Source organism: Streptomyces dysideae (assembly GCF_001514305.1).
Classification (GTDB): domain Bacteria; phylum Actinomycetota; class Actinomycetes; order Streptomycetales; family Streptomycetaceae; genus Streptomyces; species Streptomyces dysideae.
The window spans coordinates 179066-230988 of the sequence record NZ_KQ949077.1; the positions used below are offsets into that span (position 1 = coordinate 179066).

The 51923-nt window shown below is 69.7% G+C and carries 48 protein-coding genes and 2 pseudogenes (1 of these 50 cut by a window edge); 30 read left to right on the forward strand and 20 right to left on the reverse strand.

The genetic code is table 11. From position 1 onward, the window contains the following. A protein-coding gene (locus AQJ91_RS07180) for an amino acid deaminase (protein ID WP_067018036.1) crosses the window boundary here: on the forward strand, positions 1–747 show its 3' portion. It extends 531 nt beyond the left edge of the window; only the last 747 of its 1278 coding nucleotides appear in the window; its start codon lies beyond the left edge, outside the window; it ends in the stop codon at positions 745–747. A gap of 11 nt (positions 748–758) precedes the next feature. Beyond that, entirely contained in the window at positions 759–2384 is a 1626-nt protein-coding gene (locus AQJ91_RS07185; protein ID WP_067017566.1) for an N-acyl-D-amino-acid deacylase family protein, read from the forward strand. Between the two features lie 31 nt (positions 2385–2415). Here AQJ91_RS07185 and AQJ91_RS07190 read toward each other — a convergent pair whose 3' ends face one another. Beyond that, positions 2416–3357 (reverse strand): S1 family peptidase, encoded by a 942-nt coding sequence (locus AQJ91_RS07190; protein WP_067017568.1) that lies wholly within the window; start codon positions 3355–3357, stop codon positions 2416–2418. 162 nt (positions 3358–3519) lie between these two features. After that, on the reverse strand, positions 3520–4212 hold the full coding sequence (locus tag AQJ91_RS07195; protein WP_234381857.1) for a hypothetical protein: 693 nt from the start codon (positions 4210–4212) through the stop codon (positions 3520–3522). 126 nt (positions 4213–4338) lie between these two features. On the opposite strand from AQJ91_RS07195, the gene AQJ91_RS07200 reads away from it, so the two are divergent. The 4 genes from AQJ91_RS07200 to AQJ91_RS07215 all read left to right on the forward strand — a co-directional run bounded on the left by AQJ91_RS07200 (position 4339) and on the right by AQJ91_RS07215 (position 8336). After that, entirely contained in the window at positions 4339–5550 is a 1212-nt protein-coding gene (locus AQJ91_RS07200; protein ID WP_067017570.1) for a pyridoxal phosphate-dependent aminotransferase, read from the forward strand. A 100-nt stretch (positions 5551–5650) separates the two neighbouring features. Further along, positions 5651–6067, forward strand: a complete 417-nt coding sequence (locus AQJ91_RS07205; protein ID WP_067017572.1) for an SCO4983 family protein — start codon at positions 5651–5653, stop codon at positions 6065–6067. A 386-nt stretch (positions 6068–6453) separates the two neighbouring features. Further along, positions 6454–7065: a tetratricopeptide repeat protein gene (locus AQJ91_RS07210; protein WP_159054503.1), complete on the forward strand. Its 612-nt coding sequence runs from the start codon at positions 6454–6456 to the stop codon at positions 7063–7065. Next, a complete protein-coding gene (locus tag AQJ91_RS07215; RefSeq protein WP_067017576.1) occupies positions 7062–8336 on the forward strand; it encodes a glycosyltransferase in 1275 nt (424 codons plus the stop codon). Before AQJ91_RS07210 ends, AQJ91_RS07215 begins: the two co-directional genes overlap by 4 nt. Positions 8337–8454: 118 nt before the next feature. Here AQJ91_RS07215 and rfbD read toward each other — a convergent pair whose 3' ends face one another. The 4 genes from rfbD to rfbC form a co-directional block, all read right to left on the reverse strand. Further along, positions 8455–9372 (reverse strand): dTDP-4-dehydrorhamnose reductase, encoded by a 918-nt coding sequence (gene rfbD, locus AQJ91_RS07220; protein WP_067017582.1) that lies wholly within the window; start codon positions 9370–9372, stop codon positions 8455–8457. Further along, positions 9369–10343, reverse strand: coding sequence for a dTDP-glucose 4,6-dehydratase (rfbB, locus tag AQJ91_RS07225; RefSeq protein WP_067017584.1), 975 nt, complete (start codon positions 10341–10343; stop codon positions 9369–9371). The genes rfbD and rfbB overlap by 4 nt, the downstream gene beginning before the upstream one ends. 188 nt (positions 10344–10531) lie before the next feature. Beyond that, complete coding sequence (locus tag AQJ91_RS07230; RefSeq protein WP_067017586.1) at positions 10532–11215, reverse strand: collagen-like protein; 684 nt, start codon at positions 11213–11215, stop codon at positions 10532–10534. A gap of 230 nt (positions 11216–11445) precedes the next feature. After that, positions 11446–12045: a dTDP-4-dehydrorhamnose 3,5-epimerase gene (rfbC, locus tag AQJ91_RS07235; protein ID WP_067017590.1), complete on the reverse strand. Its 600-nt coding sequence runs from the start codon at positions 12043–12045 to the stop codon at positions 11446–11448. A gap of 312 nt (positions 12046–12357) precedes the next feature. Here rfbC and AQJ91_RS07240 point away from each other — a divergent pair, with 312 nt between their 5' ends. Next, a complete protein-coding gene (locus tag AQJ91_RS07240; RefSeq protein WP_067017592.1) occupies positions 12358–13815 on the forward strand; it encodes a DUF2079 domain-containing protein in 1458 nt (485 codons plus the stop codon). Positions 13816–13960: 145 nt separating this feature from the next. On the opposite strand, the gene rfbA is transcribed toward AQJ91_RS07240, so the two are convergent. Beyond that, entirely contained in the window at positions 13961–14905 is a 945-nt protein-coding gene (gene rfbA, locus AQJ91_RS07245) for a glucose-1-phosphate thymidylyltransferase RfbA (RefSeq protein WP_067017594.1), read from the reverse strand. 133 nt (positions 14906–15038) lie between these two features. Beyond that, positions 15039–16862, reverse strand: a complete 1824-nt coding sequence (locus AQJ91_RS07250) for a phosphoenolpyruvate carboxykinase (GTP) (RefSeq protein ID WP_067017596.1) — start codon at positions 16860–16862, stop codon at positions 15039–15041. Positions 16863–17142: 280 nt separating this feature from the next. On the opposite strand from AQJ91_RS07250, the gene trhA reads away from it, so the two are divergent. From trhA to AQJ91_RS07270, 4 genes are all read left to right on the forward strand, one after another. Further along, complete coding sequence (gene trhA, locus AQJ91_RS07255) at positions 17143–17856, forward strand: PAQR family membrane homeostasis protein TrhA (protein WP_067018040.1); 714 nt, start codon at positions 17143–17145, stop codon at positions 17854–17856. A gap of 121 nt (positions 17857–17977) precedes the next feature. Beyond that, positions 17978–19525 carry an MFS transporter gene (locus AQJ91_RS07260; RefSeq protein WP_067017598.1) on the forward strand — a complete coding sequence of 516 codons (1548 nt, stop codon included), beginning with the start codon at positions 17978–17980 and terminating at the stop codon, positions 19523–19525. Positions 19526–19530: 5 nt separating this feature from the next. Further along, a complete protein-coding gene (locus AQJ91_RS07265) occupies positions 19531–20160 on the forward strand; it encodes a TetR/AcrR family transcriptional regulator (RefSeq protein WP_456113456.1) in 630 nt (209 codons plus the stop codon). A gap of 33 nt (positions 20161–20193) precedes the next feature. After that, complete coding sequence (locus AQJ91_RS07270; RefSeq protein WP_067017603.1) at positions 20194–20925, forward strand: Mut7-C RNAse domain-containing protein; 732 nt, start codon at positions 20194–20196, stop codon at positions 20923–20925. Between the two features lie 96 nt (positions 20926–21021). On the opposite strand, the pseudogene AQJ91_RS55245 reads toward AQJ91_RS07270, so the two are convergent. Further along, positions 21022–21292: pseudogene (locus AQJ91_RS55245) on the reverse strand (galactose oxidase); the annotation flags it as partial. Between the two features lie 146 nt (positions 21293–21438). After that, positions 21439–23469: a thioredoxin domain-containing protein gene (locus AQJ91_RS07280; protein ID WP_067017607.1), complete on the reverse strand. Its 2031-nt coding sequence runs from the start codon at positions 23467–23469 to the stop codon at positions 21439–21441. 180 nt (positions 23470–23649) lie between these two features. Here AQJ91_RS07280 and AQJ91_RS07285 point away from each other — a divergent pair, with 180 nt between their 5' ends. Both AQJ91_RS07285 and AQJ91_RS07290 read left to right on the forward strand, forming a co-directional pair. Further along, a complete protein-coding gene (locus AQJ91_RS07285) occupies positions 23650–24201 on the forward strand; it encodes a helix-turn-helix domain-containing protein (protein WP_067017609.1) in 552 nt (183 codons plus the stop codon). 94 nt (positions 24202–24295) lie between these two features. Next, on the forward strand, positions 24296–27496 hold the full coding sequence (locus tag AQJ91_RS07290) for an ATP-binding protein (RefSeq protein WP_067017612.1): 3201 nt from the start codon (positions 24296–24298) through the stop codon (positions 27494–27496). Positions 27497–27520: 24 nt separating this feature from the next. On the opposite strand, the gene AQJ91_RS07295 is transcribed toward AQJ91_RS07290, so the two are convergent. Together AQJ91_RS07295 and mca are read right to left on the reverse strand one after the other, a co-directional pair. Beyond that, complete coding sequence (locus AQJ91_RS07295; RefSeq protein WP_079084741.1) at positions 27521–27778, reverse strand: hypothetical protein; 258 nt, start codon at positions 27776–27778, stop codon at positions 27521–27523. Continuing rightward, the gene (mca, locus tag AQJ91_RS07300; RefSeq protein ID WP_067018042.1) at positions 27771–28631 is read right to left on the reverse strand and encodes a mycothiol conjugate amidase Mca; all 861 of its coding nucleotides are present in this window, start codon (positions 28629–28631) and stop codon (positions 27771–27773) included. Before mca ends, AQJ91_RS07295 begins: the two co-directional genes overlap by 8 nt. Positions 28632–28757: 126 nt before the next feature. Between mca and AQJ91_RS07305 the strand changes: the two genes are divergently transcribed. Both AQJ91_RS07305 and greA read left to right on the forward strand, forming a co-directional pair. Beyond that, positions 28758–29156, forward strand: a complete 399-nt coding sequence (locus AQJ91_RS07305) for a DUF4307 domain-containing protein (RefSeq protein ID WP_067017616.1) — start codon at positions 28758–28760, stop codon at positions 29154–29156. Between the two features lie 169 nt (positions 29157–29325). After that, positions 29326–29826, forward strand: a complete 501-nt coding sequence (greA, locus tag AQJ91_RS07310) for a transcription elongation factor GreA (RefSeq protein WP_067017617.1) — start codon at positions 29326–29328, stop codon at positions 29824–29826. A 55-nt stretch (positions 29827–29881) separates the two neighbouring features. Here the strand turns inward: greA and AQJ91_RS07315 are convergent, their stop codons facing one another. From AQJ91_RS07315 to ilvA, 3 genes are all read right to left on the reverse strand, one after another. After that, positions 29882–30739, reverse strand: coding sequence for an ABC transporter permease (locus AQJ91_RS07315; RefSeq protein ID WP_067017618.1), 858 nt, complete (start codon positions 30737–30739; stop codon positions 29882–29884). Further along, a complete protein-coding gene (locus tag AQJ91_RS07320; protein ID WP_067017620.1) occupies positions 30736–31710 on the reverse strand; it encodes an ATP-binding cassette domain-containing protein in 975 nt (324 codons plus the stop codon). The genes AQJ91_RS07315 and AQJ91_RS07320 overlap by 4 nt, the downstream gene beginning before the upstream one ends. A 144-nt stretch (positions 31711–31854) precedes the next feature. Then, positions 31855–33084: a threonine ammonia-lyase gene (gene ilvA, locus AQJ91_RS07325; protein WP_067017622.1), complete on the reverse strand. Its 1230-nt coding sequence runs from the start codon at positions 33082–33084 to the stop codon at positions 31855–31857. Between the two features lie 163 nt (positions 33085–33247). Here ilvA and AQJ91_RS07330 point away from each other — a divergent pair, with 163 nt between their 5' ends. The 3 genes from AQJ91_RS07330 to AQJ91_RS07340 all read left to right on the forward strand — a co-directional run bounded on the left by AQJ91_RS07330 (position 33248) and on the right by AQJ91_RS07340 (position 34696). Beyond that, positions 33248–33754 (forward strand): MarR family winged helix-turn-helix transcriptional regulator, encoded by a 507-nt coding sequence (locus AQJ91_RS07330; protein ID WP_067017624.1) that lies wholly within the window; start codon positions 33248–33250, stop codon positions 33752–33754. A gap of 152 nt (positions 33755–33906) precedes the next feature. Next, complete coding sequence (locus tag AQJ91_RS07335) at positions 33907–34422, forward strand: sigma factor-like helix-turn-helix DNA-binding protein (RefSeq protein WP_067017626.1); 516 nt, start codon at positions 33907–33909, stop codon at positions 34420–34422. A gap of 25 nt (positions 34423–34447) precedes the next feature. After that, the gene (locus AQJ91_RS07340; protein ID WP_067017628.1) at positions 34448–34696 is read left to right on the forward strand and encodes a hypothetical protein; all 249 of its coding nucleotides are present in this window, start codon (positions 34448–34450) and stop codon (positions 34694–34696) included. Between the two features lie 6 nt (positions 34697–34702). On the opposite strand, the gene AQJ91_RS07345 is transcribed toward AQJ91_RS07340, so the two are convergent. Beyond that, entirely contained in the window at positions 34703–35857 is a 1155-nt protein-coding gene (locus AQJ91_RS07345; RefSeq protein ID WP_067017630.1) for a cystathionine gamma-synthase, read from the reverse strand. A gap of 107 nt (positions 35858–35964) precedes the next feature. Here AQJ91_RS07345 and AQJ91_RS07350 point away from each other — a divergent pair, with 107 nt between their 5' ends. From AQJ91_RS07350 to AQJ91_RS07375, 6 genes are all read left to right on the forward strand, one after another. After that, positions 35965–37083: a hypothetical protein gene (locus AQJ91_RS07350; RefSeq protein WP_067017632.1), complete on the forward strand. Its 1119-nt coding sequence runs from the start codon at positions 35965–35967 to the stop codon at positions 37081–37083. A gap of 152 nt (positions 37084–37235) precedes the next feature. Then, a complete protein-coding gene (locus AQJ91_RS07355; protein WP_067017634.1) occupies positions 37236–38843 on the forward strand; it encodes a M48 family metalloprotease in 1608 nt (535 codons plus the stop codon). Positions 38844–38868: 25 nt separating this feature from the next. After that, entirely contained in the window at positions 38869–39966 is a 1098-nt protein-coding gene (locus AQJ91_RS07360) for a hypothetical protein (RefSeq protein WP_234381859.1), read from the forward strand. Positions 39967–40083: 117 nt separating this feature from the next. Then, positions 40084–40749, forward strand: coding sequence for a peptide-methionine (S)-S-oxide reductase MsrA (msrA, locus tag AQJ91_RS07365; RefSeq protein ID WP_067017636.1), 666 nt, complete (start codon positions 40084–40086; stop codon positions 40747–40749). 17 nt (positions 40750–40766) lie between these two features. Further along, positions 40767–41342 carry a DUF3885 domain-containing protein gene (locus tag AQJ91_RS07370; RefSeq protein ID WP_234381861.1) on the forward strand — a complete coding sequence of 192 codons (576 nt, stop codon included), beginning with the start codon at positions 40767–40769 and terminating at the stop codon, positions 41340–41342. 205 nt (positions 41343–41547) lie between these two features. Beyond that, the gene (locus AQJ91_RS07375; protein ID WP_067017638.1) at positions 41548–42225 is read left to right on the forward strand and encodes a DUF4389 domain-containing protein; all 678 of its coding nucleotides are present in this window, start codon (positions 41548–41550) and stop codon (positions 42223–42225) included. A gap of 165 nt (positions 42226–42390) precedes the next feature. Here the strand turns inward: AQJ91_RS07375 and AQJ91_RS07380 are convergent, their stop codons facing one another. After that, the gene (locus tag AQJ91_RS07380; protein WP_067017640.1) at positions 42391–43314 is read right to left on the reverse strand and encodes a helix-turn-helix domain-containing protein; all 924 of its coding nucleotides are present in this window, start codon (positions 43312–43314) and stop codon (positions 42391–42393) included. 170 nt (positions 43315–43484) lie between these two features. Here AQJ91_RS07380 and AQJ91_RS07385 point away from each other — a divergent pair, with 170 nt between their 5' ends. The 5 genes from AQJ91_RS07385 (at position 43485) to AQJ91_RS07405 (ending at position 45982) form a co-directional block, all read left to right on the forward strand. Continuing rightward, positions 43485–44525, forward strand: coding sequence for an NAD(P)-dependent alcohol dehydrogenase (locus tag AQJ91_RS07385; RefSeq protein WP_067017641.1), 1041 nt, complete (start codon positions 43485–43487; stop codon positions 44523–44525). A 175-nt stretch (positions 44526–44700) separates the two neighbouring features. Continuing rightward, entirely contained in the window at positions 44701–45084 is a 384-nt protein-coding gene (locus AQJ91_RS07390) for a VOC family protein (RefSeq protein WP_067017642.1), read from the forward strand. Positions 45085–45106: 22 nt separating this feature from the next. After that, positions 45107–45289, forward strand: coding sequence for a DUF6416 domain-containing protein (locus AQJ91_RS07395; RefSeq protein WP_067017644.1), 183 nt, complete (start codon positions 45107–45109; stop codon positions 45287–45289). An 89-nt stretch (positions 45290–45378) separates the two neighbouring features. Continuing rightward, positions 45379–45735, forward strand: coding sequence for a DUF6247 family protein (locus tag AQJ91_RS07400; protein WP_067017645.1), 357 nt, complete (start codon positions 45379–45381; stop codon positions 45733–45735). A gap of 61 nt (positions 45736–45796) precedes the next feature. Continuing rightward, on the forward strand, positions 45797–45982 hold the full coding sequence (locus AQJ91_RS07405; RefSeq protein ID WP_324617980.1) for a hypothetical protein: 186 nt from the start codon (positions 45797–45799) through the stop codon (positions 45980–45982). A 21-nt stretch (positions 45983–46003) separates the two neighbouring features. On the opposite strand, the pseudogene AQJ91_RS55250 reads toward AQJ91_RS07405, so the two are convergent. Continuing rightward, positions 46004–46287: pseudogene (locus tag AQJ91_RS55250) on the reverse strand (Scr1 family TA system antitoxin-like transcriptional regulator); the annotation flags it as partial. Positions 46288–46786: 499 nt separating this feature from the next. Between AQJ91_RS55250 and AQJ91_RS07410 the strand changes: the two are divergent. Next, positions 46787–47509, forward strand: coding sequence for a DUF6193 family natural product biosynthesis protein (locus AQJ91_RS07410; RefSeq protein ID WP_067017647.1), 723 nt, complete (start codon positions 46787–46789; stop codon positions 47507–47509). Positions 47510–47591: 82 nt separating this feature from the next. Here the strand turns inward: AQJ91_RS07410 and AQJ91_RS07415 are convergent, their stop codons facing one another. Together AQJ91_RS07415 and AQJ91_RS07420 are read right to left on the reverse strand one after the other, a co-directional pair. Next, positions 47592–50831, reverse strand: coding sequence for a S8 family peptidase (locus AQJ91_RS07415; RefSeq protein WP_234381868.1), 3240 nt, complete (start codon positions 50829–50831; stop codon positions 47592–47594). Between the two features lie 247 nt (positions 50832–51078). Further along, positions 51079–51762, reverse strand: a complete 684-nt coding sequence (locus AQJ91_RS07420) for an ABC transporter ATP-binding protein (RefSeq protein ID WP_067017649.1) — start codon at positions 51760–51762, stop codon at positions 51079–51081. Positions 51763–51923: the final 161 nt, after the last annotated feature.

Sequence of the window (51923 nt, forward strand, 5' to 3'; positions counted from 1 at the left end):
GAGCTCACCGCCGGCGACGGCGCCCGTACCGGCGTCCGTACGGAGGCGGAGTGCGCGGCCGTCGCCGACGCCGTGGCCGCCACCCGCACCCTCCGCCTCGTCGGCGTCGCGGGCTACGAGGGCGAGGTCCCGCAGGCCACTCCGGAGCGGGTGCACGCCTGGCTGCGGCGGCTCGTCTCCCTCGCCGTCGATTTCGACAAAGCCGGACGCTTCGCAGAAGCCGATCAGATCCTCGTCAGCGCCGGCGGCAGCGCCTGGTTCGACGCGGTCGCCGACGTCTTCGCCGAGATCCCCGAACTCTCCCGCCCCGTCCTGAAGTTGCTGCGCTCCGGCGCCTACGTCTCGCACGACGACGGCCACTACCGCAAGCTGACCCCCTTCAACCGCGTCCCCGAGGAGGGCGCCCTGGAACCGGCGTTCCGCCTGTGGACGCAGGTCGTCTCCCGCCCCTCCCCGGAGCAGGCCTTCACCAACGCGGGCAAGCGGGACGCGGCCTACGACCTCGACCTGCCCTTCGCCCAGGTGGTCCGCCGGGACGGCCGCGAGCGCCCGGCCGCCGGGATCGAGGTGACCGGCCTCTCCGACCAGCACGCATGGCTGCGTACGGCCCCCGGGGCGGACCTCGAAGTGGGCGACTGGGTCGGCCTCGGGCTGTCCCACCCGTGCACGTCCTTCGACAAGTGGCAGCTGATCCCGGTCGCCGAGGCGGACGGGACGGTCGTCGACTACATCCGTACGTTCTTCTGAGGAGACCCGTCATGGAAGACCTCGTCATCCGGGACGCGGACGTCGTCGACGGCTCCGGCGATCCGGCGTACCGGGCGGATGTGGTGATCGACGGCGGCCGTGTCGTCTCGATCGTGCAGGAGGCGGCCGCTGCGGGCTGTCAACGGCCCAAGGCCCGGCGCGAGTTGGACGCCGAGGGTCTCGTCCTCTCCCCCGGCTTCATCGACATGCACGCCCACAGCGACCTCGCCCTCCTCCGCGACCCCGACCACAGCGCCAAGGTCGCGCAGGGCGTGACCCTCGAGGTCATCGGCCAGGACGGGCTGTCGTACGCCCCCGTCGACGACCGCACCCTCGCCGAGGTCCGCCGCGCGATCACCGGCTGGAACGGCCACGGCGACGACATCGACTTCGGCTGGCGGTCGGTGGGCGAGTATCTCGACCGGCTGGATCACGGCTTCGAGGGCCAGGGCATCGCCGTCAACGCCGCCTACCTCATCCCCCAGGGCACCGTGCGCATGCTCGCCGTCGGCTGGGACGACCGTGAGGCGACCCCCGAAGAGCTCGGCCGGATGCGGCGGTTGGTCGCCGAGGGCATGGAGCAGGGCGCGGTCGGCATGTCGTCCGGGCTGACCTACACGCCCGGCATGTACGCCAAGGACGCCGAACTCACCGAGCTGTGCCGGGTGGTGGCGTCGTACGGCGGCTACTACTGCCCGCACCACCGCTCGTACGGCGCGGGCGCCCTGGAGGCCTACGAGGAGATGGTCGCCCTGACCCGGGAGGCGGGCTGTTCCCTCCATCTCGCCCACGCCACCATGAACTTCGGCGTGAACAAGGGCCGGGCCCCGGAGCTGCTGGCGCTGCTGGACGACGCCCTCGCGGCCGGCGCGGACATCACCCTGGACACATATCCCTACACCCCCGGCTCCACCACCCTCGCCGCGATGCTGCCCAGCTGGGCGAGCGAGGGCGGCCCCCAGGCGGTCCTCGGCCGGCTCGGCGACGACGGCACCGCCGAGCGCGTCCGGCACCACCTGGAGGTCATCGGCGCCGACGGCTGCCACGGCGTGCCCATCGAGTGGGACACCATCGAGATCTCGGGCGTGAGCGACCCTGCGCTCACCGAGTACGTGGGCCGTACGGTCCAGCAGTCCGCGGACCTGCGCGGCGAGGCCCCGTGGACGACCGCCCGGCGTCTGCTGCTCGACGACCGGCTGGGCTCGACGATCCTCCAGCACGTCGGCCACGAGGAGAACGTGCAGACGATCATGCGGCACCCGGTCCACACCGGCGGCTCGGACGGCATCCTGCAGGGCGCCAAGCCGCATCCGCGGGCGTACGGCACGTTCCCGCACTATCTCGGCCGGTACGTACGGGAGTTGGGCGTGCTGTCGCTGGAGGAGTGCGTGGCGCATCTCACCGGGCGCCCGGCGGCCCGGCTGCGGCTCCCGGACCGCGGGCTGGTCCGCGAGGGCTACCGGGCCGACCTGGTCCTCTTCGACCCGGCGACGGTCGCGGCGGGGTCGACCTTCGAGGCGCCGAGGGTGCTGCCGAGGGGCATCCCGTACGTGCTGGTCGACGGCCGATTCGCCGTCGAGGACGGGCGGCGCACGGACGTACTGGCGGGGCGGGCGGTCCGCCGTACTGCCGCGTGACCGCCCGCCCTTGAGTGCCTGCCGACGCCGGTTACGGCTTGGGCAGCGTGCACCCGCTCGCGCTCAGGTCGAGCTTGTTGTCGACGCCGAAGCAGGCGGGGATCTGGTAGGTCTCCTGGGCGTAGTTGATGCCCTGGCGGACCGTCACCGTGCCGTTCTCGGCGACCTCGCACGGGTTGTTCACCGTGCAGCGCTCGCCGTCCTCGTTACCGGTGTTGTTGACGGCCACGACCTCGTTGGTGGCCTGGTCGATGACCGGGGAGCCGGAGGTGCCGCCGATCGTGTTGCAGGCGGAGGTGTAGCGGACCGAGTCCTTCCAGGTCCAGTCGCCCTCCTTCATGCGGTACACGAAGCCGTCGATGTTGCAGTTGTACAGCCGCTTCCAGTAGCCGGAGGCGACGGTGATGGCGGTACCGGCGACCGGGTGGGAGTCGCCGAGGGTCAGCGGGCTGATGTTGTACGAGCTCTTGATCTGCGCGTACGTGGTGGTGAGCTGGTACAGCGAGACGTCCGTGTCGGTCATCGTCGCGTACGCGATCTTGCTGGCGCGCAGCGTGCCGACCCTGGTGCCCGAGGCGTTGAGCAGGCCGAAGGTGCGGCTGGACGCCTGGTCGACGACGACCTCGCCGGGCCCGGGGAAGCCGGACTCCAGGCAGTGGCCGTTGGACATGACCATGGCCGGGTCGTTGTCCTCGGAGTCCGGGAAGCGGATGACGGAGCCGGAGCAGTTGCTGAGCGAGACGGTGCCGGCGAAGTTGACGGCTCTGACGCCGGGCTCGTCCGCCTCCGCGCCGGTCAGCACCTGGTTCACGGCGGACGTCACCTTGTTCACGGTGGCCACCGCGTCGCCCACGACCGGTGCCGCCTTGCCCACCGTGGGCGCCGTCGCGGTGTCCGGGGCGGCGACCGCGGGTGCCGCGCCCGACCCGGCTATCGCCAGGGCCGCGAGCACGGCAAGGAGAGGTTTGTTCATGTGGGGGGTCCCCTCATACGACGAAGGTGACCGGAGTTTTTCCGGCCACCCGTAGCTTTGTCATGCACATTGTGGTGTGCGAGGGGCTCGCGGGCAAGGAGTTGTTCCGGCCCGCACCGATCTCCAACCTACCTAATACGGCGGCTACTTGAACCACCCGGGCTACTTGGGCCCTTTGGTCCCACCCTGCCCTTTGCCGGGGTTGCCGTTCGCGTTGCCCGGGGCATCGATGGTCGGCGCGGGGGTGGTGAGGGCCGCGCCGGTGGGGGTGGGCGAGGGCTCGCCGTCCTTGTCGTCGGAGTCGTCGCCGGACCCGGAGGGACTCGACGAGGCGCTCGGGGACTGGGTGCGCGACGGCCCGGTACCACCGGAGGAGCCGTCGGAGGCCGACCCGCCCGAGGAGTCCGCGGACGTCGCCGGCTCCCCGGCCGTCGGGGGCGTACGGTCCGGCTTGCCCTGGGTCCCGTCCGGGGACTCCCCGGAGAACGCGAACCCCGCCACCAGGGCGGCCACCGACACCGCCCCCACCGCACCGGCGGCCACCGCCACGCGCCGCGAGCGCCAGGGGCTCGGCTTCCGCCGGGAACGCCGGTGACCGCGGCCGGCCGCGGCGCCCCCGGCCACCCGGGGCAGCTCGGTCGTCTCGTCGTACGCGTTCTCCCAGCCGTGCGCGGCGGCCGGGTCGGCGTACTCGTCGTACACCGGGGGCGACTCGGGCTGCGGGTGGTACACGTTCGGCAGCACCTGCGGCCAGTCACCCTCCCGGTGCGCACCGTGAACGCCGTACGGACCGGCCGCGTGGTTCGCGGCGTTCGTTTCGTACGTCCCGTTTTCGTGCTCAGGTGGCCTGGACATGGCCGCGCATTGTAGAGACGGGAGGGGCCGACGGGACAGCTACCGGCGATAACCACCCAAACCCCCGCGTCTCACGTGTCGGAAAACACGGCCCAAAGGGCGTTACCGGGCCGTAAGCTCCTTGACATGCAGGTGATCCAGTCGACCAAGCTCGCCAACGTCTGTTACGAGATCCGGGGCCCGGTACTCGAGGAGGCGATGCGGCTCGAGTCGGCAGGGCATCGGATCCTCAAGCTGAACACCGGCAATCCGGCGGCGTTCGGCTTCGAGTGCCCTCCCGAGATCCTGGAGGACATCCTCCGCAACGTGTCGTCGTCCCACGGCTACGGCGACGCGAAGGGCCTGCTGGCCGCACGCCGGGCGGTCGTCATGCACAACCAGACCCTCGGCATCGAGACCGACGTCGAGCACGTCTTCATCGGCAACGGCGCCTCCGAGCTGATCGTGATGGCGATGCAGGGCCTGCTGGACGACGGTGACGAGGTCCTGGTCCCGTCCCCGGACTACCCCCTCTGGACGGCAGCCGTCTCGCTGTCCGGCGGTACGGCCGTGCACTACCGCTGCGACGAGCAGTCCGACTGGATGCCCGACCTCGCGGACGTGGAGCGGAAGGTCACCGACCGCACCAAGGCGATCGTCATCATCAACCCGAACAACCCGACGGGCGCGGTGTACGACGAGGCGATGATCAAGGGGCTGACCGACATCGCCCGCCGCCACAACCTGCTGGTCTGCTCCGACGAGATCTACGACAAGATCCTCTACGACGGCGCCACGCACACCCCGACCGCCGCGATCGCCCCCGACCTGCTGACCCTCACCTTCAACGGCATGTCGAAGGCGTACCGGGTGGCCGGCTACCGGGTGGGCTGGATGTCGATCTCCGGACCGCGCGCGCACGCCGACTCGTACATCGAGGGCCTGACGATCCTCGCGAACATGCGGCTGTGCGCGAACATGCCGGGTCAGCACGGCGTCGTGGCGGCGCTGAGCGGGCGGCAGACCATCAATGACCTGGTGCTGCCCGGCGGGCGGCTGAAGGAACAGATGGACACGGCGTACGAGCTGCTGACACAGATCCCGGGCGTGAGCTGCGTACGGCCGAAGGGTGCGCTGTATCTCTTCCCACGGCTCGACCCCAACGTGTTCAAGATCAGGGACGACCGGCAGCTGGTCCTGGACCTGCTGCGACGCGAGAAGATCATGGTCGTCCAGGGCACGGGCTTCAACTGGTCCGAGCCGGATCACTTCCGCGTGGTGACGCTGCCGACGGTCGGGGACCTGCGGGACGCGGTGACCCGGATCGGAAACTTCCTGGACGGCTACAGCCAGCCCTGACGCTCACGCTGCGTGTACAGGGCGGCCAGTTTCGCGAACACCTCAACTTTAGACTAAATCTAAGCTAGGATGGCTTCTGTCAGAGCACAGGAGGCCATCCATGTACGAACCGATCCGCGCCAAGTCGGTCCACAGCACGATGGCCGGCACCACCTCCGACTTCCCCCACCGGTCTCGTGAGGAAGAGCTGGACATCCAGCTCGCGGGGCATCTCGCGGCGCTGCTCGCCGTCACCGACGAGCTCCGCGCACAGGCCCCGTCCACCGACCTGGACAGCGCGGCCGAGCGGCTCGCGGACCAGGTGGCGCGGCTACGGGGAGGGCGTACGCCGGCCCGCATGGCCGCCGCCGTACGCGAACCGCGTCTCGCGTCCCTGCACCAGCGGGCACACGCGCTGGCGGGCCGTGCGCTCGTCGTCGCCGCGTCCCGCGCCGACACGACGGCCGCGATCCTGGCCGCCCAGCGGATGGACGCCCACGCCGAGGCCCTGGAGCCCCGCGAACTCGCGTCCCACTGAGTCCTACGGGGCTCCAACCGACGGCCCCGGTCCGCGCGCACCCGCAGCGACGCGCGGACCGGGCGCCACACCCACCCGCTCACGATGCCGTAGGGGCAACTCGCCGCCCCTGAGCAGACGGTCGCAGCAGCCACTCGCCTCAGCCGCGTTCACCCCAATACCCCCATGACAACACGAGATTCGCGAGATCGGTTTTGCGTATCTCACCTTTGATGCGTGCATTCGAGTGGTCTGTTTACCCCAAGTCCGCGACAGCTGGCGGAGTTGCAAAGACCTCCCCCTAACTTTGGTGAAGATGACGGCGGTTTGGACTCTGAGATCAGCCGAACCCACCCATCCCGTTCGTCAACGACTCCATGAGATGTGACCAAGTGAAACGTAGGAGAATGTGGGCAGGGCTCGCCGCAACGATGGCGGTTGCCACAGGCTTGACCGCCTGGGCGATTCGGCCCCATCCGACCCAGGCCCCGGAACCCAAGACCGCGCCGGCGAACTGGACGAAGTACCAGCAGGTCGACGCGCTCATGCAGACCGCTCTTCTGCAACAGCGTCAGATGCACGACTCCAAGGGGGCGGCCGATACCTACGGGCGGCTGCTGAAACTGGACCCTCACAACAAGGTCGCCTGGTACAACCTGGGCGTCATCGCACAGCAGGACGGCAAGACGGCCGATGCCCGTGCAGCCTACGAAAAGGCCCTGAAGATCGATCCGTCGTTCACGTCGGCCCTCTTCAACGAGGCGATCCTGCTGAAGTCGAGCGACGCCGACCGGGCCATCGGACTCCTGAAGCGGGCCATTGCAGCCGATCCGAAGGACGCCACGGCCTATCTGCATCTCGGGCAGATCCTGGCGGAAAAAGACCGCGACGAAGAGGCCGGGGAAGCATTCCGTCATGCCGTCGCGGCCGATCCCTCGCTGCATTCCCAAGTACCAGAACGGTTCTGGGATTCCGTAAACCCCTCACCGACATCGAGCCAAGCAGGGAGCACCAGATGACGTCGACCGCGACTCCGAGGTTCTCCGTCTTCACCCCCAGCCACCAGCCCCGTTTCCTCGATGAGTGCCTGGCGACCTTGCAGGCGCAGACCTGTTCCGACTGGGAGTGGATCGTCCTCCTCAACAACGGCGCCCGGTGGCGGCCGGAGCAACCCGACGAGAGGGTCCGGGTGGAGATCGCGGACGACCTCCGCGGTGTCGGCGCGGCGAAGCGCAGAGCTTGTGAACTGGCGCGCGGCGAGATCCTCGTGGAACTCGACCACGACGATCTCCTGGCGAAGGCGTGCCTGGCGGAGCTCGGCAAGGCGTTCGACGCACATCCCGAGGCCGTTTTCGTCTACAGCAACACCGCGCAGATCACGGAGGACGGGAAGCGGGACGACAGCCGTTTCGACGAGACGTGCGGCTGGCAGTACGAGGAGGTGAACGTCGACGGCCGCAAGCTGCTGCAAGTCATCTCCCTGGCCCCGACGCCGCACAACGTCTCCTACATCTGGTACGCGCCCAACCACGTGCGCGCGTTCCGCAAGGAGAGCTACGAGAAGGCCGGCGGGTACGACGCCACGCGTACGGTCCTGGACGACCAGGACCTGATGTGCCGCCTCTTCCACGAAGGCGACTTCCACCACATCAACCGCTGCCTGTACCTCCAGCGGGTGCACTCCGCGAACACCCAGCGCGATCCGGAGATCAACGAGCACATCCAGCGGGAGACCGTCGCCCTCTACGACAAGTACATCGAGGCCAACGCCCTCGCCTGGACCCACCGGCGCGGACTGCTCGCGCTGGACCTCGGCGCGGCTCGCCGGAAGCCGCCCGGCTACGTGGGCGTGGACCAGCACCCGGAAGAGGGCGTCGACATCGTCGCGACCCTGCCCGGGAAGCTGGACCTGCCCGACGACTCCGTCGGCCTGGTGCGGGCGGTGGAATTCCTCGAGCGCGTGCCCGCGAAGGTGCCGCTGATCAACGAGCTGTACCGGCTGCTGGCGCCCGGCGGCATGCTCCTCGTCATGACACCCAGCTCCGACGGCCGCGGCGCGTACCAGAACCCGACGCACGTCGCCCACTACAACGAGAACTCCTTCTGGTACTACACGGACAACCGGTACCGCGCCTTCGTGCCCGCGCTCGAGGCCAAGTTCCAGTCGTCGCGGCTGGTCACCTACTTCCCGACCGAGTGGCACTCCCAGAACGACATCTCGTACGTGGTCGCCAACCTCATCGCCATGAAGGAGGGCGCCGCGCGATGCGGCGGACCGCTGCTGGTCTGAGGCCCTGTGCGCAGAAGGCGCCCGGCGGGACTGTCACGTTCCGCCGGGCGCTTCCTGCGTTCTCCAGGTGCCTCGTGCTTTCAGGCCTGCTCTCGTCCCGGTCGTGACCTGGGCCTCCTCAGGCCGGCAGGCGTCCGCCGCTCGTGCGCGCCTCGGCGGCCAGAGCGGCGAAGGCGGGCGCCTTCAAGGCCGCGGTCAGCTGTTCGTCCCAGCGGGGCAGTGGCGCGAGGCCGGCCCGCAGCCAGTTGCCGTGACCGAGTACACCGAATGCCGGGCGGGCGGCCGGACGCGGGAACTTGTCCGAGTCGACCGGGCGGATGCGCTCAGGATCGAGACCGCTGAGACGGAAGGTCTCACGCGCCAGGCCGCACCACGTGGTGTGGGCGGCCGCCGTGCCGTGGTAGATGCCCGCCGGTGCCCGACCGGCCAGGGCAGCACGGCCGAGAGCCGCCAGCTGCCGGGCGAGCGCACGGGACCAGGTGGGCTGGCCGTGCTGGTCGTCCACCACATCCAGGGTCTCGCGCCGGGCGGCCAGCAGGAGCATGGTGGCCACGAAGTTGGGGCCGTGCTCGCCGTAGAGCCAGGCGGTGCGCACGATGTAGCCGGTGCTCGGCAGCAGTTCGGCGACGGCATGCTCCCCTGCCAGTTTGCTCCGTCCGTACGCGTTGACGGGTCCCGTCGGTGCGTTTTCGCGGCACGGCCGACGGGCGTCGCCCGGGAACACGTAGTCGGTGGAGATGTGCAGCAGAAGGGCGCCGCTGTCCGCGCAGGCGTGTGCGAGGTGACGGACACCGCTGCCGTTCACGGCGGTGGCCGCCGCCTCCGCCCGCTCGGCGCCGTCGACGTCCGTCCAGGCGGCGCAGTTGACGACCAACCGGTGCCCGGTGACGGCCGCGCGCACGGCCGTCGGATCGGTGATGTCGAGCTGGTCACGGCTCAGTCCCGTCACCGCGGCATCCGGATCGGCGGCCAGTTCGGCCAGCACGTCCTGGCCGAGGAGCCCGCGTGCACCGGTCACCAGCCAGCTCGTGGTCATCGCGGCTCGGCCCTCTCCTTCAGCGGCTCCCACCAGGAGCGGTGTTCGCAGTACCAGGCGACCGTGGCGGCCAGGCCGTCGGGGAAGGACACCTGCGGGACGTAGCCGAGGTGCTCGCGGATCTTGCTGTCGTCCAGCGAGTAGCGCAGGTCGTGGCCCTTGCGGTCGGCCACGTACTCGACCCGGTCCCAGCCCGCGCCGACCGCGTCCAGCAGCAGGCCGGTGAGCTTGTGGTTGCTCAGCTCGGTCCCGCCGCCGATGTTGTAGACCTCTCCGGCCCTGCCGCCGTGCAGGACCAGTTCGATGCCCCGGCAGTGGTCGGAGACGTGCACCCAGTCGCGGATGTTGCGGCCGTCTCCGTACAGGGGGACCGTCTTCCCGTCGATCAGGTTGGTGATGAAGAGCGGGACGGCCTTCTCGGGGAACTGGTGCGGCCCGTAGTTGTTGGAGCAGCGGGTGACCACGACGTCCAGACCGTGGGTGCGGTGGTAGGCGAGCGCCAGCAGGTCGGAGCCTGCCTTCGAGGCGGAGTACGGGGAGTTCGGCGCCAGCGGCCACCCCTCGGTCCACGAACCCTCGCCGATCGAGCCGTACACCTCGTCGGTGGACACGTGGACGAAGCGGCCGACGCCGTGCCGGTGAGCCGCGTCCAGGAGCACCTGCGTGCCCATCACATTGGTGCGGACGAACGGACCGGCCCCGTCGATCGACCGGTCCACGTGCGACTCGGCGGCGAAATGCACCACCGCGTCCTGGCCCGCCATCACCTGGTCGACCACGTCCGGGTCACAGATGTCGCCCCGGACAAAGGTGTAGCCCGGATGTTCTGCCACCGGTGCCAGATTGGCCTCGACCCCCGAGTAGGTGAGCTTGTCGAGGACGGTGATCCGCGCTGTCGGATCCGGGTTCAGCCGTCGACGGACGTATTCCGAACCGATGAATCCAGCGCCGCCGGTCACGAGGGTACGCATAGTTCTCCGAGTTTTTCTTGCCGCCCGGCGTTCAGCACCGGGGTGCCTGGTCACCCGCGACACATTCCTCGATTCCGCAGGCGCGGGCGGAATGCGGACGGTGCCCGCGAGGCCGAAGCCTCGCGGGCACCGTGGTTCATTCCCAGGCAGAGCGGACGGCCGGTACGGCACCGCCGCTCACATGGGAGTTACGGGCCGGGAACCGGGCTGCAGACCACGTAGGCCTGGATGCTGGTGAGGTCCGGGAGGGAGGTGCCGGAGGCCTGCCATCCGTTGGGGAAGGTGGCGATCGGGACGTTCCTCAGCGTCATGGAGACCGGGTTGGGGCCGTCCTCCACGTATCCGCCGCCGGTGACGACATCGTTGCTGTCGAGGCAGAAGGCGTTCGACTCGGCGGCGCCGGGACCAGTAGCCACGGGGCCGGCCACGACGTAGGTGGAAATCGTGCCCACGCCCGACGCACCCTGAGCGCCCTGCGCACCCTGAGCGCCCTGAGCACCCTGAGCACCCTGAGCACCCTGAGCACCCTGAGCGCCCTGAGCACCCTGGGCTCCCTGAGCGCCCTGAGCGCCCTGGTAACCCTGCGGGCCACGAGCACCCTGAGCGCCCTGGTAACCCTGCGGGCCACGAGCACCCTGCGGGCCCTGCGGCCCCTTCTTGCCCGGCTTGCCCTGCGGGCCGCGGTCCTTGTCGCCCTTGCCGTCCTTGCCGCCCCTGTCGTGGCTGGCACTCACGGCGCCCTTCGGGCCGGGCAGCCCCACACTGCTGTCGGTGCCGGACCGGTGGATCGCGTCAGCGACGGCCACGCTGCTCGGAGCGACGTTGAGCACGACGGCGAGCACACCCGCCGAAACGATGGTGGTGGATTTCACGCGTGAACTGCGGGTCGTTCTACGGCTCACTGAGAACCTTCCTCGCAAAACTTGGAATGACCACACCGCAAGGCACTCACTGAAAGCACTCACGGTCCAGGGCCACGGACAGGCACATTCTTCAACTCGCCGCGAATTAATGGTCGCTGACCAGACCGTGTCACGGAAATATCACCCGGGCGGACGCAATGCGCCCTTTCCGAATTCCTTGGACGGTGACAGCGGGAAGGTCAGGAGCTGCTCACGGGCCTTCTGCGGTAGGCGCTGCAGTCCTCGAAGGAAGGCAGCAGGCCTTGCCTCTCCGCCTCCGCCAACGTGGGCGCCGCGGCGTCCTTGTCGGAAAGGAGCGGTGCGAGGCCCTCGGGCCAGGCGATGGCCAGCGCCGGGTCGAGCGGGTTGATCCCGTGCTCGCGCTGCGGCGCGTATCTCTGCGAGCACAGATAGACGACCGTGGAGTTGTCTTCCAGCGCCATGAAGGCGTGTCCCAGCCCTTCCGAGAGATAGACGCAGCGGTGCGTCGTGTCATCGAGCTGAACCGCCTCCCACTTCCCGAAACTCGGGGAGCCTGTGCGGATGTCGACCACCACGTCGAGGACGGCGCCGCCGACGCACGTGACGTACTTGGCCTGGCCGGGCGGGACCGACGCATAGTGGATACCGCGGAGAGTGCCGCGAACGGAGCGGGAGCAGTTGGCCTGCTCGAGCCGGAGCCCCTGGCCGAGGGAATCGTGGAACCTGTCGCTCTTGAACCACTCATGGAATCGGCCCCTGCTGTCCGTGAACACCTGGGGTGTCTCCACCCAGGCCCCTTCGATGCCGAGTGGTCTCACGTGATTGCTTCCTTCCACCGCACAGATCTCTTTGCCGATTACTACGTCCGGGTCTTCGGGACATCCGTCGCGGGACTTTAGGCCGCACGGCACGTCCGCCTCACCACGCAGGACACGCGCAGTCACGCCTCACGGGCGTGCGGCCATTCGGTGGATTCTGACCACACGGCAGTTTGGTCGAGGTCGAATACCGCACGCTGCTGGCATCTTGTTGGCCGCCACTCTCGGTTTCCTGAAGGGCTCTCGATGCAGACATCGCCCACCACAGGCGCAACGGTCCCGACGCAACAACCGCCCTTGCAGAAAGAGGCGATGGCCGACCCACCTCACAAGGGCCGCTTCGACGGCACATGGTGGATCTGGGCCATGGCGGGAGCGCTGTTCGTGATGTACACGGCGGTGTCGCTCCGTCTCCACCAACGGATGCTCACGAGCAGCTACGACCTGGGAATCTTCGAACAGGTCGTCCGCTCGTACGCGGAAGGACACTTGCCGGTCTCCGAAGTGAAGGGACAGGATTTTCCCGTCCTCGGGGATCACTTCTCCCCGATCCTGGCACTTGTGGCGCCTTTCTACTGGGTGTGGCGAGGCGCGGAAACGCTCCTCGTCGTGCAGGCCGCGCTCCTCGCCGTGGGCGTCGTCCCTCTGGCTCTTTGGGCGCGCCGAACCCTGGGTGGCCCGGCCGGCGCGGTGATCGGTGCCTGCTACGGGCTCTCCTGGGGAATCGCAAGTGCGGTCGGCTACGACTTCCACGAAGTGGCCTTCGCTGTTCCGCTCCTGGCGTTCTCGCTGGCCGCCCTCGGGAATGACCGGCTGACCGCCGCGGCGTGCTGGGCTCTGCCCCTGCTGTTCGTGAAGGAAGACCTCGGACTCACGGTTCTCGTCATCGGTCTCGTCATCGCCCGGCGGGGCGACCGCGGGCTCGGAATGTTCACGGCCACAGCCGGTCTCTGCGGAACGGTGCTGGCGCTGTTCGTGGTTCTGCCGGCCTTCAACCCGAGTGGGTCCTTCGCCTATTGGTCCCTGGTCGAGGACGGCTCTGGAGCGCCTGGCGTCGACGGTGGCGGTGCGGGCGGTCTGCTGGATCTGCTCCACCGGGGCACGATCGGTCTCATCACCCCCCAGGCCAAGGTGTCGACACTCCTGCTTGTGCTGGCTCCCACCGTGTTCCTGGCGATGCGGTCCCCGCTGCTGTGGGTCGGCCTGCCGACTCTGGTGTGGCGCTTCGCGTCGAGCAACGGCCTGCACTGGGGGACCGACTTCCACTACTCGCTCGTCCTGATGCCGATCGTCTTCGCGGCCTTCATCGACGCCCTGGTGCGACGTGGGACGAGCGAGCGCAGTCTGCGCCGTTACCTCGCGGGCTCCGCCGCGATCACCCTCGTGGTTCTTCCGAACTTTGCTTTGTTCCAACTGGTCCAGCCCGACACCTGGCGGACCGACCCTCGCGTCGCCGTCGCCCATCGTCTGATGGATAGGATCCCCGACGGCGCCACGGTCCAGGTGTCCAACGAGCTGGCACCCCAGCTCATCAACCGTACGAGCGTCAGCCTCTACGGCTCGCAGGGCAGCCGCCCCAACCCTCAGTGGATCATGGTGGATACATGGGTGCCGGACAACGCACGCGGGTGGCCGGGCGAGCCGCTGAGCGCTGAAGCAGAAGAGTGGCAGTTGGCGGAAGACCGCCGTGCGGGGTACGACCTGGTGGCGGAGCAGGACGGCTTCGTGGTGCTGCACCGCCGGGAGGCGAGGTCGCACCACCGGAGCTGATCGGCGTCAAAGGCATTCGGCAGGGCGCCTGTCCGGACCGGGTCTCCGAGGCGCCGACGGTAGCCGCCGTCCACCCACGCCTTGCGCGGGGTGGGTTGGGTGGCGGCGACCTGGTCGACCATACGAACGCCGTCAAGAGCCGCCGTCACACAGGAGCGCCCGGCCCTGTTCGCAGCAGTTCTTCGCTACGCGCTCCGCTGCCGCTCTGGGGCATGACGACGTATCGGGAGTCCTCCAGCAGCCCCAGCAGATAGTGGCCGTATCCGCTCTTGAGCAGCGGCTGGGCCAGATCCCGGAGCCGATCGTCGTCGATCAGACCGGCCCGCCAGACCGCCTCCTCGATGCAGCCGACCTTGAAGCCCTGGCGTTCCTCGATGACCCGGACGAATTCCGAGGCCTGCACCATGGAGCTGAACGTCCCGGTGTCCAGCCACGCGGTGCCCCGGTCGAGCCGGGTGACGTGCAGCGCCCCGGCCTCCAGGTAGACGCGGTTGACGTCGGTGATCTCCAACTCGCCTCTGGGACTGGGCCGCAGACCGCGGGCGATGTCCGCGACCTGGTCGTCGTAGAAGTACAGTCCGGGCACGGCGTACCGCGACTTGGGCCGGGCCGGTTTCTCCTCGATGGACAGCGCCCGGCCCAGCTCGTCGAACTCCACCACGCCGTAGGCCGAGGGGTTGGCGACCTGGTAGGCGAACACCATGGCGCCCGTCAGACCGTCGTGGCGGGCCAGCCGGGTGCCCAGGCCGCTCCCGTGGAAGATGTTGTCACCCAGAATCAGCGCGACCGTCTCGCCGTCGATGAAGTCGGCCCCCAGAACGAAGGCATGGGCAATGCCCGTCGGGCGCTCCTGTGCCATGTATTCCAGTCGCAGGCCCAGTTGGCTGCCGTCGCCGAGCAACCGGCGGAACTGGTCCTGGTCTTCGGGAGTGGTGATGACCAGAATCTCCCGGACGCCCGCCATCACCAGTGTGGAAAGCGGGTAATAGACCATGGGCTTGTCGAAGACCGGCAGCAGCTGCTTCGACACCGAGCGGGTCAACGGCCACAGTCGGGAGCCGGTGCCTCCGGCCAACAGGATTCCACGCATGGCAGCACCATAGGTGAATTGCCCATGAATAAGACCGTTTCACGCGATTCGCGCGTGTGCGAGCCGCGGCCGGCCGTGACGATATTGCTGGTCAGGGCACGATCGGAGCCGGCCGCGGCGTATCGGAGGGTTCTTAACCCAGGCGCTGCACCAGCGCGCGGTACTGGTCCCAGAGTTCCTTCGGGGTGTGCTCGCCGAAGGTGTTGAGGTGGTCCGGGACCAGGGCGGCCTCCTCGCGCCAGACCTCCTTGTCGACGGTGAGGAGGAAGTCCAGGTCGGAGTCAGACAGTTCGAGGCCGTTGGTGTCGAGGGCGTCCTTGGTCGGCAGGATGCCGATGGGCGTCTCGACACCCTCGGCCTTGCCCTCCAGGCGCTCGACGATCCACTTCAGGACGCGGCTGTTCTCACCGAAGCCGGGCCAGACGAACTTGCCCTCGTCGTTCTTGCGGAACCAGTTGACGTAGTAGATCTTCGGGAGCTTCGCCTGGTCCTTGTCCTTGGCCACGTCGACCCAGTGACCCATGTAGTCGCCCATGTTGTAGCCGCAGAACGGCAGCATGGCGAACGGGTCGCGGCGCAGCTCGCCGACCTTGCCCTCGGCGGCGGCGGTCTTCTCGGAGGCCACGTTGGCGCCGAGGAAGACGCCGTGGTTCCAGTCGAAGGACTCCGTCACCAGCGGTACGGCGGAGGCGCGGCGCCCGCCGAAGAGGATCGCCGAGATCGGCACACCCTTGGGATCCTCCCACTCGGGCGCGATGATCGGGCACTGCGCGGCGGGGACCGTGAAGCGGGCGTTGGGGTGGGCGGCGGGCGTCTCGGACTTCGGCGTCCAGTCGTTGCCCTTCCAGTCCGTCAGATGGGCCGGAGTCTCCTCCGTCATGCCCTCCCACCAGATGTCGCCGTCGTCGGTGAGGGCGACGTTCGTGAAGACCGAGTTGCCCCACAGCGTCTTCATCGCGTTGGCGTTGGTGTGCTCACCGGTGCCGGGCGCGACGCCGAAGAAGCCGGCCTCGGGGTTGATGGCGTAGAGGCGGCCGTCCTCGCCGAAGCGCATCCAGGCGATGTCGTCGCCTATCGTCTCGACGGTCCAGCCGGAGACCGTGGGCTCCAGCATGGCGAGGTTGGTCTTGCCGCAGGCGCTCGGGAAGGCCGCGGCGACGTACTTGGACTCGCCGGTCGGCGGGGTCAGCTTGAGGATCAGCATGTGCTCGGCCAGCCAGCCCTCGTCGCGGGCCATCACCGACGCGATGCGCAGGGCGTAGCACTTCTTGCCCAGCAGGGCGTTGCCGCCGTAGCCGGAGCCGTAGGACCAGATCTCGCGGGACTCCGGGAAGTGGGAGATGTACTTGGTGCTGTTGCACGGCCAGGGGACGTCCTCCTGGCCCTCCTCCAGCGGCGCTCCGAGCGTGTGCACGGCACGCACGAAGAAACCGTCGGAGCCCAGCTCGTCCAGGACGGTCTGCCCCATCCGGGTCATCGTCCGCATGGACACGGCGACGTACGCCGAGTCGGTGATCTCGACGCCGATCGCGGAGAGGTCCGAGCCGAGGGGGCCCATGCAGAACGGGACGACGTACATCGTCCGGCCCTTCATCGAGCCGCGGAAGACGCCCTTCTCACCAGCGAAGATCTCCCGCATCTCCGCGGGAGCCTTCCAGTGGTTGGTCGGGCCGGCGTCCTCCTCCTTCTCGGAGCAGATGAAGGTCCGGTCCTCGACGCGCGCGACGTCGGTGGGGTCGGAGGCCGCGTGGTACGAGTTGGGGCGTTTGATCGGGTCGAGCCTCTTGAAGGTGCCCTTCGCGACGAGCTCCTCGCACAGGCGCTCGTACTCGGCTTCGGAGCCGTCACACCAGACCACGTTGTCCGGCTGCGTCAGTTCGGCGATCTCGTTCACCCACGAGATCAGTTCCTGGTGGTTGGTGGGGACGACTGAGGGAGCCGCGATGTCGCGCGCCACGGTTGCTCCTAAGTGAGGGATTTTGTCCTGTTATGCACCTTGTGCCCCGTGGGGGCTGCGACCCGGATGCCGCGCCAGGTGATATTCCAGGCGCTCATCCGGTGCCGACTGCACTCATTTGATCATCCGATGCATCAGCGCATCTGTCCAGAGGGCATCACAGATGAGCGAGGTGAGGATCGCCACGTGCCATGGACGGGCGTGAGATGATGGCCACTATCGGACCTTCATCTCGCAGGACTGATACGCAACTTACGGTTCCGTAGGTACGATGCCCCGCATGACTGCGTCCGCCCCCGACGCGCCCACGGACACGCAGGCCGCAGGCCGCGGTCCCATCGCGCTCTCCCTGCCATATCCAGCCAAGCCCAAGCTCCGGGGCTGGCTGCATCTCGGCATGTTTCCGGCCGTACTCGTCGCGGGCCTGGTGCTCACCGCCCTCGCGGACTCGACCAGAGGCCGGATCGCATGCGGCATCTACGTCCTCACGGCATGCCTGCTGTTCGGCGTCAGCGCGCTGTACCACCGGGGCAACTGGAGCCCGCGGATGGACGGCATCCTGCGCCGCCTCGACCACGCGAACATCTTCCTGATCATCGCGGGCACCTACACACCGCTGACCATGCTGCTCCTGCCCGGAGCCAAGGGGCAGTGGCTGCTGTGGGGCATCTGGGCCGCCGCGTCGGCGGGCATCATCTTCCGGGTCTTCTGGGTCGGCGCCCCGCGCTGGCTCTACACCCCCTGCTACATCGCGATGGGCTGGGCGGCCGTCTTCTTCCTGCCGGACTTCATGCGCAGCGGCGGCATCGCGGTCCTGGTCCTGGTGATCGTCGGCGGCCTGCTCTACAGCGCGGGCGGCGTGATCTACGGGATGAAGCGACCGAACCCGTCACCGCGCTGGTTCGGCTTCCATGAGGTGTTCCACTCCCTCACGCTGGCGGCGTTCGTCGTCCACTACGTCGGGATCTCGCTGGTCGCCTACCAGCACGCGTAACACCCACCCCTCCTTCACGGCCACGGCTTCCGAGCCGTGGCCATTTTTCGTATGCCCGCCTCCGGAGACGGGAGGACCCAGCCATTGACAGTAACCTTCTTTTGAGAGTTACTCTCATTTCATGGCTACTGTCACTCCCACTCCCAGCCCCCGTCGCTGGTGGGCTCTCGGCGCACTGGTCGCGAGCATGCTGGTGCTCGGCTTCGACCTGACGATCCTCAACGTGGCGCTGCCGACCATGGCCGAGCAGCTCGGCGCCACCACCGGTGAGCAGCAGTGGATGGCGGACGCCTACGTCGTCGTCTTCGCCGCGCTGATGCTCCCCGCCGGGCTGCTCGGCGACCGGTTCGGGCGGCGGCGGATGCTGATCACCGGGCTCGGGATCTTCCTCGCCGGTTCGCTGATCGGGGCGCTCGCCGGGGACGTGACCGCGGTCATCGCCGCCCGCGCGGTGATGGGGGTCGGCGGGGCACTGGTGATGCCCCTCGCGCTCTCCGTTCTGCCCTCGCTCTTCGGGCCCGACGAGCGCGGCAAGGCCGTCGGCATCATCTCGGCCGCCTCCGCGCTCGGCATGCCGCTCGGCCCGATCATCGGCGGCTGGCTGCTGGACCGCTTCTGGTGGGGCTCGGTCTTCCTGGTCAACGTCCCGATGGTCGCCATCGGCGTCGCCGCCTGCGTCTTCCTGCTGCCGGAGACCCGCGACCCGTCCTCCCCCAAGGTCGACACCGTCTCCACGGCGCTCACCGCGACCGGGCTCGGCGCCCTCATCTACGCGATCATCGAGGCGCCCGGCCGCGGCTGGGGCGACCCGCTGATCCTCGCCCTGTTCGCGGCGTCCGCTCTCCTGCTCACCGGCCTCGTCCTGCGGGAACGCCGGTCCGTCCGCCCCATGCTCGACATGTCGCTGCTCGCCCACCGCGGCTTCCTGCTCAACGCCGTCGCCGCGACCCTGGTGACGTTCATCCTGTCCGGCCTGCTGTTCGTGCTGCCGCCCTACCTCCAGGCCGTCCTGGGCCACGACGCCCTCGGCACCGGCGTACGGCTGCTGCCGATGATGGGCGGACTGATCGTCGCCGCGCGAGGCGCGCAGCCGGTCGTCGCGCGGTTCGGGCCGCGGGCGGTGGTGACCGCGGGCCTGGTGGTCCTCGCCTTCGCCGCGCTCCTCGGCAGCCGTACGACAGCGGAGTCCGGCTACGGCTTCACCGCGCTGTGGCTGTCCGTCGCCGGCGTCGGCTTCGGCTTCTCCGTCGTCCCCGCGATGGACGGCGCCCTCGGCACCCTGCCCGCCGACCGCGCCGGCAGCGGCTCCGGGCTGCTGATGACCCTGCGCCAGGTCGGCTCCGCGATCGGCATCGCCCTGCTCGGCAGCCTCCTCGCGGGCGCCTTCCGCGACCGGCTCGACGTCACCGGGCTGCCCGCTCAGGCGGCGGACACGGCCGGGGAGTCGGTGGTCGCCGCCCACCTCGTGGGTGGGGAGACCGGCTCGGCCGATCTGCTCGCCTCCGCGAACAGCGCGTACGTCCACGGCATGGGCGTCGTCCTGCTCGTGTGCGGCGCAGCGGCGCTCGTGTCGGCGCTGCTGGCCGGGGCGTTCCTGCCGGACGCGCCCCGTGCCGAGACGTCCGAGGCCCCGGACATGGCTGTCGCGGAGGCCGATGCCCGACAATGACGTCCATGACCCCCGCACGCACCTCTCCCCCCGCGGACCGTCCCCAGCTGGGCCTTCGTGAGCGGAAGAAGATCAAGACCCGGACGGCGATCCGCGACGCGACGTACGCGCTGATCGAGGAGCAGGGCTACGAGGCCACCACGATCGAGCAGATCGCGGAGCGCGCCGAGGTGTCGCCGTCCACGGTCTTCCGCTACTTCCCGACGAAGGAGGACATCGTGCTCACCGACGAGTACGACCCTCTGCTGCTGGAGGAGCTGAGCGCGCGGCCCGCGGACGAGCCGTGGATGGACTCCCTGCGGCACGTCATGCGCTACGCGATCGGCGCCGCGACCACCGACGAACCCGAGGTCACCAAGCTGCGGATGCGGCTCATGGTCGAGGTGCCGGCGGTGCGCTCCCGGATGATGGAGACCATGTCCGTCACCGGCGGGCTGCTGTGCCAGGCCGTCGCCGGGCGCACCGGCCTGGCCCCGGACAGCCTGGAGGTGCGGGTCTTCTCGATGTCGCTGATCGGCGGCCTGCTGGAGGTCTCCATGTACTGGGCCGAGAACGACTTCCAGGGCGACCTCGCGGACCTCGTCGACCGCGCGATGGAGGTCATGGAGAAGGGTCTCCCGACGGAAATCCGCTGAGGCCCCGCCCCGCCCCCGTGACATCCTGACCAGGTGAACGGACCGGAGATCCACGTCGAATTCGCGCCCGGCCTGGGACTGTTCGTCCCGCCCGGCCGCCGCACCGGCGCCACCCGCGTCAGCACCGACGGCGTCTCGACGCTCGGCCATGTCGTCGAGTCCCTCGGCGTCCCGCTGACGGAGGTCGGCGCCCTGGTCGTGGACGGCCGCGGGGTCCCGGTCTCGCACATCCCGACGGCGGGCGACTCGGTGCAGGTCCGGGCGGTCGAGCGCCCCCAGCGTGTCCCCGGCGCGCCCCTCCGCTTCCTCCTCGACGTCCACCTCGGCACGCTGGCCCGCCGCCTGCGTCTGCTCGGCGTGGACACGGCGTACGAGTCGACGGACATCGGCGACCCGGCGCTCGCCGCGCGCTCGGCCGCCGAGCGGCGGGTGATGCTCAGCCGCGACCGGGGGCTGCTGCGGCGGCGCGAGCTGTGGGCCGGCGCGTTCGTCTACAGCACCCGCCCCGACGAACAGCTCCGTGACGTCCTGGACCGGTTCCGCCCGGAGCTGCGCCCCTGGACCCGTTGTACCGCCTGCAACGGGCTGCTGAAGGAGGCGACCAAGGAGGAGGTGGCGGACCAGCTGGAAGGCGGGACGCAGCGGTCGTACGACGTGTTCGCGCGGTGCACGGAGTGCGGGCGGGCGTACTGGAAGGGCGCACACCACGAACAGCTGGTGGCCATCGTGGAACGCGCCCTCGCGCTCCGCTCGGAGCGCCGTTGACGGGAAGGGCTGTGGGGAACTGCGGGCCGTCCGTGGCTGGTCGCGCCCACGCGGCGGAGTCGCATATCGATACCGCCCCGCGCCCTGACGGGGCGCTCAGCACATCGTTGGATCCTTCTTGCCGCAGGCCGATCCCGTCCTTGTTGCGGTCCAGCCGCAAGGGCTTCAGCCAGGTGCAGCGGGCCGCTGTCGTCGCCTTCACGCCCGGCGGGAAGGCCGTCGGCACGCAGACGTTGATCGAGCCGTAGTGCCGGTCACAGCCGGAGACGCTGACCGGGACCTTCTGCGAGGTGCGCTTCTTGCCGGGCTCCTGGACCTCGCCCTGGAGGGAGTCGGCGAAGGAGTGGACGTGGGCCGAGGCGTCTGTGAAGGCCGCCATCCAGAACAAGGCCACGTGAAGCGCGGGAGCTGTTCCGATACAAAGCGTGTTCCGGAACGGTGACGCCGGTAGCGGGATGTGTCCGAACACCTGCCCAATCAGGGCACGCGAAAGGGACGCCTCCCGCTGCCGTTTCAGCCGCTCAGTACCGTGCGCAGCCGGTCGGGATCGGTCGTCGGGGCGTCACATGTGAAGTTACGGCAGACATACGCGGTCGGTTCACCGCCGACGAGCGGCCGGTCGGCGAGCAGCGGAAGCTCGTCACTCCCCGTGGCCCCGACGGCGACGACCACACCGGGGGCGGTGCCCAGAAGTGCCGTACGGTGCAACGCCCTTGTGCCGGGGTCGTCGAGCGCGGGGCCGACGACCGCGACCTCGCGGGGCCCGTCCAGCTGGGCCTCGGCGACGGCGAGACCCCAGCCGATGAAGCGGGGGACGCGCGGGCCGAGCGCCTTGACGACCCCCAACGCCCGTTCGGCGGCGGTGCGATGGGGCTCGGCGCCGGTCTGGGCGGCGTAGCTCAGCAGGGCGCCGGCGGCGGCGGTCCAGCCGGAGGGGGCGGCATTGTCGGTGGGGTCCTGGGGGCGGCGGATCAGCTTCTCGGCGTCGGCGGCGGTGTCGTACAGGGAGCCCGACTCCTCGTCGACGAACCGGGCGAGGACGTGGTCCAGCAGGAACCCGGCGAACTCCAGCCAGACGCCCTCACCGGTGACGGACGCGAGCGCCAGGAAGCCCTCGGCGACATCGGCGTAGTCCTCCAGGACGCCCGGGTTGGCGCCGACCTGGCCGTCCTTGCTGGTACGGGCGATGCGAGCCTGGTCGTCCAGATGCAGCCGTACGAGGAGATCGCCGGCGGCGACCGCGGCGTCCACCAGGTCGGGGCGGTCGAAGTAGGCGCCGGTCTCGGCGAGCGCGGCGATCGCGAGGCCGTTCCAGGCTGCGACGATCTTGTCGTCACGGCCGGGAGCGGGGCGGTCGGCCCGCGCCTCGAGCAGCCTGCTCTTGATGGACGTGATCTTCTGGGCGTCGAACACGCGCTCGTGCTGAGGGAGTTGGAGGACAGATGCCCCCTCTTCGAAGGTGCCCTCCTCGGTGACGCCGAAGTAGTGGGCGGCAAGCTCGGCGTCGTCACCGAGGACGTCCGCGAGCTGCTGAGGCGTCCACACGTAGTAGGTGCCCTCGACGTGCTTGCCGGTCCCGTCGTCGCTGTCGGCGTCGAGCGCGGAGGCGAACCCGCCTTCCTTGGTGCGCAGTTCGCGGACCATGAAGTCGGCTGTTTCGAGGGCAACGCGCCGGGCCAGGTCCGAGCCTGTACTACGCCACAGGTGGGCATAAATTCGACACAGAAGCGCATTGTCATAGAGCATCTTCTCGAAGTGCGGGGTCACCCATCCGCGATCAACGGAGTACCTCGCGAACCCGCCGCCGAGCTGGTCGTAGATCCCACCCCGCGCCATCCGCTCGCACGTGTCCTGCGCCATCTGCAAGGCACCCTCGGAACCGGTACGGGCGTGGTGACGGAGCAGAAACTCGATCACCATGGACGGCGGGAATTTGGGAGCTCCCCCGAATCCACCGCGCTGCGGGTCGTACTCCCGCGTCAGCCCGAGCAGCGCCTTGGCAAGCTCCTCCTCACCTGGAGTCCGGGCATCCCCGTAGGAGATCTCACGCCCGGCGAGATCCCGCACGACCTTCCCGGCGACCTCGGCGACCTCGTCCCGCCGGTCGGCCCAGGCGCTGTGCACGCCCTCCAGCACCTGCCGGAAGGAGGGCATGCCGTGCCGGGGCGCGGGCGGGAAGTAAGTGCCGAAGTAGAAGGGCTCGGCGTCCGGGGTGAGGAACACCGTCATGGGCCAGCCGCCCTGCCCGGTGGCCGCCTGGACGGCCTCCATGTAGACGGCGTCTACGTCGGGGCGCTCCTCGCGGTCGACCTTGATGCTGACGAAGTGGGCGTTCATGTAGGCGGCGACTGCTTCGTCCTCGAAGCTTTCCCGAGCCAGGGCATGACACCAATGGCAGCTGGAATATCCGACGCTCAGGTGTACGGGAACATCTCGCCGTCGCGCCTCCGCGAAGGCCGCTTCCGACCAAGGCCACCAGTCGACGGGGTTGTCGGCGTGCTGGAGGAGGTACGGGGACGTCTCATGGGCGAGTCGGTTCGGCATACCTCCATCCTGCCGCAGTACCCCTCCCTCACGCGTCCGCGACCTCGTCCCGATGGCCTCCCAGCACCCTTGACCAAGGGCACTGACACGCAGCTGAACCCACCGCCACGAGCCTGAAAATTGTCAACCTGGATCGGCAGGATCGCAGACGTTCCTTCGATCATGCCGGGGAGGTGAACGGTGAAGCTGCTCTACAACTACCGGATCCATCCGAACAGTGAGCAGGAGCAGATCCTGGCTCGTTTCTTCGGTTGCGCCCGCGTCGTCCATAACGACGGCCTGCGGATGCGGCACGAGGCGTACAAGCGTGGAGAACCGTTCATCACCGACGCCCAGTTGCAGAAGCTGGTCATCACCGCGGCAAAGGGGACCGGGGAGCGTCAGTGGCTGAAGGAAGCTCCGTCGGTCGCACTCGTACAGTCCCTCGGGGACCTGCACGCCGCATCCCGGAACTTCTTCGCCTGGCGGCGCGGGGACCGCAAGGGTCCGAAGGTGAAGGGCATGGGCACCCGGCGTGGCAGGCTCGGCAAGTCCGTCCACGACCAATCCCTCGGCGTCTTCGCCCGCACTCTGGAAGCCAAGTGCCACCGCTACGGACGCGCCTTCATCAAGGTCGACCGCTGGTTCCCGAGCACACAACTGTGCTCGCCACCCGGATACGGAGCTCTCCGTGGCGCAGATTGCTCGCCGCAGGGCCTGCGGAGAGATAAAACGCCTGTGGAGCCCGCGTAAGACCCCGCAAGCCGGGGCAGTGGGTGATGAAGCAGGAACCACCGAGCGGCAAAGCCGCCTGGAATCCTGGGCCTTCGAGGCCGGGGGAGGCCGAATGCGTGACAGCCATCGGACGGACGCCGAGCGGCTGTTGGCCCGGGCCGTGGAGGAGGAGGTGCGGCGCTCGGGCGGGCGCACCGACGGTCAGGTGCTGATGTCGCGGGCGCGCGGGGCGCTGGACGCCATGGCGCAGTCGGCGGCCGAGGAGTACGAGGCGTTCACGCGGGCGCTGGACGAGGCGGAGGCCGGTCGGCTGACGTTCGGGCAGCGGTTCGCGCGAGAGGGCGGCAGTACGCCGCTGCTGGTGGCGGGCGTCGCGGCGGTCGCGGCCACCGTGTCCGATCTGGCGTTCGGCACGGGCGCGGGCACGGCGGTGGGCGCGGGCGTCACCGTGGGCGTCGTGGGCGCGGCGGCGACGGTGGTGAAGGTGGCCGGCACGCATCTGCCCGCCGCGCATCACCGCGCGGGCGCCGCCGGCCAGCCCGGCGGTCCGGAACAGCTGCGGCTGCAGTGGCTGACGGCGCTGGAGGTACGCGGGATCCGTCCCTTCCTCGACCAGCAGCGGGTGCTCAGCGCGTCCACCGGCCCGAAGAAGTCCGGCCCGCGGCTGCGCGGCACCGACAAGAGCGCGGCCGCACGCGGACGGAACGTACTGGAACAGTCGTTCGGCCAACTCCCGGAGCCGGTCGGCCCGTTCGCGGGCCGGCGGCAGGAGATGGCCCGCATCCGGCAGTGCGTACAGGCGGCCCGCGCGAGCACCGAGACCAAGCCGACGGTCGTCGTCCTGCACGGGGCGCCCGGCAGCGGCCGTACCGCACTGGCGATCCACGCGGCCCACGATCTGAAGGACCAGTTCCGCGGCGCGTGCGTCGTCGACCTGCGCGGCGACAGCGTGGAGGAGCCGCCCCTGTCCACCCGGGACGCGCTGCTGCATCTGCTGAATCGATTGGGCGCCCCCCGCGAGCAGCTCCTGTTCCGTGAGCGTTCCTCGGCGGACCAGCAGGTCAAGCGCCTCAGCGAGCTCTACCACCAGCACCTCACAGGCCTGCCGGTCACGGTCGTGCTGGACGACGCCTCGGACCCGGCGCAGATCCGCACCCTGGTCCCCGAGCGCTCCGACAGTCTGGTCCTGGTCACCGCCCGCAAACCCCTCGACCTGCCCGCCGGCCTCGCCGCCTGGGTGCACCAGATGCCGGTGGAGACGCTGGACACGGCGGGCGCGGAGGAGCTGCTGACCTCGGCGGCACAGGACGCCTCGGGCCCCTACGACGCCGAATCCGCCGACGGGATCAGGGAGTTGTGCGGCGGGCTCCCGCTGGCGCTGCGCATCGCCGGCTCGTCCCTCGGCCCGCGTTCACCGCGCCAACTGGCCACCGACCTGAGCGCGTACGGCCCCGTGGAACCGACCGAACGCGTCCTGTGGCTGCGCTACACCGACCAGTCGGAGGTGGCACGCCGCCTGCTGCGCCGTCTCGCCCTGGCGGGCCGGGCCTCGCTGGGGGCGGCGGCGGCCGCCGCCCTGCTGGCCACGGACGAGGCGGAGGCCACCCGCCATCTGGTGGTCCTCGCCCGGGCGGGCCTGGTCGACCATGTCCGCGGCAGCCGCTACCGCCTGCACGACCTGGTCCGCGCCTTCGCCCACGCCCGCCTCCTCGACGAGGAGGAACCGTCGGAGCGTACGGCCGCGCAGGAACGGCTGATCGTGAACTACGCCGACCTCGCCGACTCGGTGCTGCGCCTGGTCGACGGCAACATGTCGACCCGCTCGGACCGCTTCAGCCCGCACGGGTTCACCTCGCTGGACGAGGCGCTGCGCTGGCTGGACGACGAGTCGAGCTTCATCACCTCGACGCTCCGGCACGCGGAGGGCGTCGACCAGGCGGCGGTCCTGAACCTGCTGGGCGCCCTGTGCGACTACTGCCTGCTGCGCGGCGACCTCTACCGCCTGGGCGAGATCAGCGAACTGGCGCAGGCCGTGGACCAGGGCCTGCTGGTCCGCTCGGTGCAGTGGCGGACCGGCATCGCGGCCCGCCAGCTGGGTGAGCTGGACAAGGCGCGCACGACGCTCGCGTCGGTGGTCGACCTCTACATGGAGGCCCATCACGACGCGGGCGCAGCCCGGGCGCTGTGCTCCCTGGGCATCACGCTCCACCACCAGGGCAGCCTCACGGAGGCGGCGAAGAAGCTCCAGGAGGCCCTGGACCTCCAGTCGGCCCCCGAGCTGGCCACGGACCGCGCCTGGACGATGCACGCCCTGGCGGCGGTGGAACGCGACCGGGCCCGCCTGTCCGAGGCGATGCGCCTGCTCACCGACTCCCTGGTCCTGCACCGCGCCGGCGAGTCCGTGCACGGCGAGGCCTGGGCCCACTTCCAGCTCGGCCAGCTGGGCCTGCGCATGGGCGACGTCCCGCGCGCCGAGTCCGAACTCCGCGCCGCCCTCGACCTCTACGGCCGCACCCGCGACCCCCGCGGCACGGCCTGGGCCCTCACCCAGCTCGCCCGCGCCCGCCTGGTCGCCGGCGACCCGTCCCCGGCGGTGGACGGCCTGCGCCAGGCGGCGTCCCGGCACCGCGACAACGAGGACGCGCGCGGCGAGGCCTGGACGGTCTACTACCTGGGCCAGGCCCTGGAGGAGACGGGCAACCTGGACCTCGCCGTCCGCGAACTGGAACGCTCCCGCACGATGTTCTCCCGCATGCGCGACGTCTACGGTCTGGCCTGCGCCCGGCACCACTCGGCCCGCGTCACCCGCGACCAGCGCGCGGCCCAGACCGGCTCACTGCGCAACTCCGGCTTCGCCCGCCAGCTCCTGGTGGACGCCCGCGCCGACTTCCAGCGCATCGGCGTCGCCCACGGCGAGGCCTGGACCTGCCTGGAACTGGCGGTCGTGGACGCGGGCAACACCCGCACCCAGCAGGCCCTGGCCCTGTGCGACGACGCGGTGAGCCTCTTCACCTCGTACGGCGACCGCCGCGGCGAGGACTGGGCCCGCTTCCTGCGCGGCACCCTCCTGCCCTACGCGGCACCCGGCGGCGTCGAGGTCGGCACGGCCGTGGCGCAGGAGGAGCTGGCCCAGCTGGGCCGCGGCCGCCATCCGCTGCGGGACGAGAAGCTCGACGACTACGTGGAGGCGTACGGGCTCCTGCTGGAGCGGGGGATCAACCTGGAGGCCGGCTGGCAGGCCTGGCGACTCGGGATGGTGCCGAGCCGCCATGCCCGCGAGGTCATGGGGGTGGCGGTGCCGCAGCAGCAGTGAGCACGCGTCCCCCGCCCCCTCGGGTCAGCCCTGCTGCTGCGCCTTGGACGTACTGGACGCCTCCGGGGCCCCGGATTCTGCCTTCGGGTCCGGGGCCTCCTTGAAGTCGACCTTGCCCATGTGCTTGGTCATGGACTTCATCAGGCCCCACACGGCCAGTGCCATCACCGCGAAGACGATGAATCCGAGGACACCGGGGGTGACCTTGTCCTCGTCCACCTCCTTGGCGAGGGTGGCGAGGTGCGTCATTGCCAGGCTTGCGCTTGCGCTCATGTCAGGCATTGTCGCGGATGCCCGCAAAGAGGTCGTCCTCGGGGATGGACGTATCGACGAGAGCCTTCGCGAGCTCGTACTCCTCGGTCGGCCAGACCTTCTTCTGGATCTCCATCGGGACGCGGAACCAGCCGCCGTCGGGGTCGATCTGCGTGGCGTGCGCGATCAGGGCCTTGTCGCGGATCTCGTAGAAGTCGGCGCACGGAACGTGCGTGGTGAGCGTGCGCTGCTTCATGCCGAACTCGTCCCAGCGCTTGAGCCACTCCCCGTAGGGGGACTCCAGGCCGCGGTCCAGCATCGCCTGGTGCAGGGCCTCGGTACGGGCGCGGTTGAAGCCCTGGTTGTAGTACAGCTTCAACGGCTGGTACGCCCGGCCGAACTCGGACTCCGGGTATTTCTCGGTGTCCGCCGCGCCCTCGAACGCCACCACCGAGATCTTGTGGGTCATGATGTGGTCGGGGTGCGGATAGCCGCCGTTCTCGTCGTAGGTGGTGATCACCTGCGGGCGGAACGAGCGGATCTGCTTCACCAGCTCACCGGCCGCCTTGTCGACGTCCTCCAGGGCGAAGCAGCCCTCGGGGAGCGGGGGCAGCGGGTCGCCCTCGGGCAGGCCGGAGTCGACGAAGCCGAGCCACTCCTGCTTGACCCCGAGGATCTCGCGGGCCTCGTCCATCTCCTTCTTGCGTACCTCGTGGATGTGCTCCTCGATGTACTTGTCGCCCTGCAGCTTGGGATTGAGGATGGAGCCGCGCTCCCCGCCCGTGCAGGTCACGACCAGCACGTCCACCCCCTCGGACACGTACTTCGCCATGGTGGCCGCGCCCTTGCTCGACTCGTCGTCGGGGTGGGCGTGCACGGCCATCAGTCGCAGCTGGTCAGTCAAGACTCAATCCTCATAGGTCGGTGCCCCGGCGTGAACCGGTGCGATCGGCGGCTTCTATAGTGACCGAATCGGGGGGCGATTCATTCCGGGGCCGGAAGGACGATCATGAGTACGGCGAGCACGCGGTTGCCCGAGGGCCGTTACGGCCGTTCCTCGGACGAGCGCGCGGACCGCAGGCTCAAGATCGCCGGTGCCGTCCTCGGGGCACTGCTGCTCGCCCTGGTCGGCTATTTCGCGTACTACTACGTCGGCCAGAACAAGATCAGCGCCGAGATCATCGAGTTCGACGCCACGAAGGACGCGGTCAAGGTGCATCTGGAGGTCCGCAAGGACTCCGGCGCCACCGGCTACTGCACCGTGCGCTCCCAGGCGGAGAGCGGTGCCGAGGTGGGCCGGGCCGACTTCCGCTTCGGCGGGGAGGTCACACGGATCGACAAGGTCGTCACGCTCCGTACCACGGCCCAGGGCACGACGGCCGAGCTGCTCGGCTGCCACGCCGACTGACCATCGTCCGGAATACGTAGGGCCTGACCTGCGTTGACGTAATTCTGATGGCTTATGTCCTCCCCCTGCGAGCGCTGAATTGTTAGGCTCGTGGTTTCGCCCATCCGTGAAGGAACATCCTTCTGGGTAGGGCGATGCTTTGTATTCCCAGTACCTACGAGGAGCACCTGTGACCCAGACCAGCGAGAACGTCACCTGGCTGACCCAGGAGGCGTACAACCAGCTCAGGGCCGAGCTGGAGTACCTGTCTGGTCCTGCGCGCACGGAGATCGCCGCCAAGATCGCGGCCGCGCGCGAGGAGGGCGACCTGCGCGAGAACGGCGGGTACCACGCGGCCAAGGAGGAGCAGGGCAAGCAGGAGCTCCGAGTGCGCCAGCTGACCCAGCTCCTGGAGAACGCCAAGGTCGGCGAGGCCCCGGCGTCGGCGGACGGCGCGGTCGCGCCCGGCATGGTCGTGACGATCGCCTTCGACGGTGACGAGGACGACACGATGACCTTCCTGCTCGCCTCGCGCGAGTACGCGAGTTCCGAGATCGAGACGTACTCGCCGCAGTCCCCGCTGGGCTCCGGCGTGATCGGCCACAAGGTCGGCGAGGACGCGGAGTACGAACTGCCGAACGGCAGGAAGGCCTCGGTGACGATCCTGAAGGCCGAGCCGTACAGCGGCTGACCCGGCCGACATCCGCTTGACGGCCCCCGGCGTCCCTGTGACGCCGGGGGCGTCGTCATGCGGTCGCCGAGCGGTACTTCCGTACCGCCAGGGTCCTGAATATGGCGACGATCAGGACCGAGTAGATCAGTGAGGCCCACACCGGGTGCTGCATGGGCCAGGCGTCGGAGGCCGAGATCCCCGGATTGGCGAAGAGCTCGCGGCACGCCTGGACGGTGGCGCTGAACGGGTTCCAGTCGGCGACATGGCGCAGCCAGGGGGTCATGTTGCTGGTGTCCACGAACGCGTTCGAGATGAACGTCACCGGGAAGAGCCAGATCAGTCCGCCGGAGGTGGCCGCCTCGGGCGTGCGGACCGTCAGGCCGATCAGGGCGCCGATCCAGGTGAACGCGTAGCCGAGCAGGAGCAGCAGGCCGAAGGCGCCGAGGACCTTGCCGATGTTGGTGTCGCCGTCCGACCCGACACGCCAGCCGACCAGCAGGGCGACGACCGCGAGGACCAGCAGAGTCAGCGCCGTCTGCACCAGGTCCGCGAGGGTACGCCCGGTCAGCACCGCGCCGCGGGCCATGGGCAGGGAGCGGAAGCGGTCGATGAGGCCCTTGTGCATGTCGTCGGCGATGCCCGCGCCGGCACTGGCGGTGGCGAACGTGACGGTCTGCGCGAAGATGCCCGCCATCAGGAAGTTCTTGTAGTCGATGGAGCTGGTGCTGCCGCCGATCTTCATCGAACCGCCGAAGACATAGGTGAACAGCACCACGAACATAATGGGCTGTACCAGCCCAAAAATAACCATCTCGGGAATCCGGGACATCCGGATCAGGTTACGTTTAGCGACGACCAGGGAGTCCCGGACGGACTGACTGATCGGGTTCCCCGGTGGTGCGATGCGCACGGCGTCGCTGACGGCGCTCATTCGGCGGCCTCCTTGCCGTTCTCGTCGTTGACCTCCGCCACATGGCCCGTCAGCGACAGGAACACGTCGTCGAGGGTCGGGCGGCGCAGGCCGATGTCGTCTATCTCGATGCCGCGGACGTCCAGCTCCCGGATGATCTCGGCGAGCAGCTTCGCGCCGCCGGTGACGGGGACGGTGAGCTTGCGCATGTGCTCCTCGACCGTCGTCTCGCCCTTGCCGAAGCCGGCCAGTATCTCGGCGGCGTCGGACATGTGCTCGCGCTCGTGCACCACGACCTCGACGCGCTCGCCACCGGTGCGGGCCTTGAGCTGGTCGGAGGTGCCGCGGGCGATGACACGGCCGTGGTCGACGACCGCGATGTCGTGCGCGAGGTGGTCGGCCTCTTCCAGATACTGCGTGGTCAGCAGCAGGGTCGTGCCGCCGGAGACGAGCTGCTTGATGACCTCCCACAGCATCTGCCGATTGCGGGGGTCGAGGCCGGTCGTCGGCTCGTCCATGAACATCACGGGCGGGGAGACGACCAGGGCCGCCGCCAGGTCGAGCCGGCGGCGCATGCCTCCGGAGTAGGTCTTCGCGGTGCGGTCGGCGGCGTCCGCCAGGTTGAACTGTTCGAGCAGCTCGCCGGCCCGGGCCTTCGCGGCCTGGGCCGTCATCTGGTAGAGCTGGCCGACCATCTGGAGGTTCTCGCGGCCGGTCAGGTATTCGTCGACGGCGGCGAACTGGCCGGACAGGCCGATCGAGCGCCGCACCTCGTTCGGATGCTTGAGCACGTCGAGGCCCGCGACCTCCGCCCGGCCGCTGTCGGGCCGCAGCAGGGTGGTCAGACAGCGGACGGTCGTCGTCTTGCCCGCGCCGTTCGGCCCGAGCAGGCCCAGGACCGTGCCCTCGGGGACATCGAGGTCGACGCCGTCCAGAGCCCTTACGTCACCGAAGGTCTTGACCAGGCCTTCGGCATAGATGGCGCCTGGCATATGAGTCTCCACGTCGTCGGGGATTGCTGGCCATACAACTGAGATCGGGCACACCATAACGCGATGTATCGCGTCTCTCAATCGGTTTTTCCGCGCTGCACGACGAAGGGCTTTTCAGGGATCTTGCCGGGCGGCCCGGCGGCCTCAGCCGATGACGGTGTAGCCCGCGTCGCGCAGGGCCTGGCCGACCTCGACGCAGTGCGCCGGTCCCTTCGTCTCCAGGTGCAGCTCCACCTCCGCCTCCGTGAGCCCGAGCCGCGGATCGGTCCGTACGTGGCCCACATCGAGGACGTTAGCGTCCACCACTGACAACACCCCGAGAAGCGTGGCGAGGGCGCCCGGCCGGTCCGTCAGCCGGAGCCGAACGGCCAGGTAGCGGCCCTGCGCGGCCATGCCGTGCCGCAGGACGCGCTGGAGCAGCACCGGGTCGACGTTGCCGCCGGACAGCACCGCGACGACCGGGCCCTCGAAGGCGGCCGGGTCGCTCAGCAGTGCCGCGACCGGGCTCGCGCCGGCCGGCTCGACGACCAGCTTGGCCCGCTCCAGGCACAGCAGCAGCGCCGTGGCCAGCTCGTCCTCGGTGACCGTGCGGACCTCGTCCACCAGGTCGCGGATGATCCGGAACGGTACGTCGCCGGGCCGGCCGACCTTGATGCCGTCGGCCATCGTCGCCGGGTTCCCGATCGCGACCGGGTGCCCGGCCGCCAGCGAGGGCGGGTACGCCGCCGCGCCGGCCGCCTGCACGCCCACGATCCGCACGTCCGGCCGCAGCGTCTTCACCGCCGTCGCGATACCGGCCGCGAGGCCTCCCCCGCCGATGCCGACGACGATCGTCCGCACCTCCGGGCACTGCTCCAGGATCTCCAGGCCGACCGTGCCCTGGCCCGCGATGACGTCCGGGTGGTCGAAGGGGTGGATGAACACCGCACCCGTCTCGGCCGCGTACTCCTGCGCGGCGGCCAGCGTCTCGTCGACCACCTGGCCGTACAGGCGCACCTCGGCGCCGTAGTCCCGGGTGGCGCTGATCTTCGGCAGCGGGGCGCCCTTCGGCATGAACACCGTCGAACGCACGCCGAGCAGCGCGGACGCCAGGGCGACGCCCTGCGCGTGGTTGCCGGCGCTCGCGGCCACGACTCCCGTGGCCCGCTCCTCCGGGAGCAGCCCGGCGATCCGGACGTAGGCGCCGCGCAGCTTGAACGATCCCGTCCGCTGGAGGTTCTCGCACTTGAAGTGCACCGGCGCGCCCACCAGCTGGGACAGGTGCCTGCTGCCCTCCATGGCCGTCATCCTTGCCACACCCGTGAGCATCTTCTGGGCGCCGCGCACGTCGTCGAGGGTGACGGGAGGCAAGGAGTCAGCCGTGCTGTTGCTCATGACTCAAGTCTCGCAGTTCACAGGCGCAAGGCAGCGCTGTGACCAAGCACCGAGACGGGTTTGCGCAGCGTCGGTACACCCCGCCTTCCGGCCGCGTACCCTGTCCCCCAACCCAGCACCCCCTTCATGAAGTGAGCCTCCGGCCATGCCCACAACACCTGAAATGTCGATGGACATGACGACCGTCGCTGACAGCGGTCTCCTCGACACGCTGCAGCACGAGGTGGCGGTCTTCGCCCGTCGTGCCGAACAGACCCGGCTCGGCGGGGTCGGGCAGGTGCGCAACTCCATGGACCGCGCCGCATACCTGCTGCTCAACCGCCTCGACAAGGAAGGCCCCATGGGCGTCAAGGCGCTCGCCGCGAGCATGGGGATCGACTCGTCGACGGTGACCCGGCAGGTGGCTCCGCTGGTTGACACCGGGCTCGTCAAGCGCACCTCGCACCCCGAGGACGGGCGGGCGGTGGTGCTCCAGCTGTCGCCGCGCGGGCTGTCGCGGCTGGAGGAAGTGCGCTCGTCGAGGCGTCAGTTGATGGCCGAGCTGACACACGACTGGGCGCCGGAGGAGCGCGAGGCGTTCTGCACGCTCCTCGCGCGCTTCAACACCGCGCTGTCGACCCGGATGGCGGCCCAGGGGCTGCCGGGCGTGGAGCCTCCGTCGGCGTCCTGAGCGACCCGCGTCCCTCCCTGGCTCTTGACCGAAGGGCCACACCTGGCCTCATATGAGACCGGGGCGTGAGGTCGGAGGCGTGCGCGGTTCAGCGTCCCGTACGCGGCCGGGGCCCCGTTTCCGTCAGGGTTCGCCCGCAGGGGGGAGGCGCGGTGCGAGAACGGCGTTCGGCCCAGGACGCGCGCCGGGCCCGGGAGTTCGAGGCGTTCGTCGCGGGCGCGGCGGGGCGGCTGCTGCATGCCGCGACACTGCTCACGGCCGAGTCCCCGGACGACAACCCGCGCGCGCGGCGCCTGCTGACGCTGGCGCTCTCGCACACGTACGCGTCCTGGGACCGGCTGCGCGGCGAGGACCCGTACGACCGCGCCCGCCAGGACCTGGCCGGCCGCTTCGCGCGCAGCGCCTGGCACCAGTACGGCGGCCCCGGCGCCCTGGGCCGGTCGTCCCGACCGCATCCCGGCAGCCCGCTGGCCCGGCTCACCCCGCAGGAGCGGCTGATCCTGGTTCTCAGGCTGTACGAGGGGGTCGCCGAGGAACAGGCGGCGGCCCTGCTCGGCATCCCCGTGGAGCGCGTCCGCGCGATCTACGCCCGGGCGATGACCACGCTGCTGCATCCCCCGCGGGGTCCCGCACCAGCGCTGGCAGGGACGAAGGTGGCCCCCTCATGAGGCCCCCGACCGACGGGAGACGGACATGAACCGCCCCGAACGGGAAGCGGCGGTACGCCGGCTCATGGAGGGCACGCCACCCCCCGTACCGCCGGACCTGTACCCGGACGCCCTGCGCCGCGGCACCCGCATACTGCGCCGGCGCACGGCAGCCAGACGCCTGCTGTGGCTGTTGACGTTCGCCGCGACGGTGACGTTCCTGGTATGGGCCCTGACAGCCCGCCCCTGGGTACAGCCCCCGTCGGAGACGACACCACCACTGACGGGCTGGTGAGGCCGGCTACCCCAGCGCCCGCTGGAGGTCCTCCAGGAGGTCGTCGACGTTCTCGATGCCCACGGAGAGGCGTACGAGGTCGGCGGGGACCTCGAGGGCCGAGCCGGCGGCGGAGGCGTGGGTCATGCGGCCGGGGTGTTCGATGAGGGACTCGACGCCGCCCAGGGACTCGCCGAGCGTGAACACCTTGGCGCGGTTGCAGACCTCGACGGCCGCCTCCTCGCCGCCGGCGACCTGGAAGGAGATCATGCCGCCGAACGCCCGCATCTGCTTGGCGGCGACCTCGTGGCCGGGGTGCTCGGGCAGGCCCGGGTAGAGCACCCGCGTCACGCGCGCGTGCCGGGTGAGCATGTCGGCGATCTTCGTGGCGTTCTCGCTGTGCCGGTCCATGCGCACCGACAGCGTCTTGGTGCCGCGCAGCACCAGCCAGGAGTCGAAGGGCCCGGCGACCGCGCCCATGGCGTTCTGGTGGAAGGCCAGCTCCTCGCCCAGCTCCGGGTCGCTGACGATCAGCGCACCGCCGACCACGTCGGAGTGGCCGCCCATGTACTTGGTCAGGGAGTGCACCACGACGTCGGCGCCGAGCGACAGCGGCTGCTGGAGGTACGGCGTGGCGAAGGTGTTGTCGACGACGAGCTTCGCGCCGGCGTCGCGGGCGATCTGGGCGACCGCGGCGATGTCGGTGATGCCGAGCAGCGGGTTGGAGGGGGTCTCCACCCAGACGGCCTTGGTCTTCGGGGTGATGGCGGCCCGCACGGCGGACGGATCGCTGGTGTCGGCGACCGACCACTCCACGCCCCACCGGGCGACGACCTTGGCGAAGAGGCGGAACGTGCCGCCGTACGCGTCGTTGGGGATGACCACGTGGTCGCCGGGGCTGAGCAGCGTACGCAACAGGCAGTCCTCGGCCGCCAGTCCGGACGCGAACGCGAGGCCGCGGCGGCCGCCCTCCAGGGCCGCGAGGTTCTCCTCGAGGGCGGTCCTGGTCGGGTTGGCGCTGCGGCTGTACTCGTAGCCGCCGCGCAGGCCGCCGACGCCGTCCTGCTTGTAGGTCGAGACCTGGTAGATCGGCGGGACGACCGCGCCGGTCAGGGGATCCGCGGTGTTGCCCGCGTGGATCGCGAGGGTCTCGAAGTGCTGACTGATGTGCCTGTCGCTCATGGGCACCGAGCGTAATGCGCGAACGGACCGGATGCCGGACGCCGGAGTTTTCCACAGGCCGCGGACCTGGTTCGCCAATTGTCGGCGGCGTCTGGAACCCTTGAGGCATGGAGATTCTCTGGGTCCTGATAGCGCTGGTCATGATCGGCTTCGTGGTGCTGCCGGTCATGCGGCGCAGGCGCGGCATGATCGAGCAGGTCCACCCGGGCCACCCGGACGCCGCGGACCCGGCGAACTACGGCTTCGTGCGCCAGGAGGAGCTGGACATCCGCATGCCCGGCCCCGACCAGGACCTGCTGGACGTGCTGGACCTGGTGCAGCGCACCCAGGACTACCGCGCGGCGTCCCAGCTCCTCGCGGGCACCGAGGCGGAGGGCGAGCGGCGCTGGCAGCGCGTGCAGGCCTTCGCGGGCGCCGCGTCCTTGGAGCTCCAGCAGCGGCCGGGCGGCGTCAGCGGCACCCCGGGCGGCCAGTGGCTGCGGGTGTGGCGGGCCGAGCAGCCCAAGGACGCGGGCGGCGCGGCGGTGCACGCGGAGTTCCTCGTGCAGCAGGCGTGGCGGACGGCGACACCGGGCACGGACGAGTTCCGGATCATCATGGAGGAGGCGAGGTCGGCGTGCGGCGACGCGGCACTGCTGGCCCCCGGTGACCCGATCCCGTACATCATCGAGCTGTCGGTGGCCCGCGGACTGGCGTACTCCCGGCCGGAGTTCGAGCAGCTCTGGCTGAAGATCCTGGACCGCGCCCCGTCCCACATGGGCGCGCACCTCGCCGCGCTGCACTACTGGTGCGAGAAGTGGCACGGCTCGCGGCAGCTGGCGTACGACTTCGCGGAGGCCGCGGCGGCCCGGGCACCCCAGGGTTCGCTGCTCGCCGCGATGCCGCTGTTCGCGGTCTTCGAGCACCTGCCCGAGGTGAACCTGGTCAGCGGCTTCTACCAGAGCGAGGTCGTGACCAAGGCGGTGCACGGCGCCCTCTTCGCCGTCCACTCGGCCCGCCCGGACGACCCGATGCTGGCGCACGTCCGTCATCTGCTGCTCTTCTTCCTGGTCCGCGGCGAGCGCTGGGCGGAAGCGATGAACCAGCTGATACACGTCGACGGCCATGTCGGTGCCCTCCCGTGGACCCTGTCGGCCGACCCGGCCGCGGAGTTCGCGGTCTACCGGGCGCTGGCGGTCGCGGGCTACGAGGCGAACGGCGGAAGCCCGGCGACGCTGCTCCACTGAGGGACGGCGCTTTCCATGAACATGCCTTGCCACGTTCCCCGCCGGTAGGCGATACTCCGCTTCCCCCCACATCCACCGGTCACGGTCCCACCGCACGACCGTGTGACCGCTTTCCGTTGCTGTGAACCTTTCCCGTGGGGGGACTCTGCCCAATGGGCGCGACTCTGCGCGCTGTACGCGCTCTCGTGCTGCTCGCCGGCTTCTATCTGCTCGGCGTCGTCCTGCTGGCGCTACTCGCCGGCATCGACTGGCTGCTGTACCGGTACGCACCGGCCAGTGTCGCGGTGAAGCTGTACATCGTCTCCGCGCTGCTGGCGATCCCGGTGGTGCGCGGCCTGTTCATGCTGCGTACACCGAAGGACGAGGAGATGGCGGGCCTGCCCGTCACGGAGGCCGACGAGCCCGAACTGTGGCGCACGGTCAGGGAGCTGGCCGACCGGGTCGGCACCCGCGCGCCCGCCCGTATCGTGCTGACGGCCGACGTCAACGCCGCCGTCAGCGAGGACGCCCGCCTGCTCGGCCTGCTCCCCGGACCGCGCCGCCTCTACCTCGGCGTACCGCTGATGCTGGGCCTGACCCAGGCCCAGCTGCGCTCCGTCCTCGCGCACGAGCTGGGCCACTACGCCAACTCCGACACCCGCCTCGCCGTCCTCACCGTGCGCGGACGCGCCCAAGTCCTGCGCACCATCGCGCACTTCGAGGAGCGGGCCGACAACACCGCGGCGCGCGAGCGGGCCCGGCAGGAGAAGAAGAACGCCAAGGCCGAGGCCAGGGGCAAGGAGACCCAGGAGGTCGACGAGGGCCGTGCGGGTATCACGTACCGCGCGATGGCGAAGATCTACATCGCGTACGCCAAGCTGTACTTCCGCGCCACGCTCTCCGTCTCCCGCCGCCAGGAGTACGCCGCAGACACCGCGGCCGCCCGGATCGCCGGACGGGACGCCACGGCGTCCGCGCTGCGCGAGATCCCGGTGCTGGACGCCGCGTTCGGGTTCTACATGGGCGGCTACGCGACGCTGGGCTCCGAGGCCGGGCTGCTGCCGCCGCGCGGTGAGGTGTTCGGCGGCTTCGGCCGGATGCTGACCGCCCGCCAGCTCGAACTGGCCACGCTGCGCACCGAACTCGCCACCGAGCCCTCGTCGCCGTACGACTCGCATCCGCCCATCGCCGACCGCGTCCACCGCATCGAGTCCCTGCCCGCCGACGGCCGCGCGGAAGAGGCCCAGGGCGCGGCCCTCGCCCTCCTCGCCGCCCCGGAGCGGACCCTGGCGGCCCTGGAGGACACGGTCCTGACGGACGAGGTACGGCGCTTCAGCCGCGCCGGCGACTGGCCGGAGCTGCTGGCCGGCGCGATGGCGGCGGGCCTCGCCTCCCTCAACACCCCGCTGCACCGGGCGCTCGCCTTCTACACGAAGGACGCCCCGACCCTGCCCGCACTGCTGAAGCTCATCGAGGACGGCCAGCTGTGGCAGCTTGCGCGCCGGCTGCCGCTGTCCGACCAGGCGTCCGCCGCGGAGGGCCGCGCCTTCCGCGAGTTCGTACGCCCCGCCCTGCACGACTCGCTCAGCAGCATGGCACTCGCCGAGTTGAGCGCCCGCGCCCTGCTGAGCTGGGAGTTCTCCTGGGAGCGTGCGGCCGTCCCGCATCTGCCGCCCGCCCCCGACGGCACCCCGACCGACCTCGACGCCGCGGTCGGAGCGGCGGTCGCCGACATCCCCGACACGGCCCCGCTGCGGGCCCTGCTCACCCACCACATCTGAGGCTGCTGTGATCATCATCTGGGTCGTGCTGGCCCTCGTAGGACTCCCCCTGCTCGCGCTCGGCCTGTACTTCCTGAAGGCCATCGTCCAAGGCGCCGTGGAAGGCTGGCGGGAGGGCAGCGAGGAGTCGACGGAGTACGAGCTGCCCGCCGAGGCCGCCGCCCTGGGCCTGCTGCCGCCCGAACGCCAGAACAAGGACTCCTCGGCGCCGCTCCCGGCCGGGCTCGCGGCGGCGATCACCGCGGCCAAGGCGGGCGACTGGCAGCCGACGGCGGCCCTCTTCGACGAGACGGTCGCAGCGCGGGCCTGGGAGCGCCGCACCTCGGCCTGCGAGCGGCTCGCCGACGTCGCCGCCGAGGACGACGCCTGGCTGCTGGCCTGGGAGACCGCACGCCCCGACGACCCGGGCGCCGCACTGGTCAGGGCGCGCAGCACGGTGTTCCTCGCCTGGAACATCCGCGGCGGCAAGCGAGCGAAGTACACCACCGGCGAGCAGTTCGAGGGCTTTCACCGCGTCCTGGCCCGCTCCCGTGAGGAACACGCCCGCGCGGCGGCACTCGCACCGGAGGGCGACCCGTCCCCGTACGTCGGCGAGATCTGGACGGCGCTGGGCCTCGGCTACCCGCACGCCGAGATGGACCGCCTGTGGAAGGAGATCACTGACCGCGCCCCGCACCACTACGAGGCCCACTTCTCGGCCCTGCAGTACTGGTGCAAGAAGTGGCGCGGATCGGAGCAGCTGGCCCGCGACTTCGCGGCCCGCGCCGCCGCACAGGCCCCCCTGGGCAGCCTGATGACGGCGTTCCCGCTGATCGCGCACTTCGAGCACGACGAGTCCGACTCCGCGGACGCCGACCGTACGCCGGAGGTACGCGCCCTGGTCGACGCGGCCCTCGCGGACGCCGCTGCCGCCGACCCGTCCCACCCGCGTCTGCCGGAGGTCCGGCACCTCCTGGCGTACTACCTGTGTCTGCAGGACCGCGACGAGGCGGCGCTGGAACAGTTCCGCCTGGTGGACGGCTATGTGGGCGCCCTCCCGTGGCGCTACAAGGGTGACCCGGCGGGCGAGTTCTGCCGACTGCGCGACCTGAGCGTGGCGAACGTCGTGGCGGCGTCCGGCTGACGGGAACCGGACGGAATTCGGGACGGCACTCGGACGTTGTGTCTGGTGCCGCCCCGGCGAGAAGCGAGAAGTGAGACGAGACGGGGAACGTCGGCGAGAAGACGAAGGAGCCCGCCCATGCTGTTCGGCCGTACGCCCGTCCTGCCCACCCCAGAGCAGGCACTGCAGGGCCGCCCGGAGCCGGCCTTCACGGTCCCGGACCGCCACACCGTCCTCGGCAACCCCCTCCTCGGCCCCTACCCCGAGGGCCTGGAGACCGCCGACTTCGGCATGGGCTGCTTCTGGGGCGCCGAACGCAAGTTCTGGCAGCTCCCGGCGGGCGTGTGGACGACCCTGGTCGGCTACCAGGGCGGCTACACCGAGCACCCCACGTACGAGGAGGTCTGCTCGGGCCTGACCGGCCACACGGAGGCCGTCCGCGTGGTGTTCGACCCGTCCGTCATCTCCTACGAACGTCTGCTGAAGACCTTCTGGGAGTCCCACAACCCCACGCAGGGCTTCCGCCAGGGAAACGACGTCGGCACGCAGTACCGTTCGGCGATCTACACGCACACACCTGAGCAGGCGGCGACGGCGGAAGCGTCCCGGGAGTCGTACCAGAAGGTCCTGACGGGGTCGGGCCACGGCACGATCACGACGGAGATCCTGCCGGTGGAGGGGCGCACGTTCTTTCCGGCGGAGGGGTATCACCAGCAGTACCTGGACAAGAACCCGGCGGGGTACTGCGGGATCGGGGGGACGGGGGTTTCGTGTCCGATCGGGGTGGCGAAGGCAGAGGGCTGAGCACTGGCATCGCGCCCATGACGCTCGCAGCGCTGTGGCGGGAACGACGACCGTCGGGCCCGCCCCTCGCCCACGCCTTCCGCACTACGTACGCGGACCGCTGGGTGCGCTTCCACAGCCTCCCCGGCTCGAAGCGCCACCCGGAGTCCGAGGACGAGTACGCGATCGTGCTGGACCGCTACAACACGGTCCTCGACGAGCTGTTCACGGGCCTGGAAGTGTTCGTCGTGACCATGGACTGGTCGTGCACCCCTACCGGGCCCGCAGGCTGGCCGACACCGCGACAGGAACTCCACCCCGACGGCGCCCACTGGTGGACCGAATCGGATCAGGACGACCCCGACCCCGAGTTCCACACCCACACACGCCTCTATGCCGACCGGCGGCCATGGCGACACGGCTGCGTGGACGACCTACTGCGCGCCGTCGCCGACGAGTCGATCGTGGAGGTGTTCATCACCGACCCGGAACTCCGGCGCATCCACCATCCGTACGACGGCGGCGCAGACGTCATCCTCACCACGCCCACCGAGCGGGACAGCCTGCGCGCCCGGCACGCCGGCTGGCTCTCCAACCACCCGGCCGGCCTTTGACACCAGCAGCACCGCATGCCAGTGGCGACTACGGCCTCGCCCGGCAGCTCCGCGTTCCCCGGCGAGTGGACCACCCCCAGTCGCGGCGTTCCACTTCACATGCAAGCCTGAATCCGTGATCAGGAAGCCACCTGGCCGCCTGCCTGCTGGGGTGGAGCACGGACGGTGGCCTGGGGGCGGGGACGTTCGAAAGGAGCTGCGCCACATGATTCCTGCCGCCGTGTCACCGGTGCGTATCGAGGCATCTCTCGACCCTCGGCTGTCCAGATGGCTGTGGCTGGTGAAGTGGCTCCTCGCCATTCCGCACTACATCGTGCTGTTCTTCCTGTGGATCGCGTTCGTCTGCGTGACCGTCATCGCGTTCTTCGCCATCCTGTTCACCGGCCGATACCCCCGGTCCCTCTTCGACTTCAACGTCGGTGTGCTGCGGTGGAACTGGCGTGTCAGTTATTACGCCCACACCGCGCTCGGCACCGACCGGTATCCGCCGTTCACCCTCGCGGATGTGCCCGACTATCCAGCGCATTTCGACGTCGCTTATCCCGAGCGCCTCTCCCGCGGCCTGGTCCTCGTGAAGTGGTGGCTGCTGGCGATCCCGCAGTACATCGTCGTCGGGATTCTTGTCGGTGGCTGGGGCAGTGACGAGGGCTGGCGTTACAGCGGTCTCATTCCTTTTCTCTCACTGGTCGCCGTGATCATCCTTGCGGTCAGAGCTCGTTACCCGGTTCATCTCTTCGACTTCCTGCTCGGTCTGGCCCGCTGGGTCGCACGAGTCACCGCCTATGCCGCACTGCTGACCGATGAGTACCCGCCGTTCCGTCTGGACATGGGCGGGCAGGCCTCCCCGCCGGCGAAGATCTCGGGGAGCGGTTCCGGACTGTAGTGGCTCGTCACATGGTCGGGGCCGGCGCCATCAGTGGTTGACATGGTCCGTGTCGTGCCACCGTTTGACGCGCTGTAGTCGTCGCCCATGAACATCCTTCGCGCCGGGCCTCAAGGGCACCGAAGGTCGGCTCAGGCCCCTCATTGTCAGTCCCGGTTCGCGATGTCACGCCGACGGCGTCGCCGTGCCCGCCCGCGTAGCATCCGTCCCCCAACTCGCCAGCAACCGCAACGCCTCCGCCGACGGTGACCCCGGTTCCGCGTGGTACGTGATCAGGCCCTGCCCGCTTCCGTCGGACAACTGGAAGGACTCGAAGGAGAGGACGAGGTCGCCGACCAGCGGGTGCCGGATGCGCTTGATGCCGTAGCTCTTCTCCTTGACGTCGTGGGTGGCCCACAGGCGTCTGAACTCCTCGCTCTTCACGGAGAGTTCGCCGACGAGGGCGGACAGGCGCGGGTCGTCGGGGTGGCAGCCCGCGTCCATGCGCAGATAGCTGACCATGTCGGACGCCTTCTGGTCCCACTCCACGAACAGGTCGCGGTACTCCGGCTTGAGGAACACCAGCCGCGCCCAGTTCCGCTCCTGGGCCGGCAGCTCCCCCCAGTCGCCGAACAGGGCGGCGGCCATCCGGTTCCAGGCGAGGATGTCCGAGCGTCGGCCCGTGATGTACGCCGGGACCCCGTCGATCGAGTCCAGCAGCTGTCGCAGCGCGCCCCGCACCTGCTCGGTCCGCCCCGCCTGCTTCTTCTTGTGCTGCTTGGGCTTCGCCAGATGGGTCAGGTGGGCATGCTCGGCGGCGGTCAGCCGCAGGGCCCGGGCGATGGAGTCGAGGACCTCGGCGGAGACGTTCCGCCCGTTGCCCTGTTCCAGGCGTGTGTAGTACGCCACGGACACCCCGGCCAGCTGCGCCAGCTCCTCGCGGCGCAGCCCCGGCACCCGGCGGTGCCGTCCGAAGTCCGGCAGCCCGACGTCCTCCGGCTTCAGCCGGGCACGCCGGGTGCGCAGGAACTCGCTGAGCTCGGCGCGCCGGTCCAAGGCCGCACCGGTGTCGGCGGCGTGCCCCGGTACGGGTTCGGGCTTTTCGTCCATGCCTAAAGTATTCACGGTCGTATGCCCACGAGCCTGACCCCGCCAGTGGTAGGATCGGCAAGCGTAGGTACAGGCGGGGTCTGGGTGGCAGTCCGATTGTCCGACATGCTGATCAGCGTGTCCGGCCGAAGGCAGCCGGGCGCGACACTTTCAGCTAGGAGAACCCCGGCATGACCACCGTCGCCGCATACGCCGTACCCGCCGCCAAGGCTCCGCTGGAGCGCACCACCATCAAACGCCGCGAGGTCCGCGAGTTCGACGTCCTGATCGACATCAAGTTCGCCGGGATCTGCCACTCCGACATCCACCAGGCCCAGGAGGGCTGGGGCGAGGCGATCTTCCCGATGGTCCCCGGCCACGAGATCGCCGGCGTGGTCTCCGAGGTCGGTTCCGGTGTGACGAAGTTCGCCGTCGGCGACCGCGTGGGCGTCGGCTGCCTGGTCGACTCCTGCCGCGAGTGCGAGAATTGCAAGGCCGGTCTGGAGCAGCACTGCACGGGCGGCAACGTCGGCACGTACAACGCCATCGGCAAGGACGGCGAGCCCACCTACGGCGGCTACTCGGAGAAGGTCGTCGTCGACGAGAACTTCGTCGTCGGCATCCCCGAGGGGCTGTCCCTGGACGTGGCCGCGCCGCTCCTCTGCGCCGGCATCACCACGTACTCGCCGCTCAGGCACTGGGGCGCGGGCCCGGGCAAGAAGGTCGCCGTGATCGGCCTGGGCGGCCTCGGCCATATGGGCGTCAAGATCGCGCACGCGCTGGGCGCCGAGGTGACCGTCCTCTCGCAGTCCCTGCGCAAGAAGGACGACGGCCTGAAGCTGGGCGCCGACCACTACTACGCCACCAGCGACCCGAAGACCTTCCAGGAGCTGGCCGGAACCTTCGACATCATCCTCTCCACGGTGTCGGCGCCGCTGGACTTCGGCGCGTACCTGAGTCTGCTGAAGACCGGCGGCGCCCTGGTGAACGTCGGCGCCCCCGAGGAGCCGATCGCGCTCAACCTCTTCTCCCTGATCGGCGGCAACAAGACCCTCGCCGGTTCGATGATCGGCGGCATCGCCGAGACGCAGGAGATGCTCGACTTCTGCGCCGCGCATGGCCTGGGATCCGAGATCGAGCTGATCGAGGCGAGCCAGATCAACGAAGCGTACGACCGCGTGGTCAGCAGTGATGTGCGGTACCGCTTCGTGATCGACACGGCGACGATCTGACGCCGGTCGCACGACAGGACCGAGGGCCCCGGAGCCGCACTGCCGCACTGCTCCGGGGCCCTCAGTGTGTCGCGGTACGGCGCCTCAGCAGACGGTCGACCGCACAGCCAACTACTAAGGTAAACCTTACCTTAGCTTGGCCCGGAGTATGTTGAGGCAGGAGGAGGCCCACACCATGACCGTTGAGCTGAACCACACCATCGTCACCGCACACGACAAGAACGCCGCGGCCCGCTTCCTCGCCGACATCCTCGGCCTGGAGGTGAGCCCGCAGTACGGCCCGTTCATCCCGGTACACGTCCCGAACAGCGTGACCCTCGACTTCATGGACACCACCGGGGCGATCACCCCGCAGCACTACGCCTTCCTGGTCTCGGAGGACGAGTTCGACGAGATATTCACCCGCGTCCAGAAGGCCGGCCTGACGTACTGGGCGGACCCGGCCCACTCCCGCCCCGGCGAGATCAACCACCGGGACGGCGGCCGGGGTACGTACTTCGACGACCCGAACGGGCACAACCTGGAGATCCTGACGAGGCCGTACGGCAGCGGGGACTGAGGCCTGCCGAAAACCGAACCGCTTGCCCCGTCACATCACCGAACCGCCCGGCGTCACCGCCGGCCGGGCACGCAAGGAGGCCGGGCGCCGCTTCCTGTTCCACTGGTGGGAAGCCCCTGGCGGCGCCGACTACGCGGTGAAGGAGTCCGTTGCAGACCTCTTCAGCGCGGCCCTGAAAGCGGAGACGCGGGCACAGCAGCGGTGACGGGCTTGAGGCCCCCGAAGCAGGCAGGCCTCTGCCGTCCCGCCTCTGCCAGTACCGTGGGCATCCGGAGGCCAAGCGGAGGAACGCACGTGACCACGCAGCCCGACCATGGGGGACAGGATCTGATCCCCCGGCCCGAACGAACCCCTGAAGCCATCCGCACCGCCCTCGCTCGTGTCGCCCCCCACCGACTCGGCGACATGGAACGGCACAAGGAACAAGCACTGGCCACCGCAATCCAGGACGGCAAGATCGGCCACCTCCAGGCGTGGCTCACCCACTGGCACGCGCAGGTGGAGATCGAGCGCCGCCCCGACCTGTCCGCCCGTCACCACGCCGCACTCGCCTCCGTGCACGGCACGACCGGTAAGGACGACCCCGCGTTCCGGCACGGCATGATCGAACTGGCCGCCGTTGAGGACGAAGCCGTGCGGGCGGTGTCGTGACCTGGCAGTGGGAGTACGACCCGGACGAACAACCGTGATCGGCGGAGCCCCGCCTGCGTTCGTGGCCGAGGTCGAGAAGAAGGCGGACGAGTTGGTCCGCGCCGCGGCCGCGTTCCACCTCGACGGAACCGGCTGCCAGGGAGAGGGACCGAAAGGCGGGTTCGCCCACGTCGCCGGCGGATTCTTCAACTACCTCGTCGTCCCCCGCCACGAACGCCTCTACATCATGCAGGTGACTTTCCTTTGATGCGGCTTCCTCGCATCCCGCTCAGGCGGTCAGCTCGTCGGCCTTGAGCGCGGCGACGAAGGGGGCCCAGGGGTGGGCGGTGAGGAGGAGGGACGCTTCCGGTGACAGTGCGACGGCCCTGAGCCGATCGTACGACCTGCGGTACTACTCCACGAGTGCCGGATCGTCGGTGGTGTCACCGCTGTGCAGCGACTCCGTGTAGACCAGAGGCGGGCATCCGGGAAGGTCATGATCTTCGCCGTTCCAAGCATGAAGGGGTGCGGGCCGCACTTCCGCAAGAGAATCTGCGGAACGATGCGACGGCGCCCGCAGCGCGTGTACCCCCGCGAAGACGGCCAGATTCCCGCACGGCGACACCGTGTGTCAGCCGAAGCGGCGCGGCCAGGGCGCCGGAAACGAGACCTCCGAAGCCGTGGCCGAAGCCCGGGCCGACGGTCCGATCTCCTGCACGATCAGTTCACTCCCTGAAGGGCAGCGACCATCAACCGGCACCATACGGCCGACGCGGTCGCGTCCCGCGTCGTGGTGTAGGGGATCAAGCGTTGGGCGTTCCAGTACGAGGCTCCAGGTGATCTTCGCCGAGCCAGCGGTCCACGAGGTGTCCTGCTGGGGCGAGTTGAGCGACCGGTCGTGCGGAGCCACCGCCGCCGACCTGCGGATTCCGGCGACTTGATCGGCTACACCACCCGGCGGGACGCCATCGCCGACGCCGCCGGCCTCGACCACCTGGGCAACGACGAACTGTGCCCCACATCGAATGACGCATCCGGTGCAGTTCCGCCTTGTTGACGTGACACTGCTTGGGTGAACTCCGCCCTATACCCCGACCTGGCCGCCGCGGGCAGCCTGGCCGTCGCGCTGGAACGGCTGGCAGCCGAGCTCGCTGTCGATCTCACTGTGGTGCCCGGCGACTGGGGAGCATCCGCTTCGGCGGCCATCGCGGCCTCGGTGCCCGCGCGCGGGCCGCTCTCCGTGCACATCGGGGCCGAGGCCCGCCGGTTCGTCGTCTCCGGCTGGAGTCAAGGCGTCCAACTCATCACTGGAGCGACATCGGATCTCTCGGATGTCGTCAGAGCGGGTGTGGCCTGGGGGGAGGGCCGGAGCCTGCGGGACCTGCGGCGCCTGCTGCCGTTTCTGGGCTTCACCGAGCTCGCGGAGGCTCACGAACGCGGGCCGGCCGCGGCAGTTGACGTGCAGTGGCGCCTGATGCGGGAATGGGCGGCCACCAAGCCGGACTTCCCTGAGTTCGGCCTTCTCGTGGAAGCGGCCCACGCCGAACCGCGGCTCCGGCAGCTGTACCCCATCTCCAGCCACTGGACGCTCGGCTTCAACGTCTCCACCGGTGTTCCGTCCAGGGTGGCGACAGCCGTCGTCCCCGCGTACGAAGGCAGTCCTTATCGCGTCCAGAAGTTCCTGCACGCCGGTCTGATCTGTGAGGCCGACACGGCGGAGGAGGCTGTCGCCTTTGCGGTGGCCCACCTCCCAACCGATCTGGGACCGGCCGTCGCCGGGGTAGTCGACCTGTGACCGGAACCGCAACGGCCTGTCCAGGACCGAGGTCCCGGACAGGCCGTCCGCGTACGGAGCTACCTGCGGAGTGACTTACCGCTCACTTTCCGTAGTACGCGTTGTAGATCGAGATCGTCGACTTGTTGCCCTTCTTGTCCGTGATCTTGGCGTGGAAGGAGATCGCCTTCCCGGCCGCCGGATTCTTCGCGGTGATCTTTCCGTTCTTGACCTCGGTCTTCTTCCAGGTCTGGCCGTAGTCGTACGACACCCACACCGACAGCGACTTGAGGTTGCCGCCCGCCGCGGAGCCCACGACGCTCACCGGGATCTTGACCGTCCTGCCGGCCGGGACCTTGCTGTCCAGGCCCGTGGTGGCGTTGAAGCGGACCGTGGACGCCGGGAGCTTGGCGAGTTCGGCCTTCTTCGAGCGGAACGTCCAGCTCGCGTCGATCCGCGTGGACGCGGCCGCCAGCTTCGCGCTCCGCTTGACCGAGGTGGTCAGCTTGTACTCGGCGTCACCGGCCGGGACCTTGAACGTCTCCGCCCCGAAGAACGGGTCGGTGTTGGTGCCGACCTTGGTGCCGTTGCGGTACAGGCTCGTGGTCACCGACGTGAAGTCCGAGGACCCCGCGTGCTTGTGGGCGTCGGCGAACAGCGGCAGGTAGCCGTAGATCTCGTTGCCCTCGCGGAACAGACCGAAGTCCGCGTTGAGGTGCGGGCCGAAGACCGCCGTGTTGAAGGTCTTCGTGTAGCTCTTGCCCGCCTTGAAGGTCTGCGGGGCGCCGAGTGTGTAGAACGACTCCGTGACCGGGAAGCCGTCTGCGTCCTTGCCGGCGTACTGCTCGAAGTCGAACGTCCACTGGATCTTGTCGGACGTCGACAGATACAGCGTGCGCGCGCCCGGCAGCTTCTGCTCGACGGCCGTGCCGAAGACGAAGTCCTCGGGGAAGAGGCCCAGCGCGGTGAGGCCGCCGGTCTTGCCGGGGGCCGGGGCGCCGAGGTTGTTCTTCACCTTGGCGAGTTCACTCGCCTTGAAGTGCCGGACCTTGTCCCCCTGGAGCTTCTTGACCTTGGCGGTGGTCGCCACGTCGTACTCGGCACTCGCCCCCTTGGTCCACTGGCCGTTCCAGGTCTGCGTCAGACCGCTGGACACCGCGGCGCCCTGGTACGCCAGGCGGATGTCGGCGAAGGACCTGCCGCCGACAATGACACCGGTCTCGGCCGCCTCGTACGTGTAGCCGACCGTCGCGGAGGCCGGCTTCGCCTGCCGGTCCGGGACGGTGATGTCGGCCACCTTGGTCTTACGGGCGTCGAACGTCACCGAGGTGTTCTTGGTGACCGACAGCTTCGGCTGGACGATCCAGTCGAGGGGCCCCTCGGCGCCCTCCGCCGGCACGATCCAGGCGTCCATCAGATAGGTGCCCTTGGGCAGCCGCATCGTCGTCGTGCCGGACGCGGTGGACGGCACCAGGTAGGCGCGGTCCTTGGCCAGGCCGGTGTAGCCGAACGCGACGGTGAGGTAGTCGGGGGTCGGCTTGCCGTCCCGGCCGATGTGCTTGACGGCGACGTCGTACGACTCGACCTCGCGCTGTACGGCGCCGGCGGTACGGACACTCTGCCCGCCGCCCGTCGCGGTCACGTACGCGGAGTAGGAGCCGTCGAGGGTGCCGCCCAGCCTGGTGTCGGCGGTCATGTCGACGGTGGCCGTGCCGCCCGCCGGGACCGTGACGGTGGTCGCCGCGAGCTTGAAGAATCCGGCCGGAGCGGCCTGCCCCTTCGGGTTGGTGGCGGTCACGGCCAGCTTGAGGGTGACGTCGGTCTTACCGAGGTTGCGGTACGTCAGCGGCTTGGTGACCGGCTTGTCGTCGGTGTGGGGCCACTGCTGCACCCCGAAGCTCAGCGACACCGGGTCGGCGATCACGGTCTGCTTGAGGGCCTGGTCGACCTGGATCCGGCCCGAACCCTGCTGGAACGGCGTGTACTTGCCGCCCTTGGTGGACGCGGTCAGCGCGCCCTTCAGTTCGGCGGAGGTCCAGTCGGGGTGCCGCTGCTTGAGGATCGCCGCCGCGCCCGCCGCATGCGGGGTCGCCATCGACGTACCCGAGATGCTCAGATAGCCGGCCGGGTTCTCCCCGACCTCCTGCTCGATGAGGCTGCCCTTGGCGGAGGCGGCCGTGATGTCCACGCCCGGCGCGGTCACGTCCGGCTTGATCGCGCCGTCGCCGAAGCGCGGCCCGGTGCTGGAGAAGGGGGCGAGGACGTCCTTGTCGTCGACGGCGCCGACGGTGAGGGCGGCGTCCGCGCTGCCCGGTGAACCGACCGACTCCGGGCCGGAGTTGCCGGCCGCGATCGCGAAGAGGATGCCCTTCTCGTCGGACAGCTTGTTGACCGCCGCCTCCAGCGGGTCGATCTCCGGCGTGTCCATGCCGCCGAGGCTGAGGTTGACGACCTGGGCGCCCTGCGCGGCTGCCCACTCCATGCCGGCGAGGATGCCGGAGTCGTCGCCGAAGCCCTGGTCGTCGAGGACCTTGCCGTTGAGGATGTCGGCGCCCGGTGCGACGCCCTTGTACTTGCCGCCAGACCCCGCGGGAGACGCAGCGCCGGTGCCGGCCGCGATCGACGCGACATGGGTGCCGTGGCCGACCTTGTCCTCGGCCGTGGTGGCCGGGGTGAAGTTCTTGGCGGCGACGACCTGGTCCTTCAGGTCCGGGTGGGTGGCGTCGACGCCCGTGTCCAGTACGGCGATGGTGACGCCCTTGCCGTCGTAGCCGGCCGCCCACGCCTTGGGGGCGCCGATCTGCGGCACGGACTTGTCGAGGCTGGCCTCGCGGATGCCGTCGAGCCAGACGTGCGCGACGCCGGCGGCGGTCCTGTCCCCGTTGGTGACCGCGTCCCAGAGCTCGGGTGTGTCCTCGTGCGGGGTCTGTACGGCGTCCGCGTTCAGGGACTTGAGGGTCCGGCGGAGGGTGCCCGCGTCGCGGACGTCGGCCTTGGCGGCGGTGGCGGCTCCCTGGTAGCCGACGATGACCTTCAGGCCGTTCTTCTGGGAGCTGCGGGTGGCGGACTTGCTGAGTTCGGTGATGTCGAAGAGCCGCTGGTCCAGCTTGCCGGCGGCGACCAGACGGGCCGCGTCGGCGGGTATGACGAGCGTGTGCCCGTCGGCCTTGCGAATCTGCACGGGTATGCGTTCACGCCCCTCGGACCGCTCCAGGCCGACCACGCGGCCCTTGGCGTCCACGGTGACCCGGTCACCCGTGATCAGCGTGATCCGGTGCTCGGGCGCGAGCTGGGCGGCCGGACTCGTACGCTGCTCGGGCTCGGCCGACGCCGGGCTGGTCATGCCCGCGGCGAGGGCGGTGGCCGCAGCTGTGGCTACCGCGGCAGCGCACGCTCTTTTCACTTGTCTGCGCAAGATTCCCCCTTGCTTAGGTACCGGATGAATTCCCCGTTCATCCGGCCGGGGGTGGTCCAGCGCGCATACGCGATCACGCGCACCCCCCGGAATACGCAGTATGCCGGGGGGTGATCAGTCACCTCAATAGACAGGAACCGCACAGAATCGGCCTGAGTTTCAGCCAAGTCCCTGTTCAGGAAGCGGCGTTCTCCTTGACGGTGATCTTCCCCTTCTTGATTGTGGCCAGTCGGGGAGCCTTTTTCGCGATCGCCGAGTCATGGGTGACCATGATGAAAGTGAGCCCGAGCTCCTTCCACATGCGTTCGAGTACGTCCATGATCTCGTCGCGCATCGACTCGTCGAGGTTTCCGGTGGGTTCGTCGGCCAGCAGCACCTTCGGCTGCTTGACCAGCGCGCGGGCGATGGCGACGCGCTGCTGCTGGCCACCGGACATCTCACCCGGCAGATGCCCGAGCCGCTCCCCGAGCCCGACCGACTCCAGCGCCTCGGCGGCCCGTTCGCGCCGCTCCTTGGTCTTGACGCCGAGGGGCACGAGGGCGGTCTCGACGTTCTCCTGCGCGGTGAGCGTCGGGATGAGGTTGAACGACTGGAACACGAACCCGATGTTCTCGCTACGCACCTTGGTGAGCCGCGCCTCGGACAGTTTGCCCAAGTCGGTCCCGTCCAGCACGACTTCCCCGGAACTGGGCCGATCGAGCCCCCCGAGCATCTGGAGCAGGGTGGACTTGCCGCCCCCGGTGGGGCCCTGGATGACGAGCCGGTCCCCGTCGGCGATGGTGAGGTCGACGCCGTCGAGGGCATGGACGGTGTCCTTGCCTCGGGTGTAGCGCTTGGTGACGTTTCTGAGGTCGTACATGGTGTAACTCCTGGGATAGGTGAGGGGGTTGTTGGTCGGTCTCCGCAAGTTGCGGTCAGCCTCGCCGCCGGCTCGCACAGCTACGGGCGGTCACGCCGCTGTCCCGCACAGGCCCCGGGCAGCCGCGCCACCGACCCGCACAGGCCCCGGGCGGTCACGCC

Coding starts and splice junctions, on each gene's coding strand:
- AQJ91_RS07260 (WP_067017598.1), top strand. CDS start 17,978: ATGGCTACTGTCACTCCCACTCCCAGCCCCCGTCGCTGGTGGGCTCTC.
- AQJ91_RS07390 (WP_067017642.1), top strand. CDS start 44,701: ATGACCGTTGAGCTGAACCACACCATCGTCACCGCACACGACAAGAAC.
- trhA (WP_067018040.1), top strand. CDS start 17,143: ATGACTGCGTCCGCCCCCGACGCGCCCACGGACACGCAGGCCGCAGGC.
- rfbD (WP_067017582.1), bottom strand. CDS start 9,372: ATGACCACGAGCTGGCTGGTGACCGGTGCACGCGGGCTCCTCGGCCAG.
- AQJ91_RS07240 (WP_067017592.1), top strand. CDS start 12,358: ATGGCCGACCCACCTCACAAGGGCCGCTTCGACGGCACATGGTGGATC.
- AQJ91_RS07210 (WP_159054503.1), top strand. CDS start 6,454: ATGTGGGCAGGGCTCGCCGCAACGATGGCGGTTGCCACAGGCTTGACC.
- rfbB (WP_067017584.1), bottom strand. CDS start 10,343: ATGCGTACCCTCGTGACCGGCGGCGCTGGATTCATCGGTTCGGAATAC.
- rfbA (WP_067017594.1), bottom strand. CDS start 14,905: ATGCGTGGAATCCTGTTGGCCGGAGGCACCGGCTCCCGACTGTGGCCG.
- AQJ91_RS07295 (WP_079084741.1), bottom strand. CDS start 27,778: ATGCCTGACATGAGCGCAAGCGCAAGCCTGGCAATGACGCACCTCGCC.
- AQJ91_RS07420 (WP_067017649.1), bottom strand. CDS start 51,762: ATGTACGACCTCAGAAACGTCACCAAGCGCTACACCCGAGGCAAGGAC.
- AQJ91_RS07320 (WP_067017620.1), bottom strand. CDS start 31,710: ATGCCAGGCGCCATCTATGCCGAAGGCCTGGTCAAGACCTTCGGTGAC.
- AQJ91_RS07190 (WP_067017568.1), bottom strand. CDS start 3,357: ATGAACAAACCTCTCCTTGCCGTGCTCGCGGCCCTGGCGATAGCCGGG.
- AQJ91_RS07200 (WP_067017570.1), top strand. CDS start 4,339: ATGCAGGTGATCCAGTCGACCAAGCTCGCCAACGTCTGTTACGAGATC.
- AQJ91_RS07305 (WP_067017616.1), top strand. CDS start 28,758: ATGAGTACGGCGAGCACGCGGTTGCCCGAGGGCCGTTACGGCCGTTCC.
- AQJ91_RS07315 (WP_067017618.1), bottom strand. CDS start 30,739: ATGAGCGCCGTCAGCGACGCCGTGCGCATCGCACCACCGGGGAACCCG.
- ilvA (WP_067017622.1), bottom strand. CDS start 33,084: ATGAGCAACAGCACGGCTGACTCCTTGCCTCCCGTCACCCTCGACGAC.
- AQJ91_RS07385 (WP_067017641.1), top strand. CDS start 43,485: ATGACCACCGTCGCCGCATACGCCGTACCCGCCGCCAAGGCTCCGCTG.
- AQJ91_RS07345 (WP_067017630.1), bottom strand. CDS start 35,857: ATGAGCGACAGGCACATCAGTCAGCACTTCGAGACCCTCGCGATCCAC.
- AQJ91_RS07195 (WP_234381857.1), bottom strand. CDS start 4,212: ATGTCCAGGCCACCTGAGCACGAAAACGGGACGTACGAAACGAACGCC.
- mca (WP_067018042.1), bottom strand. CDS start 28,631: ATGGCCGTGCACGCCCACCCCGACGACGAGTCGAGCAAGGGCGCGGCC.
- msrA (WP_067017636.1), top strand. CDS start 40,084: ATGCTGTTCGGCCGTACGCCCGTCCTGCCCACCCCAGAGCAGGCACTG.
- AQJ91_RS07355 (WP_067017634.1), top strand. CDS start 37,236: ATGGGCGCGACTCTGCGCGCTGTACGCGCTCTCGTGCTGCTCGCCGGC.
- AQJ91_RS07375 (WP_067017638.1), top strand. CDS start 41,548: ATGATTCCTGCCGCCGTGTCACCGGTGCGTATCGAGGCATCTCTCGAC.
- AQJ91_RS07370 (WP_234381861.1), top strand. CDS start 40,767: ATGACGCTCGCAGCGCTGTGGCGGGAACGACGACCGTCGGGCCCGCCC.
- AQJ91_RS07330 (WP_067017624.1), top strand. CDS start 33,248: ATGTCGATGGACATGACGACCGTCGCTGACAGCGGTCTCCTCGACACG.
- AQJ91_RS07350 (WP_067017632.1), top strand. CDS start 35,965: ATGGAGATTCTCTGGGTCCTGATAGCGCTGGTCATGATCGGCTTCGTG.
- AQJ91_RS07340 (WP_067017628.1), top strand. CDS start 34,448: ATGAACCGCCCCGAACGGGAAGCGGCGGTACGCCGGCTCATGGAGGGC.
- AQJ91_RS07215 (WP_067017576.1), top strand. CDS start 7,062: ATGACGTCGACCGCGACTCCGAGGTTCTCCGTCTTCACCCCCAGCCAC.
- AQJ91_RS07185 (WP_067017566.1), top strand. CDS start 759: ATGGAAGACCTCGTCATCCGGGACGCGGACGTCGTCGACGGCTCCGGC.
- AQJ91_RS07380 (WP_067017640.1), bottom strand. CDS start 43,314: ATGGACGAAAAGCCCGAACCCGTACCGGGGCACGCCGCCGACACCGGT.
- AQJ91_RS07280 (WP_067017607.1), bottom strand. CDS start 23,469: ATGCCGAACCGACTCGCCCATGAGACGTCCCCGTACCTCCTCCAGCAC.
- AQJ91_RS07290 (WP_067017612.1), top strand. CDS start 24,296: ATGCGTGACAGCCATCGGACGGACGCCGAGCGGCTGTTGGCCCGGGCC.
- AQJ91_RS07205 (WP_067017572.1), top strand. CDS start 5,651: ATGTACGAACCGATCCGCGCCAAGTCGGTCCACAGCACGATGGCCGGC.
- AQJ91_RS07265 (WP_456113456.1), top strand. CDS start 19,531: ATGACCCCCGCACGCACCTCTCCCCCCGCGGACCGTCCCCAGCTGGGC.
- AQJ91_RS07415 (WP_234381868.1), bottom strand. CDS start 50,831: ATGACCAGCCCGGCGTCGGCCGAGCCCGAGCAGCGTACGAGTCCGGCC.